We start from the raw sequence: 57,671 nt of genomic DNA, 5'->3' as shown, positions 1-57,671 counted from the left end.
GATAAATCTAAACCTGCCGTCGGCATGTACAGGATATTTCATTCTCGGTATTGGGTTTTATTTGTAAAGGAAAGCTTCTTTCTTGAAAAAAGTTCAATTATAGTTTAATATAATAGTTCGAAGAAAGACGTGTAACTTTCGGATAGTATACAAAACTAGTTAATTTTTTGCATTGAATGAAGGAAATACAGCATAAAGATTATTTTATTTTCTTGTAAATATTATATTAAATTAATGTTATTATGATGAATAACATAGAAAGATGCAATTTTTGAAGGCCATTTCCCGGAGGGTAGCAGAGATGATAATGTGCCCTGAATGGTAAATTTTGGACTGTTGTCGCTTAATATTGAAAGTATTATAATTGTTCCGCATAATTATTCCGTCTTTTTGATCTGGTCGAAAGCGGTTAGTTTCCATAAATCTATTTTAGCAGTATATGAATCTCGAATTAGAAGGTAAGATAATTGTTGTTACAGGCGGTGCCAAAGGTATTGGCTTGGGTATTGTTCAGGTGTTAGCCAATGAAGGTGCTGTTCCCGTGATTATCGGGAGAAATGAGGTTGATAACCTCGAAGCTGTTCAAAAGATTAAGAATGGAGGCAAAGACGCATATCAATTAGTGGCCGAGTTGTCGAAGCCAGAGGAGTGTGAAAAGGTTGTTTCCGAGATAATCAGCCAATTTGGAAGAATTGATGGGTTGGTAAATAATGCAGGAGTTAATGATGGTGTCGGTTTGGAAAAAGGAACCTATGAACGTTTCATGCAAAGTCTGCACAGTAATCTGGTGCACTATTATCTGATGGCTCATTATGCATTGCCGTTCTTGAAGGAATCAAAAGGTGCTATCGTAAATATCGGATCCAAAACGGCAGAAACCGGCCAGGGCGGAACGAGCGCATATGCGGCTGCAAACGGCGGTAGAAATGCATTGACAAGAGAATGGGCGGTCGAACTGCTACCATTTGGAATTCGTGTGAATTCTGTGATCGTGGCTGAGTGTTACACGCCATTATATGACAAATGGATCAAGACTTTACCTAAGCCCGAAGAAAAACTGGCGTCGATCGTAAGTAAGATACCTTTGGGAAATAGAATGACAACAGAGGAGGAGATAGCAAATATGACCGTATTCCTTCTTTCGGAAAGATCCAGCCATACAACGGGACAGCTTATTCATGTGGATGGCGGGTATGTTCATCTGGACAGAGCTATTACAGAATAGATTGCTATGAGAAATATACTGTTTGGGTTTTCGTTAATAGCCATTTCGTTTACGGGCATGGCGCAAAATGTAATGAAGTTATACCCAAACGGTATTTCTGGCCGCATTGGCATGACGAACGATGAGACCGAAAAAGATGGAGTCGTTAGAAAAGTGTCTGATCCCACGCTTACAATGTATAGTCCGCCGGCCGGAAAAGCGAATGGTACTTCGGTTATTGTTTGCCCGGGTGGGGGATATGGAGTGCTCGTTATAGATAGGGAAGGAGCCAGAGTGGCTGAGGAGTTTGCTAAAATCGGTGTGACGGCTTTCGTGCTAAAATATCGGTTGCCAGACTCCACAAAGTTTACCAATTTCCAATATGTGCCTCTTCAGGATGCGCAGCAAGCTATTAAGATGGTGCGGGAAGGAAGTAAAAATTGGGGGTTGGATCCTGCGAAAATTGGCATTATGGGTTTTTCTGCGGGCGGGCATCTGGCCGCAACAGCTGGTGCTCATTTTGACAAGGCTTTTGTTGAGAACAAATCCGGAACCAGTCTCAGGCCCGATTTTCTGATTTTGGTATATCCCGTTATCAGTTTTATGGACGATATCGGCCATGTAGGTTCCCGTAAGAATCTGTTGGGAAACAGGCAGGATACAGTTAAACAAAAGTTTTTCTCGAACGAATTTTTTGTAACAGCCAATACTCCTCCCACTTTTCTGACACATGCAAGCGACGATACTGTTGTGCCCGTCGCCCATAGTATTCGCTTCTATGAAGCCCTGCAAAGCAAAAAGGTAAATACCGAAATGCACCTGTATGCAACTGGAGAGCATGGGTATTTGAAGGTTCCTTCTTTCGATGAGTGGTTTGGCAGATGTAAATTTTGGTTATCAGGCACTAAATTTCTGCCTTAGCAGGTCTTCGTTTATTTTAGGTTTTAAATCCAGTGCCTCAAACCTTGAGTTGTTGCTGACAAACTCGGGCACGATCGATTTAAGAATCGAAACGATTGTATTCGGATTACCGGTTTGCAATGCAAATGCGAGCAATTCGAGTTTGTCATTCAATTCAACCGGAATCGAGTTCTGCATCAGTGCTATTTTGATCTTGGCATGATAAGTTGGCAGCGTTGTTTCAAGATCAGACAGTAATTCTTCATACAGCTTTTCTCCTGGCCTGAGTCCGGTATATTCAATCGCGATATCGGCATCTACGGTGAAGCCCGAAAGTTCTATCATTTTACGGGCTAAATCCTGAATACGGACTGGTTCGCCCATATCAAAAACAAAAATTTCACCCCCATTTCCCATAACACTCGCTTCCACAACGAGCTGGCATGCTTCCTTAATTGTCATGAAATAGCGAATGATATCCTTATGTGTCACAGTTACTGGCCCGCCCGCCTGAATCTGACTTGCAAATAAAGGAACAACCGAACCGTTAGATCCCAGCACATTTCCAAAGCGAGTCACAATATATTTTGTGTCTAAATCTGTGCGGTCATTCAATTGTTGTACGTATATCTCCGCCAATCTTTTAGTAGCTCCCATTACGTTTGTTGGGTTTACCGCCTTGTCAGTGGATACGAGAATAAATTTGTCGACACCGAATTTTGCACTCAGGTCGGCTACGTTTTTTGTTCCGAATACATTGTTTTTCACTGCCAGATAAGGAAATTTCTCCATCAATGGCACATGTTTGTAAGCGGCGGCATGGAAGACGATATCCGGTGTATAGTTTTCGAATATTTGATGGAGGTGATATGGGTCTGAGATATTACATGGGATCGCGCTCACCTGGACTGATCCATTAAGATTGGCGCCAAAATAATTTTCCAATCCATAGATTCCTGATTCATAGTGATCTAGTAAAATCAATTCTTTTGGTGCGAATTCCATTAGCTGCTTACTCAATTGGCTACCAATGGATCCGGATGCACCAGTGATCATGATCACTTTACCTTCTATTTGAGACTGGATCGACACGTTATGCATTTCAATAGGTTGGCGTTCCAGCAAATCTTCGATTTCTATGTTCCGTATCTGTTCGCTACTAAAATTTTCATCCAGCGGGTCAACGGACGAAGGGACTATTTTGGGGACAATTTTATACTGAAGCAGTTGGTTCGTGAGTTCCTTTTTTCTTTCCTGCGAAAGATTTCTGACCGCCAATATTACTTGAGGGACTTTTTGAGCAGATTCTATGTATTTTCTGATAGTAGTGGGCATATCAAGAATGAGAACGCCTTCGACCGAATTATGCAACATCGATGGATTGTCATCCGTGAAACAAACGATACTGTATTTCCCCGGCTGCTGCAAAAGTGCGTTCTTAGTGATAATCCCGAGCGATCCTGCGCCGAAAATGATAACGGGCTGAGCGGATGTTCCTTTTTTCACTTTCATGAAATCCAGATAAATCGATCTTATAAAAAGACGGTGGGCCGTGAGTAGGAACAGGCAGGTAAAGTAGTCAACTGTGAGAATGGAAGTGGGTATATAAAAGTTTTTGTTTTCGAGGTATGCCGACGCAACCTTGCTCGAAAGCACGATCACCAGAAAACTGAGTGTGACCGCATGAAAAATCAGTTTGATGTCCTCCATGCTGGTATGCCTGACAATTCCGCGAAAAGCCCTGAAATGATAAAAGAAAACCATTCGGACGATTAGCATGACCATCAGGTGATACATGTAAAGATGCCAGGGCACGATTTCAAAGTTGAAATCAAAGATCAGGAGGCAAGAAAAAAGATAGGAGAATGAAACAATGATCAGGTCGATCGTGAGAATCAGGTAGCGGGATACAAATCGATTCTGGTAGTTATTAAGAATTTTAGCAAATAGGGATTCAATACTTTTTACCATCAGTCCAACAATTTTTAGCTGGTGAAGAAAATTGTTCTACGCTATCATAACGAACTAGTGGAATGTCTTTCGACTGCTGAATAAGTTCTTGAATATATGCTAATTGTAGTGAAATAAAAACAAAAAGGACCGGATTTACCGGTCCTTTATTAAAAAAATGAATTTATGTTTCTTTTATATCAATCCTTCAAAAAGGCCGGGCGCTAGACCGAACAGGAAAATCAGAAAGGTAGCAACTACCAATACAACCTTAAAAAATGGGGCTATACGGATATTGATCAAATCCCCTTCTTTCAGATAGGAAGAGATAATGACACGGAAATAATAATATATACTAACTGTCGACATGACAACTGCGATAACTGTTATCCAGATAATTCCTCTTTCTGCAGCACTACCGAATATCATAAATTTCCCCCAGAAACCTGCGGTAAGAGGAATTCCAGCCAATGAAAGCATGGAAACCGTCATTACAAAAGCCAGGAAAGGATTTTGCTTGGCAAGTCCGTTGAAGGCATCAAAACTTTCATTTGGCTGTCCGTTTACCAGCTTTTGATTCGACACCAAAAGAAGTACCGCAAATGCACATATTGTAGCCAACGAATAGGCTATGGAATAAAATATAATGGCGTTTTCAGAAGGTTGTGAAAAAGCGGTAATTGCGATCAGCATATAACCTGCATGAGAAATACCGGAATATGCCATCATTCTCTTAAAGCTGTTTTGCCCGATAGCACCAATGTTTCCAACTAAAAGAGTTAATACGGATATCACTGCAACAGCCAGCCACCAGAAATTATATGCCCCACCAAAGGTGTTGTCAAGCAAACGGTATATTGCTGCAAAACCGGCTGTTTTTACGACAGTCGACATAAATGCAGTAAAGATCGTTGGCGCACCCTCGTATACATCTGGTGTCCAGAAGTGAAAAGGAGCTGCCGAAACTTTAAAGAGCATACCGATCAACAGAAGCATAAGACCAGCATATAGCAAATAGGAGGGAGCCGCCACATTACTTACCGATACAAATCCTTTAATATGATCAAGTTCAAATGAGCCGGTTGCACCATATATCAGAGTCATACCGAAAAGCATGAAACCCGTTGCAAAAGCTCCCATCAAAAAGTATTTAAGGGCAGCTTCGTTTGAACGCAGGTTTCTTTTGTTGCTTCCTGTCAGAACATACATAGCAACAGACAGTATTTCAACTCCAATAAATAGCATGATCAAATGCTGAAAACCGATCATCATGATGGCTCCAACCAAAGAGAAAAGCATCAAAGCATAATATTCCGCTGGTTCAGATTCTGTATTGTCCTGAAATCCCCCTGATATTGCAACGATCATAAAAGCAGACAAAAGGACAATTCCGTTGAAAGCCAATGTAGTATTGTCAACCCTGAACATATCGTAAAAGTAGAGCAGGGGACCTTGATTCCACTCTAAGAAATTTCCCGCTATTGCCAGAATCAGAAATAGCAATGTGGCAGGCAGCAAGACATTCTTAGACTTCGAAAACCCGAGAAAAAGGGTTACGATACCAAGAACTGACAATAGGATAATGGGATACATATTCTTTATTTATCGTTTTATCTTTTTAATTCAGCCGATCAGATCAATTTCTGACTGCTTTATTATTTTACCAGCGTTAACAGGTGGTTGATGGCTGGTTCGCTTATTTTCAAAAATGTATTCGGATATATACCAATCCAGAAAACCATGATTACCAGAGGTATCAGAACGGCCCTTTCGTTAAGGGTTAGATCGAAAAAGCCCTCAACCCATTTTGATTTGGGGCCGAACATCGCTTTTTGAAATAACCTTAACATATAAACCGAACCTAGGATGATGGTCAGACCGGCTATAGCTCCGAGCCATGCGTTATATTGGAATACACTTGAGAGAAGCAGGAACTCACCGACAAACCCGTTAGTAAGTGGAAGCGCAACACTTCCCAATAGCAAAATCATAAAATAGACACTCAAATGCGGGCTGGTCTGGCTGATACCGCCTAGTTGATCCAGATATCTGGTTTTGGTTCTTGCGTATATGATATCAATGATAAAGAACAAACCTACTACATTTATCCCGTGAGCAAGCATTTGGATCATCGCACCCTGAAGACCGTTTTCTGAATAAGAAAAAACGCCTGCTGCCATCAAACCAACGTGTGCAAAAGATGAATAAGCAATAAGCCGCTTCATGTCGCTTTGCTGAATGGCAATGATTGAGCCATATATAATTCCGATTACGGAAAGTATAACCGCCAGCATACCCCAAGCTGCAACACCATCCGGTACAATCGGAAGTAGTAATCTGATCAACCCATATACCCCCATTTTTAGCATAATACCAGAGAGCAACATCGTCGCAGGAGTTGGAGATTCAGTATATGTATCTGGCTGCCAGGTGTGGAAGGGAAACAATGGCATTTTAATGGCAAAGGCAATAAAGAATGCCCAGAATATAAAGCCCTGCGTTTGTGCAGGAAGTTGTAGCTGGTAAAAAGCTTGTATATCCGATGAATGTGCGCCCGGAGTCTGATAGTACAGATAAACCAAAGCAACAAACATGAAGAGGCTACCAAAAATGGTATAAATGAAGAATTTGATAGTCACCTTCAACCTGTTTTCCCCACCCCAGACAGCAGCGAGGAAGTAAACCGGAATAAGGGCCGCTTCGAAAAACAGATAGAAGAGAAATGCATCGGTCGCAGTGAAAACACCCACGAGCGCGCCCTCCATCAGAAGAATAAGGGAATAAAAAGCGGCACTGTTTTTATAAGAATGACCGAATGCCGAGAGGATAATGAGCGGAGTCAGGAACGTAGTAAGTAATACCAGCAACATACTGATACCATCTATACCACCGGCAAAATTGATACTGCCTGCAGAAAGCCAGTTATATCTAAATGCAAATTGGGTACCAGAAGAAGGATCAAATTGCATCCAAACCACGACTGCCAGTGCCAGTTCGGCCAATCCCCCTATGAGTGCAACAGATTTTGCAGCACGTTCTCCGATCAGAAAAGTGAGGAGTCCGGCAGCAATCGGTAAAAGAATGAGAAGTAAAGTAAGCATATATTGTGGTCAGCGTTCAGCAATTAGTAAACGATGTAAATTAAGGTCAGAGTAAAAGTTTCCAGAACAGTAATGCTGCAATACCAACCACCATCGCGAAGACATAGTCCCCAACTGACCCGGTTTGCGTTTTCTTTTGTAGTCCGTAAAGAACGTTGACCACCTTTACAGCACCGTTGACAAACAAGTCAATCACAAATTCTCCGAAACTGTAAAGTAGATTGGAGAGTGTCATGATCGGTTTTACAAATACAGCATTGTATAGTTCGTCGACGTAATATTTGTTATAAATCAATTTTTGAAGTCCTGATTTCTCAACAGTATCAGCTTCAGGAACAGCGGCTTTGCTGACATACATGACATATGCTGCAACAGCTGACGCAAGGGCCGCTCCAACAGATATAGCCATCAGGAGATATTCTTCGCTATGAGAAAGTGTTGTCGGTTCGAATGCAGCTGGATTTGCAAGTTTCGCAGTGTGATACAAAGGATCCATAAAGGTGCCGAGGATATTCGATCCATGAAGAACTTCCGGAACGCCAATAAATCCACCCAAAGCGGAAAGCACCGCTAAAACGATCAGAGGAATGGTCATCGATGCCGGCGACTCATGCAGGTGATGTTCTTGCTCATGCGTACCTCTGAAAGTTCCAAAAAACGTCAGAAACAAAAGACGGAACATATAGAAGGAGGTCATTACCGAACCTAGTACACCGATTACCCAAAGGGCTTTATTATGCTCGAATACATGGGCCAAAATTTCATCTTTGGAGAAGAAACCGGCAAATGGAGGAATACCTGAAATGGCAATCGTCGCGATTAAAAATGTCAGGAACGTAACAGGTAGTTTCTTTCTCAATCCACCCATATTACGAATATCCTGTTCGTCAGACATCGCATGGATAACGCTACCCGCACCGAGGAAAAGAAGTGCCTTGAAGAATGCGTGGGTAATAACATGGAACATTGAGGCCGAATAAGCCATAGCTCCAAGCCCCATAAACATATAACCTAACTGACTGACAGTTGAGTAAGCCAGAACTTTTTTGATATCGTTTTGTAAAAGACCAATCGAAGCCGCAAACAGCGCAGTAACTCCGCCAATTATACCTACGATTTCAAGAGTGGAAGGTGCAAGTGTGTAGAGCACGTTAGACCTGATCACCATATAGATACCTGCTGTTACCATCGTCGCTGCGTGAATCAAAGCAGAGACCGGTGTCGGACCAGCCATGGCGTCTGGAAGCCAGGTATATAGTGGAATTTGTGCAGATTTACCCATTGCCCCAATGAACAGGAACAGGGTGATTGTGATCATGACAGGATCGCCAACCGAGAAGCCAGTCGCTTGTTTGAAAACCTCGGTATATTCAACCGTCCCGAAGGTTGCGATAATTGTGAATATCCCTAACAAAAAGCCAAGGTCACCCACACGGTTCATAATGAACGCTTTACGTGCCGCGTTGTTATAATTGGTGTTTTTGTTCCAGAAACCGATCAATAGATAGGAGCATAAACCAACTCCTTCCCAGCCGATAAACATGATCACGTAATTGGCTCCCAAAACCAGCAGAAGCATGAAGAACAGAAACAGGTTCAGGTAAGCAAAGAATTTCCCAAAACCCGCATCATGATGCATATATCCTGCTGAATAGATATGAATCAACGATCCAACTCCAGTAATGATCATCAGCATTAGCAGAGAAAGCTGATCAACCTGAAATGAGAATGAGATATTCAGGGTGTCAACCGTTATCCAATCAAAAAGCTTGAAAATGACCGGCTGGCTTCCACTGGCCAGAAAGGCATTGAAAACAATGATAGAAAGAATGAAACTTCCGATAGCGGCAAGAGAGCCGATGACACCGGAAATTCCTTTTGGTAAATGGGGGAAACCGAGTCCATTGATCAAAAAACCAATCAATGGCAGTAAGGGAATCAGTATTAGTAATGATGCAGACATGTCTATCTATAATCTTTAATCTCGGAAATCTGAGTTGGAGTTACAGGCTTTATCGGCAGGTCGCGCTGACCTTTCCCAAAAAACCGGTTCTCTTATTTACCACTTTAATTTATTAAGGAAACCGATATCTGTATTTCTTGTATTTCGGTAAATCATTACGATAATAGCAAGACCCACAGCCACTTCGGCCGCCGCAACTGCCATGATAAAAAATACGAATACCTGACCGGATGGATCGGAACGATAGGATGAAAACGCAATAAGCAACAGGTTGGCTGCATTAAGCATCAACTCTACTGACATAAATATGATGATCGCGTTCCGACGGGTTAAGACACCGATAATTCCTATAACAAAAAGCAGAGTACTGAGAATCAGGTAACTCTGCAACGGGATATTTTGAATAACCTCCGGTATTACAACTTGTGGTAAAGCAGGGTTTGGAAACATAGAATATTTACCTTTTTGGTATTCAGCAGTTGACTTCTGAATGATTAAAAATACACAAATATTTTACCGTATGAACTGTGCCGGCAAAAATACTGATAAAATGACGTTAGAACCAATAAGTATCCGAACAAAGACTATCTGTTTGACAACCCGCGTAATTTTATTTCGGTGAGTTTTCTCTTGGTATCCAATGGAAACTCCGATTTCATCATCCAATCGAAGAATGATGGTTCGTTCTTCAACACATCCGCCACTTTTTTTCCATTGTGTTTTCCGAAATTGAAAATTTCTTCGCCCTTATTGTTATAGACCATTCTGCCAGCGAAGTCTATCAAATTAGAAGCCGTGAGTTCATGTAACGCAGCGACATCATTTTTGATAAGTTCCCTTTCATTGCCGTCCGCGTCTTTTACTTTGACCCCTTCATACTTAGCAATTTGCCCCTGTAAAACTTCAAAAGTAGCAATGGTATCGGCTTCGGCACTATGGGCATCCACCAATGTTTTTCCACAGTAAAACTGATATGCTGCAGAGAGATTTCGCGGCTCCATCATGTGATAGATTCGCTGAGCGTCAACTGTTCTGCGGTTTTTCAGATCGAATTCAACGCCTACCCGCAGGAATTCCTCGACCAACATCGGAATATCGAACCGATTACTATTGAACCCTGCTAAATCACATCCATCTAAAAAAGAGGCCAGATTTTTGGCAACTCCTTTAAAAGTCGGGCAGTCTTTGACATCCTCGTCATAAATGCCGTGAATCAAGCTACTCTCAAGAGGAATCGGCATTTCAGGGTTGATTCTTCTCGTCCGTATCTCGGTTTCACCGCTGGGTAATGCTTTAACTACTGAAATTTCTACTATCCGATCACGAACAATATTCACCCCGGTAGTTTCGAGATCAAAAAAAGCCAGAGGCTTCTTAAGCCGAAGGGTATGCATAGGTTACTCTTAATTGTTATCGGCACGAAGTTAAGCTATACGGTTAGATCGAGCAAATTGGACATTAGTTTATACACATTCCAAAAAGGCATGATAAAACCATTGTAAATGAAGCAGCAGAAATACCCCACAGTCATTAAGATCCAACTTTTCTGAAAAATTAAACAACTAAATGACATTCTCCGGACAATTCCAAACTGGTTGGATATTCAGGCCTGTATTATCTGATGTTACAATTAAATGACCATGCGCCCCAACCGGCTGGCCCCACCATTTACTGACAAACCCTAACCAAAAACTAGTCCACCCAGTCGAACGACTTTGTGACTGCCTTTTTCCACCCCGAATATAGTTTTTGTCGTTTTTCGTCTTCCATCTTTGGATTCCAGGTATGCGCAATAGCCCAGTTTTGTTTCAGGTCGTCGGTTGAATTCCAATAGCCCACGGCAAGACCTGCAGCATAAGCAGCGCCTAATGCCGTTGTCTCGGCCACGGCAGGCGTAACTACTTGCTTATTCAAAATGTCCGACTGAAATTGCATTAATACTTGGTTGGCAACCATGCCTCCGTCCACACGCAGAGAAGCGAGCTCAATACCCGAGTCTTGTTCCATGGCTTTTACAACATCCATTGTCTGATAGGCAGATGCTTCCAAAACTGCCCTGGCAATATGCCCTTTGTTGATATAGCGGGTAAGTCCTGCGATTACACCTCGCGCGTCGTTTCGCCAATATGGTGCATATAAGCCCGAAAACGCAGGAACAAAATATGCACCACCATTGTCTTCAACAGTTTTCGCAAGTTTTTCGATATCGCTGCTTTTGTTAATCAGGCCCAGATTATCTCTAAGCCATTGAACCAGTGCGCCTGTGACGGCCACACTGCCTTCCAATCCATATTGAACGGGCTGATTGCCGAATTGATATGATACGGTGGTCAACAATCCATGATCAGAAATCTTCACTTCATTCCCCGTATTCATAACTAGGAAACATCCGGTACCGTAGGTGTTTTTCACCATTCCCGGCTCAAAGCAAATTTGCCCGACGAGCGCTGCATGTTGATCTCCCAGGTCTCCCGCAACCGGCACGCCCGGCATAACTTCGCTGGTTACGTGACCATATACTTCACTACTACTTTTGATAGACGGCAGGAGTGATGCCGGTATATCAAATTCTTTCAGCATGCTTTCATCCCACTGCAAAGTGCGGAGGTTCATGAGTTGAGTTCTGCTTGCATTGGTCACGTCTGTCACGTGAATTCCGCCATGTGGTCCACCGGTCAGGTGCCATATAAGAAACGTATCCATATTTCCGAACAGGGCTATCCCTTGCTCGGCGTCCGTCCTCAGACCTTCAACGTTTTCTAGTAGCCATTTGATTTTGAGGCTACTAAAGTATGTTGATACCGGAAGGCCGGTCAATTTTCGGAATTCGTTAGCTCTACCGTCCTTTTCGTACTTGGCTACGAAGTCTGTCGTACGTGTGTCTTGCCAAACCAAAGCGTTGTAATATGGTTTTCCAGTTTTGCGGTTCCAGATCACCGTCGTCTCCCGCTGGTTGGTGATGCCTATTGCTGCTATGTCAGATACATTTGCCGACGCTTTGATTCTGGCGAGGGCTACTACTTCCTGTGTATTTTGCCAAATCTCATCGGGGTTATGCTCCACCCATCCCGGTTTAGGATAGATCTGTTGATGCTCTTTTTGTCCAACCGAAACGATGGCTCCTTGATTGTTGAATAATATACAGCGGGTACTGGTAGTGCCCTGATCAATCGCAGCAATATATTTCGACATAATAGAATTTTGGTTCTGGTAAATTGTAATTAAGTCAGAAAATAAAGAAATATAATGATGCGCAGCAAAATGACGAGGCTAAAATAATTTAGATACCCGTAATATCAATTGGAAAGGGAGCGGACAAAAAGTATCCAGGTATTAGGAACTTGAGCGGATTTAGGCCAAACCCGGTCAAGAAATCGGAATATGAAAATCTATTGGAAGGAAGTGATGCATTTTTAAGCTAACCAAGCGTAAAGATCCGTCGCTTAGTTAGCTTAATATTACATGGATTCAGGCTGAGCCTCCTGATATATAACCTGGACTAATGTTTGTCCAACTGCTTTTAAAGTCTTAGTATCAATGTTTTCCATTGTATCGTGCGACGTATGCCATGCATCGAAGAAAGTATGTGCCATGTTATTCTGGTTGGTGTGAATGATATCAACCATCGGAATTTTAGCAACTTTGTTTACTGGCAAATGGTCATCCGTAATTGCCGAACCGCTGGCGTCCACAAATACATTGCTATATCCAAGCTGACTAGCTGTGTTCCAGATTTGGCGAACCACACTTTCGGCAAGCTGGACAGAATATCCTTCTTTTAAAAATGTTGCGCCTTTTGCACCGACCATATCCAGCAATACGCCGAAATATGCGGTGTAATTTGGCAAATGCTTATGGGAAGCCCAGTATTGAGAACCTAAGCAAAAGCCACCATATTCGTCGGTAGATTCCGCAGAATTCCCCCAGTCTTCTGCGTCAAAAAAGATGATATCAATACCGATATCTGGCTTTTTGCTTTGTAAGCTGATGGTTCGTGCAATTTCAAGTAAAACACCTACTCCACTTGCACCATCGTTGGCAGCAGGAACAGGTACTGTCTTAGCCAAAGAATCCTGATCGGCAAAAGGGCGTGAATCCCAATGGGAAGTCAATAGAATGCGTTTTGCGGCTTTTGGGTTAAATGCGCCGATGATATTGCGGGCCTTCAATTTTTTACCATCATATGTAATTGCTTCAAATGGCTGTTCGGTCACCTCAAAACCATAGTCTTTCAGCGTTTTGGCAAGATAATCGCCACATGATTTGTGAGCCGCAGTATTCGGAACACGCGGACCAAAGCTAACCTGCTTGTTAACGAACTGATAAGCTGAATCTGCATTGAAAGCAGGAGCAGCGGCCAGTTTTGGAGCCTGCTCAGTGGTTTGTTCAGAACTTGTTTTAGTATCACAACTCTGAAAAGCCAGAGCAATTAGTGTTAATAATAAGGAATAGTATCCTTTTGATATTACTTTAGAATGAAATGGCATCTCCTATTTTTAAATCGTTTTTTTCCGAAAATCCGGCATTCACTTCCAGTACATATTGTGCCGGCCCGAATGACGGAATACTTTCTTCGGAGTATGGTTTTGTGTTTCTCGATATTGAAATTATTTTTTTGTCGCTTCCCAAGTAGATAATATCCAGAGGGATAATCGTATTCTTCATCCAAAATGCCTGATCCTTCGCTTCTTCGAAAATAAAGAGCATGCCAACGGAATCCGGTAGATATGGGCGGTACATCAGGCCTTTATTTCGCTCTGCTGAGTTTTCTGCGATTTCAATATCGATTTTCTTGTAAGGTCTTGAATCTCGTAACAATGTCAGTTCACCCTCCTTCGTAAAAGAAAATGAGGCCGAGGTATTGACAGTTGGCGCAGGCTTTTCGGCAACTTTTTCACTCAATAGAGGAAGAAAGAAGTAGCCCAAACCCCCAATCAGAAAGACTGCCAGCAAAAAATATGCGATAAGCGACGACCTGTTTTTCATCCGTTATTCTTCATAAGCCCATTCAATTCTTTCTTTTGTATCCCGGATTACTAATCCTTGGGACTTGAAATAGGAACGAATTTCATCCACCTTTTCGTAATTTCTCACGAGCTTATATTCTTTGTACAGGTTCAACATACCCTCCAGGATGCTGTTTCCTTCTGTCGGCTCCTCTAGCAGACCCAAAACATCTTCAAAGAAAGTGATGAAATTGGAGATCAACGAAGTGAATATCGCTTCACCCAACGCAGGAGCCTTTAACTGACCAGTGTTGAGCATATTGATATACTTCAAAAGATTAAACATTTGTGCAATCGCTACGGCGGTGTTCAGGTCGTCGTTCATGGCTGCGTAAAATCCTTCTATCGTTTTTTCAATATCCGATTTTTTATTTTCGTCAAAGAAAACGTCGTCCTCGTGAACATACTTTAGCATTTTAGCCAAACGGATGCCGTTCGCCAAACGCTTATATCCTTTATGAGCTGCTTTCAAAGCGTCATTTGAAAAATCAAGCGTACTTCTGTACTGACTTTGGAGCATAAAGAAACGTACGGTCATTGGGCTATATGCCTGCTCCAATAATTCGTGACTGCCGGCAAAAAGCTCCGAAGGCAAAAACGAATTATTAAGTGATTTGGACATCTTTTGACCATTTACAGTCAGCATATTGGTATGCATCCAATATCTCACCGGCTCAACATCTGTCAATGCGGTTCCTTGCGCAATTTCGCATTCATGGTGTGGAAATTTCAAATCCATTCCACCGCCGTGAATATCAAATTGCTTCCCTAAATATTTGGCACTCATACAAGTACACTCCAGGTGCCAGCCCGGAAAACCGCGACTCCATGGCGAATTCCATTGCATGATATGCTCAGGGCTTGCTTTTTTCCAAAGTGCGAAATCCAGCGGGTTCCGTTTTTCTGCCTGGCCGTCAAGCTCCCGCGTCTCATTGAGCAGGTCTTCCAGAACGCGTCCCGAAAGCTTGCCATAATTGTGACCGCCCTCATTGTATTTTGTGATATCAAAATATACCGAACCGTTGGATTCGTACGCTAATCCCTTGTCGATCAATGTAGACACAGCCTCGATTTGTTCGATCAAATGTCCGGTAGCCGTCGGTTCAACGCTTGGTGAAAGCAGGTTGAAAATACCTGTAACATTGTGAAAATCATTGGTATATCGCTGCACGATTTCCATCGGCTCCAGCTTTTCGAGCTTGGCCATTTTTCCAATTTTGTCTTCGCCTTCCTCGCCGTCTCCAACCAGGTGGCCAACGTCCGTAATATTGCGCACGTAACGTACCTTATATCCGATATGAGTCAGATAGCGAAAAAGGATATCAAAGGAAAGGAATGTCCGGATATTACCAAGGTGAACATTATTATACACCGTAGGACCGCACACATACATACCAACATAAGGGGCTGCAATCGGCTCAAAAAGCTCTTTTTTACGGGAAAGCGTATTGAAAATTTTAAGTGGCTGATATTGTGATTCGGTCATGAATATTGTACTTCTTTTTTAAGATCTGATTACTTTACTCGTATGCTCATTGGGAGACGCTTGTCAGGCGATGTTCTACCCATGTAATTATTCTTTCGGCTTCTCCTATTCCCAACTGCGCTGTTTTTGCACTTCTGATCCCGTCGTACCCCATTGAAAGATGTAATATTTCGTAGGCTGTGGCAAAGTCAGATGTGATTTTTTTATCAATTCCAGACAACTCCTTTTGATACCATTCTACACTTTTCCGGGTCTTTTTTGTGCTCTTCGCAAATAGTTCGTCCAAGGCCAGCAAAATCCCTGTATATGCAGCATGGCCAGCAATTTTTACATACTTGCGATCCTGATATAGCCCGTTTTCCTTTTTAGCCTGATTTTTGAGAAAACCTTTGGCATTGTCAATATGACGTCTAGCTTCAATAATCCCCTGCATGGTCGTTTTTTTATTTTAGTAGTTGATGATGAAATGTCTTGATGTCCGCTTTTCTAATTGCTGAAAAGCATTTTCACAAAAATAGCAAATAACCTATGATTGATTGCCAGGTATTTATCATAATGCCCCTGCATGAACTCGTCATTTGATGCTTTTCATTATCTTCGCACCGTTTTTTAAATAAATTTTATTCACAAACATTCTATAAATCAATTAAATAGTAGCTATGAGTTTATTGACAGTTGGGTCGGTCGCTTTTGACGCCCTTGAAACACCATTTGGCAAAACAGATAAAATAATCGGAGGTGCGGCGACATATATCACGCTGGCGGCATCCTATTTTACCAAAAAAAATAATCTGGTAGCCGTGGTGGGAGGCGATTTTCCAAAAGAAATGATCGAGCTTCTGGAAGCGCATGGCGTTGGAACCGAAGGACTTGAAATTGTACCTGACGGCAAGACTTTTTTCTGGTCGGGGAAATACCATGAAGATATGAACACCCGCGATACGCTGGTGACCGAGTTGAATGTGATGGAACATTTCGATCCGATTATTCCAGAGTCGTATCAAGGGACAGAATATGTGATGTTGGGAAATACCGTTCCGGCGACCCAAAAACTAATTATTGAAAGAATAAAAAATCGTCCGAAGCTGATCATGTTAGATACCATGAATCTTTGGATGAATATCATGATGGACGATCTTAAGGCAGTATTGAAGCTTGTGGATGTTCTGACGATTAATGACGAAGAAGCCCGCCAGCTTTCAGGGGAATATTCTTTGAGAAAAGCAGCTTCTAAAATCATGGAAATGGGGCCAACAACATTGATTATCAAAAAAGGAGAGCATGGAGCATTATTGTTCCAGGGCGACAAGATATTCTTTGCCCCGGCACTTCCATTGGAAGAAGTATTCGACCCTACCGGTGCTGGTGATTCATTTGCTGGTGGATTTATCGGATATCTGGCAAGCACCGACGATATTTCATTTGAAAACATGAAACGTGCAATCATTTACGGTTCTGCGATGGCATCATTCTGCGTAGAGAAATTCGGGACCGAGCGGTTGGTAAACCTGAGCCAGGAAGAAATTAATGATCGTGTTCAGCAGTTTGTGAATCTTTCCAGTTTCGAGATTCAATAATAAAAGGATATAATAAAAGCCCGTGTTTCGATGCAATAGAATTTGCAAAGAAACGCGGGCTTTAATAGGACATTCCCTCAGCTCTCGGGTATATAGTTTGTTCAAATACTATATATATGTACCTCAAAAAGCTTTCAGATTTTCGCAGTCTTTTTTTCCTCGTTACACTATCTATCATTTTTTCATCGGCGGGATTTGTTCGACATCAAGAAAAACAGGTCGTCGTCATTGCGCATCGTGGGAACCATGTGGCTGTCCCCGAAAATACTTTGGCGTCATATCAGGAAGCGATTAGGATCCAGGCGGATTATGTGGAGGTGGATCTGCGAACTACGAAGGACGGCAAGCTGGTGGTGCTTCATGATGCCACAGTCGATCGAACTTCCGATGGAAAAGGGAAAATAAGCGACATGACCCTGGCGGAAGTGAAAAAGTTAAATCTGAAATCTACCGACGGCACACCTTTTTCCATTCCTGAATTCTCTGAGGTCTTGAAGCTTTGCACAGGGAAAATTGGCATCTATCTCGACTTTAAGGATGCCGATGTACCGGAAAGCTATCGTCAAATTAAGGAAGCGGGAATGCAAAACAACGTGATAGTCTATCTCAACAAACCGGAACAATATGCTCAATGGAAATCTGAGGCACCGAACATACCGTTAATGACAAGTTTGCCGGACGAGGTAACGACGCCCGAGCTTTTTGTGAATTATCTGAAAACCTATCAGATAGCAATTTTTGACAATATCACCCAATCCGATTTAAAGGAGACTGCGCATCAAAATAATTGCAAAATCTGGCTTGACGTACAGTCAAAAGATGAAGGTCCTGCAAAATGGCAAAAGGCCATCGAGCTGGGAGTCGACGGCCTTCAGACAGACCATCCTGAAGAATTGGTCAAGTATTTAAGAAAGTTAAAGCGATAATGTATAAGTAAGCTATCTCTTAATTCTTCAAATTCAATTTCTTATAAACGTGGCAATCCGGGGTGTGCGCTCCGGGCAGATATCCTGTGCTCATAAGCAGCTCATTAACAATCTCGCCGCCGGTAAACTTAAAAGTCTTTTTAAAAAGCTTCATCCACTCATCTTTGGACAACGGGTGATGCGCATCAATCCAGCCTTTGAAAGATCCGAATTCTTCCTTCAATTGAAGTATTTTTTGGGCATTGACAATGGCGGCATTGACTTTAAGACGGTTGCGCACGATTCCGGGGTCTTGTAAAAGCCGTTCCCTGTCGTCATCACCATATGCTGCAATTTTCTCAATGGAGAAATTGTCATATGCCTTTCGGAACCCTTCCTGTTTTCGCAACATGAGTGTCCAGCTCAATCCTGCCTGATTAATCTCCAGCAAAAAGCGACCAAAAAGTTCATCGTCATCGTCGATTGGATATCCGTAATGATTGTCGTGGTACTCTTTATTTAATTGAAAATCAGAGCTTTCTGCATTTCCGGTTTGTATATAGCTGCAGTATGACATTGTTTTAAAAATAATTGTCTGTAAATCTATTGAACCCCAATCAAAACTTCGGTGATATTCCGGTCAGGATTTTCAAAATCCATATGAATATAGTATTCTCTGTTCTCACCGCTTGGAAGCAGATTTTGAACCTGGAGGTTGGAGAATATTTCAAGATATGTATTTCCCAATAATGCCCAATCTCCGTCATGGCGTTTTCCGATAGATTTGAATGCATCTACGGTTTTGAGGTGAAATTCTTCTGATTCAATAGATTTCTTTTCTGTGATAACCGGAATAAGAATGGTCAGTAAAAATTTCGTTTGCGGATTTCCATCCGCGCCATCATATACCCATTGAACCGGCCCCGCGATTTCCAAGTCATTCACAACCGCGGTTTTGTATAACCTGGAAGCAACGACGCGGACGAACTCATTTATTTCGGCAAGAGAAGTCGTTGTTTCAAAATATAGCGCGGTGAATGATCCGATGTGTCTGATTTCCATGATTGCTAGTTATGATTGAGCAACAAAGAACAGCTAAGCATTTGACAACAGTATGTCAGGAGGTGATCAGAAAATATGTCTATCAATCAATAAAAGGAATAATTAACATACAGAAAACCGGGGATTAACCAGTATAAGTTAATGATTCGTCTCTATTTCTAACAGCTAACAGCTAACAGCTAACAGCTAACAGCTAACAGCTACCTCCCATGCTTCTTTTTTATCTTCCGAACCTGCTTTTGAAGCCAGGGATAGCTGATATATACCGCATTGGTTGCTCCGATCCCAATTCCGGCACCCACTAGCACATCTGACAGCCAATGGTCATTATTGAGCATCCGCATACCGCCAACAACGCTTGCATTAGCGTATCCCCCAATACTGTAAAAGACGCTCCGCTCACCATATTCCTGATGTAAAAGTGTAGCGTTTGCAAACGCAGATGTGGTGTGACCGGAGGGAAATGAGTGATTATCCTCTCCGTTGGGCCGGGGATAACTAACAATCCTTTTCAGGCTCTGGGTTACTCCCTGAGCAATTATATTTGACAGGATAGCTAGAATGATCTGATCACCCAGCTTATGTTTTCCTTTCACACCCGAAGCCGCGAGGCCTAAACTCAGAGCAGCAGGGGCATATATCAGGTAATCATCGGCATTGGAATGAAAATCCGGATATCTGTTTTGTAAATGTTCCTGAACCTGCCGACTGATATGACCTTGGGTGATTAAACCCGCCAATGTCAGAGTCACCGGAGGTATGACGTCCATCGGTTTTACAACCCATAATGATGTTGAATCTTTTTGGGCTAAAACAGGGGAGCTGAACCAACTTCCGAAGAGAACAATAAAAAGAAAGATTCGGGAAAGAGTTGGGAAAGACGTTGAAACCGGCGGATTTGAACTCATGGATATTCACCTGACGACTATCACTATTTACAAAATTGCTTCTTTAACCCGCACCAGTCTGGATAATAAACCTTCCAATTGGTCGAGCGGAAGCATATTTGCACCGTCGGATTTTGCTTCGGACGGATTGAAGTGCGTTTCGATAAAAAGACCGTCGGCTCCGACTGCTATCGCTGCCTTAGCAATTGTCTCTATCAATTTTGGTTTTCCACCGGTTACACCCGAAACCTGATTCGGTTGTTGCAGTGAATGTGTACAATCCATAACAACAGGTACGTCAAATGCCTGCATTTCAGGAAGGTTTCGATAGTCAACTACCAGATCGCCATATCCAAAGCTATTTCCGCGGTCGGTTAATAAAACCGGACTTGCAGGATTGATATCCCTCACTTTTTCGACGGCAAACTTCATCGAGTTTCCCGAAAGAAATTGCCCCTTTTTTACATTTACCGCTTTCCCTGTACGCGCTGCCGCTGCAATCAGCTCAGTTTGACGACAAAGAAAGGCCGGAATCTGGAGGACATCCACATACTCGGCAGCAAAAGCAGCTTCATGTGATTCGTGAATATCGGTCACTGTCGGAATACCGAAGGTTGTACTTACCTCCTGAAGAATTTTCAAAGCCTTTTCGTCACCAATGCCCGTAAATGAATCAATTTTGGTACGATTTGCCTTTCTATATGAGCCTTTAAAAATGTAAGGGATATTAAATTTATCAGTCAGCGTCACGATATGTTCGGCAATTCGGAGTGCCATATCGCGTCCTTCAATCGCACAAGGACCGGCCATTAAAAAGAAAAGAGGCGAATTTGTATGTTTTAACTGCGGGATATTCAGCATGTTGGAGCTTTTTGATGATTTATTAAAATTCTGCGAATGTACGCTTATCCATTAGGTTCTCTGTGCAAATTTGCCATTTCTTAGAATATAGAACGATAAGCATTTGATTTTCTGCTTTTTTTTATTTCTGTCCACTTTGTACGATAAAATTAATGCAACTAAAAAAATTTTGTCAAAGTGAACTGAAATATCTTTCTTTGTTGCGATTTTAACCAAAAAGTGTTTATAAAATGTCAGCAATTGCAGAAAGAGTTAAGCAAATTATCGTCGAAAAACTCGGCGTTGAAGAGTCGGAGGTAACGCCAGAAGCTAACTTCCAAAACGACTTGGGAGCGGACTCTCTAGATACCGTTGAGTTGATTATGGAATTCGAAAAGGAATTTAACCTGTCTATTCCTGATGACCAGGCGGAGAACATTGGCACAGTAGGCCAGGCGGTAGCATATTTGGAAGAAAACGTAAAGTAATTACGTAGTTTTCCAATATCATTTTCTTTTTCTGTCCTTTTTATATGAGTTTTAAGCGAGTTGTAATTACCGGTTTGGGTGCTATCACGCCCATCGGAAATGATGTTTCTACCTACTGGAAAAATTTGGTTGCGGGCGTTAGCGGTGCTGCACCCATTACCCGGTTCGATCCCGAAAAGTTTCGAACCAAATTTGCCTGTGAGATAAAAGGTCTGGACATTAACGATTACATTCCTCGTCAGGAAGCACGTAAAATGGATCCATTCACGCAGTATGCAGTCATTGCAACTGATGAGGCTATGAAGGACGCCGGCTTTGGCGAAGGTACGCTGGATCTCGACAAAGCCGGTGTAATTTGGGGCTCTGGAATCGGAGGTTTAAAAACCTTTGAAGACGAGGTTCTCAATTTTGCAGAAGGCAACAAGACTCCCCGTTTCAATCCGTTCTTTATTCCTAAAATGATCGCCGACAGTGCCTCGGGTGTGCTGTCGATCAGATATGGTTTCAGAGGCCCAACGTTTATAACGGTGTCTGCCTGCGCATCTGCAACCAATGCCCTGATTGATGCATACAACTATATCCGCTTGGGTATGATGAACGTATGTATTTCAGGAGGTTCTGAGGCGGCTGTGACGAATGCGGGTGTGGGAGGATTTAACGCCCTGAAAGCACTCTCGGAAAGAAATGATTCTCCTGAAACAGCTTCCCGACCATATGACAAGGATCGTGATGGTTTTGTCTTGGGTGAAGGTGGCGCATGTTTAATTCTGGAGGAATATGAACACGCAAAGGCTCGCGGAGCCAAAATTTATGCTGAAATGATTGGTGGAGGCATGTCGTCAGACGCTTATCATATCACAGCACCGCATCCTCAAGGCCTGGGCGCTTACAACGTAATTAAAAATGTTGTGGAGAACGCAGGTATCAGGCCAGAAGAGGTTGACTACATCAATACCCATGGTACATCCACACCGCTAGGTGATCCACAGGAAATTACGGCTATCGAAAAATTCTTTGGGGAACATGCGTACCAGATGAACATTAGCTCTACCAAGTCGATGACGGGTCATTTGCTGGGAGGAGCCGGTGCTATTGAGGCAGCTGCCTGTATTATGGCCATTCAAGATCAGATTGTGCCTCCTACGATCAACCATTTTACGGATGATCCGGAAATTAACCCTAAGTTAAATCTGACTTTCAATAAAGCTCAGAAGCGCAAAGTAGATATTGCGTTAAGCAACACTTTTGGTTTTGGTGGTCACAACGCGTCCGTCATATTCAAAAAGTTTGAAAGCTGATTAATCAATTACTTTGGCAAAACGCATTCTTCAACCGATTCTTTCTCTTTTCAGTCCCGGTAGTGCTGAGGATAAGAAATTTAAAGAATCCATTGCCCATGTGATTGACGACCGTCCTTCCAATATAGGAGTGTATCAACTGGCATTCCGCCATACGTCGGCGTCCAGGGAAACAGCGATCAAAGGGTTTAGAGAATCTAACGAGCGGCTCGAATATTTGGGCGACGCTGTGTTGGGTATGGTCGTGGCCGAATTTCTTTTTACCAAATATCCCTACAAAGACGAGGGCTTTCTGACGGAGATACGTTCGCGTATTGTGAATCGGGAGTCACTCAATCAGATATCCCGCAAACTGGGGTTGGACAATCTCATCGAATACGATGGCAACCGCCGGGGCATGTCTCCACGATCGTCTATGTATGGCGATGCGCTGGAAGCATTTGTTGGTGCAATATATCTTGACAAAGGTTTTCGCTTCACACGTAAGTTTATCATTAGCAAGCTGTTGACGCATTATGATCTGGATAATATTATTCAGAACAATGTGAACTTTAAAAGTCTTATCATTGAATGGGCTCAGAGAGAAGGGAAAGAAATCCGCTTTGAGATCATTGAAGAAAGAGGCACGCGACATCATCGTGAATTTATCTCCCAGATATTAGTTAACGAAGAGGCTTTCGCCACAGGCAACGGGTTTACAAAGAAGAAAGCGGAACAGTCGGCTTCAGAACAGGCCTGTGCTTTGTTGGAGTTGAAGTAGGTTTCGTCCTGTTTAGTCAGCCTCCGGGTGATAAACCATTCCTTAATCGCTGCCTTATTTCATATAGCTTTTCTTCATAAGAAGCGCCAATCGGTATATACTTTCCGGCTATGTTGATGTCTTGGCGACTTATTTTTTCGACTTTGTTAACCGCGATAATGTACGATCTGTGAACCCGGACAAATTGATTTTCAGGAAGTATTGCAAGCATATCACTAATTGCTAACCTGCTCAGAAGCTTTTTGTTTTTAAGAATAAAAGAGACATAATTTCCTTCAGCTTCAACGTACAGAATATCTTCAAGTAGAATTTTTTCTTCTTCGTAACCCGTTTTTACAAAAATAAATTGATCACGTTCGCCACTTCGCAACGTTTTGATTTCCAATGCCTTGTTACATGCTTTGGTAAATCTAACCAGGGAAAATGGCTTTAAAAGATAATCAATTGCATCCAGTTCAAAGCCTTGTACTGCGTATTCGGAATATGCAGTTGTGAATATCACCAGAGGCGATTGGGAAAGACAATTTACAAATTCAATTCCTGAGATATCAGGCATTTTAATATCCAGAAAAATAAGGTCAATTTTGTTATTTTGAAGATAAGGTATAGCCTCAAATGCATTGGTGAAGCAATTTTTTAAATCCAGAAATGGTACCTTAACCGAATGCATTTTCACAACCTCCAAAGCCTTTGGCTCATCATCAATTGCAATTGCTTTTAAAATCATGGGGAGCTGTTAGCTTTTATTATTTAGGTATTTGTAAAACTGCAATTTACCATGAAAAATGCAGGTAGTTTTGTTGAAAGCCGACAACTGAAAGTCATCTCAATATCTGATGGTTAGCGAAGCAAAATAATCTTGGGATGATTTCTGAATATTGAGATTGTATCGGCTGGGGTAAATCAGCTTCAAGCGTTTTTCCACATTTGAGAGTCCGATTCCACTGTGATCTTTTTCAGGGTCATTAAGCTGTTGCGGATGTATCGAATTGTGGACTTTAAAATAGATATGTGCGTCGTCTAAAGTCAAAGTTATAAAGATCCAGGAAGGATTTTGCAAACTAATTCCGTGTTTGAAAGCATTTTCGATAAACGGACTGAGAAGCATGGGAGCGATGTAGATATCGGTTATCGGCTCCTGCATATTGACCCTCACTTCAATATTTTGTGTTTCGTCCAAACGCATTCTCTGAATATCAATATAATTATGCAAATATGCTATTTCGCTCGTAAGTGCTATCCGTTCGCGATTGTTATCATGAAGCATAAACCGCATCATATCCCCCAGTTTTTGAATACCATCAGCAGTTTTTTCTCCATTTTCCGATAAGGCAGTGGCATATAAACTATTTAATGCGTTGAAGAGAAAATGTGGATTAATCTGAGATCGCAGATTTGAGAGCTCTGCTGACTTATTGGATACTTCGGTGGTTAGCTCTGCTTTTTCCTTTTGCTGGCTTTTTCGATAATATGCAATTGTCAGAGAAAAAGCATGAAGTGCTGAGCCTGTAAAAATAATAAGTACGATAGAATTGATGTGAAACCGTGCCAATATACCCCATATCAATCCGATTCCCAAAGCGAAGATTAGCAAATAAGCAAGAAGGGGTAGCGACGCTCCCGGCGCAAAGGAAGGATTATGCATCAGTCTGTGTACTTTTCGAAAGTAGTAATCCTGCATGCAATACGTAATTAAACCAAAAAGCACCAACGCGAGGAATTGTCGTATCCCGATTGAATACAAAGCGTTAGGCACCAATCTTTGACTTACAACGAGCATAAATGCAAATCCGCAAGTCAAAATCAGTATTACGTACTGCAGAAATTTGCCATTAGGCTCCGAATCGAGCTTTTCGATCAGGTTGTAGTATAGTTGAGAAAGCAATTCATAAAAGCATATCAATGTTAAAATCGCAATTGAGTCTGACAGAAGGAATAATTTTCTAAAATTGCTGACGTCTCTCAAGCCAATAATCTGATCTAAATCATTCTTCCGAAATGCAACATCAATTGTATTCAACCAAACGAATGTCGAGCAGATCACAAGCCCGACAACTAAGGTGATTAATGCGATTTCATAGGCACTGGATCTTCGTTCCTGGATTTTAGGGAAAAGAATGTAATGGAATAGCGCCCAGGCAATGAACATCATTATGCCAGCTACGATCACAGGCATATTGTGATTCCAGGTATGGTCGTAATGTGAGAGGTCGCTTAAAATAGAGCGGACGGAAACACCGTCACTAATCGCTGCTTCAATTTTAGACTCAAAATTCCTCGCGTCGTAGGCAAGGCTGTTGGCCAGGTAACCGACGGTTGCGGTGAGGACTAGCGCAAATTCAAACCTCCTTGTTATGTGATTGTTATGCATGATTCTCATTGATATTTTCTCAAAACTAATCCACCGGGCTGAGCAGTAGAAACCAATGTGATGAACCTATCGAAATATGTGACGAAAATTATGGACGCGCGAATATGTCAAATTTTACATCAATAGGGCGGCAGAACGAGACATTTTGGCATATATTTTCCCAAAATCTAAAAAATGCAGACATTTTGTCTTGTTTTGAATTGCTTTTTTCATTCGGAATGGAAGTTGATGATAGAGAACCATACTTCGGCAGACAGTCGATATCAAACTTTCAAAAACTAACATTAAAACTTTATAACAATGAGCACTTTAGTAAAAACACAGTTTGCGCCTAAACACTTCAACGGCTTTTTCGGAAAAGATTTGTTAAATGAATATTATAATCCGGCGTTTGCAGGAAGCGTTCCGGCAGTGAATGTGATCGAGAATACCGAAGGCTTCAAGATTGAAGTTGCAGCGCCAGGCTTACAAAAAGGAGATTTTAAACTGAACCTTGAAAAAAATCAGCTGACTATTTCGGCTCAGAAAGAGCAAAAGGAAGAAGAGTCGACCGACAAGTATACCCGCAGGGAGTTCAAATACAATTCTTTCCAACGCACCTTCACCTTGCCAAATTCTGTTGATGGCGAGAAAATCGTTGCAAGCTACACTGATGGTATACTTTCCATTGCCCTTCCAAAACGCGAAGAAGCAAAAGAAAAGCCTGCCAGAGAAATTGAGATTGCATAATATAATGATCGGGTTTAGGGGGCGTTATCTTAAAAATAGCGCCCCTTTTTTGATGTGAATATATAGTGGGAATGTTTTAAATTTGATTTCTGATTTTGAAAATGGCGAGAGAGAATTTTCTTTTGTTAAAAGATGTTAAATCAGTTTTACCGAGGGATATATTATCATTTTCTTAGCGTTTATAAAAGCACAATATTTTTAACCTCAAGGATAGATATGAATACAAATTGGAAAGCTTTGGTGTTGGTTGGACTGCTTTCTAGTGCAACCACCCTCGCGGGCTTTAAACTATTGAATAGCGATGCGGGGAAGGAAGTTATATTAAAGGAAGCCGGCTCAGAATCCCTGAATCATTTTACTTCAACAGGCTCGCCGGCCGGTGCCCCGGGTGATTTTGTATATGCGGCGGAGGCGACCACCCCCACAGTAGTACACATTAAATCGACCATGTCGAGGCAGTCGTCTTCAAGGGAGCAACAAATACCGGATATTTTTCGTGATTTTTTCGGTGACGGATTCGGCGGTGGTGGCAGAAGTGCGCAACCTTCAGAAGCTACGGGTTCGGGTGTGATCATTTCACCGGATGGGTATATTGTAACCAATAACCACGTTGTGGAAGGTGCGCAGGAATTGGAAGTGACACTTCACAATAAAGGCAAACTGAGAGCAAAAGTGATCGGAACGGATCCTTCAACGGATATTGCAGTGATTAAAGTTGATGCTAAGGACCTTCCAGCTGTCACTATCGGCAACTCTGACGCCGTAAAGGTGGGAGAGTGGGTAGTAGCGGTTGGTAACCCTTTTAACCTGGAGTCAACAGTTACCGCAGGAATCATAAGTGCGAAAGGTAGAGGTTTGGGTATTATTGGTTCCAACAAGAGATACGGCAATGCAACCCCTGCGTCATTGGCTAATATTGATTCTCCGCTTGAATCATTTATTCAGACAGACGCGGTTGTTAACCCTGGGAACAGTGGTGGTGCGTTGGTGAACCTGAAGGGGGAGCTAATCGGTATTAATACAGCCATCGCAAGTCCAACAGGAAGCTTTGCGGGATATGCTTTTGCGGTTCCGTCGAGCATTGTAAAAAAGGTATCGAGTGATCTGATCAAATTCGGAAATGTTCAAAGAGGATATCTTGGTATTCAATTGGATGATCTGGATAGCAAAAAAGCAGAAGAATATGGAGTGAAAGTGAATGACGGCGTTTATGTTCGAGAATTTACCGAAAACAGTGCTGCTAAATCAGGCGGTGTGGAAAAAGGTGACGTGATTGTGGAAGTTGATGGCATTAGAATCAGTTCAATCCCTGAATTGCAACAATCTATCGGTCTTCATAAGCCTGGCGACAAAGTGAATTTGACCGTAAATCGCGATGGTAAAGAAAAAGACATAGCCGTAACGCTGAGAAACAGAACGGGCGGTTCTGAAATTATAAAGAAAGAAGAAAGTGCTACCGAAATGGCGACTTTAGGTGCAAACTTTGGCAATCTTGAGAAAGCTGAAAAAGATCGTTTGGCCAGATATAAAATCAGCGGAGGCGTGAAAGTTTTGGCGATCAATGGCGGAAAACTGCAAAGATCCGGCGTAGAGGAAGGATTTGTGATTACAAAAGTTAATGGCAAACCGGTAAGCTCCGTCAAAGAATTCGAAACCCAGATCGCTGGAAAAGAGGATTCAATGGTGCAATTTGAAGGCTTATATCTCGATGCTCCATATGATGTATATTCATTCGGATTCAGGTTGTAAATAGAATATTGATTGTATGAAAAAAGGCTCTGGCGTAATGCCGGAGCCTTTTTTCATATATATATGCTCAGATTCTTAAAGCATAAACTTCAATCTTACCACTTCTTTCTCAGAAAGGAATCTCCATTTACCTCTTGGAAGATCTTTTTTGTTCAGACCTGCAAACACGGTACGATCCAGTTTCTGAACTTCGTAACCCAGGTGCTCGAACATACGTCTTACAATACGGTTACGGCCACTGTGAATTTCAAGTCCTACGACCATCGCGTCAGGTGTAACGATACCTACTTCGTCAGGACGAATAAATCCATCTTCCAGCTCAACACCATGTTGAAGTAATTCGAAATCTTCGGTAGTGATCGGCTTGTCCAGCTCTGCCTGGTATATCTTTTTAATACCACTTGACGGGTGTGTCAGCTTTTCAGCCAATTCTCCATCATTTGTCATCAGCAAAAGTCCGGTAGTATTTCTGTCCAAACGGCCTACAGGATATATTCTTTCTTTACAAGCACCGTTGATCAGATCCAAAACAGTTTTCCGATCTTCCGGATCTTCGGTTGTGGTGATATAATCTTTTGGCTTATTCACCAAAACATAAACCATTTTCTCTGGGTTCAACGACTTACCTCCGAATTTAACGTCGTCAGTCAGTTGAACTTTGTAACCCATTTCTGTAACCTTTTTTCCGTTTACAGTAATCTGGCCCGAAGAAATAAGGTCATCAGCTTCGCGTCTCGAACAAATACCAGCGTTTGCGATATAGCGGTTTAAGCGGATTAAGTCGTCTTTGTCAGCTTGCTTCTGGTTTTTATCGGCGTTTTTTTTTTCGTAATGCTCAAGGTCATAGCGAGGAGCATACTCGTGTTTTCCTACACGACGGTCTGTTCCCGAAACCTTTGGCTCACGTTTTTTCGGAGAATTTTCGTCCGGTGTTGCGCCTTCCTGTCCAAAGTTTTTGCTTCTATATCTTGGTTGCTCATCTGTCTTTGGCGTGAACTCACGTTTACCAAAAGCAGGTTTTTCGAACGAAGGCTTATCGCCACGAGGTTTGAAGGTTCTTTGGCTATCATCCTTTCTTTCTCCACCAAAAGCAGGCTTACCAAATTTCCTCGGCTCAGCATCTCCGCGGAACGGGCGTTTTGTTGAATCAAAGTCTCTCTGTGGACGACCTTCTTCCGAGCTGCGGTTTCTGTCAAAAGAGCGTTCGCCGGCCGGTTTGCCATATTTTCTTGGTTCAGCATCTCCTCGGAATGGGCGTTTTGTTGAATCAAAATCTCTTTTCGGACGATCTTCTCCTGAGGTACGATTTCTTTCGAAAGGACGTTCTCCGGCCGATCTCTCACGACGGAAACCCTCAGGACGTGGTCCATCAGTTTTTCGTTTATCGAATGAAGGCTTCGGGAAAGCCCTCGCTCCTTCTTCTCGTGGTTTCGCAGGTCCATCCCATTTCTTTTCCGTACCACGGAATTCTCCTCTCGCAGGTCTCTGCGCTGACGCCTCGGCTTCTGCTGCTTTTTTCCTTAAACTGGATTTTTTGATGGTTGGCTTGCTGAAACGGCTTTCGATTTCCCAGCTTTCGCCTTTTCCGCTCCTTTTTCTGAATGAATTGGGGGAGTTGGTCGCCTGACCGGACGGTCTGGCGTCTTTTGAGTTGGTTGTTCTTTTTCTCATCAGGAATGCAGTATCACTACTGGATTTTTTTTCCTCTTAACAAATTTAGTGCGTAATTGGGTCAGCGGAACCAGTCATATATTTTTGCATGCTGCCACTAAAACTCTTTAACGAACGTATCTGATCATCAGAGTACTACGTGTTATATTAATTTTAAAACGCAAAGATAGGTTAAATTTTTGACCAAATAATTATTGGGACATTTATCCGAAAGAATGTATCTGATCGTTTATAAAATCTATTGAGGAAATTGGATCTTTTCGATTCCTTTTATCTTCACTTTTAACCCTTTTGATCGTGAGCATGGAAGTTAATACACCACTGGAGCCACTATGGCAGCCAGGCAAAATCCTGATGGAGCAAGGCAATCTTAAGAAGTTCATGAACTGGCTTTTTGTAAAGAAAGGGCTTTACTTCAGAACTTATCAGGATCTGTGGGAATGGTCTGTGACAGATCTGGAGGACTTTTGGGAAAGTCTGTGGCAATATTTTAATATCAAATCTCACGATATATATCTTGAGGTAATCCAGAAACCTATTCGCGGTATGATTGGAACGCGCTGGTTTACACGCGCTACCCTTAATTACGCCGAGCATATATTCCGTAACAAAACGAAAGATCGTCCGGCAATACTGTTCCAGTCCGAAACGCGAGGTCTTGAAAAATTGAGCTGGGAAGAATTGGAGCAGCAGGTTGCTGCGGTTTCGACTTGGTTGCGACAGATTGGTATAAAACCAGGAGACAGGGTCGCAGGTATTTTACCCAATACCCCACACGCTGTAGTTGCATTTTTAGCGGCAAATTCTGTAGGCGCCGTTTGGTCTTCGTGCTCGCCGGATTTTGGGTTGTCAGGAATTATCGATCGGTTTAAGCAAATTGAACCTAAAGTACTTTTTTTGACTGACGGGTATATATATAACGGAAAAGAATTCGAGTCGACGTTGATCCGACACGAGATATCAACGCTTCTACCTTCCGTGAAAGATATTGTTCACGTTTCTTATCTTGGGAAAGGAGAACGCCCGGCCCGAACTACCTCCTGGGACGATATCATGCATCTGCAAAACCTGGGTCTAGAATTCGAGTCGGTTCCGTTTGATCACCCGATATGGGTTTTGTATTCTTCGGGAACAACCGGAAAGCCCAAAGCGATTACGCATGGTACCGGCGGGTGCTTGCTGGAACACTACAAAGCACTATCGTTGCACCAGAACGTAAAACCCGGAGATCGGTATTTCTGGTATTCGACAACTGGATGGATGATGTGGAATTATGCGATCGGCTCGATGCTTTGTGGGTCAATCTTGGTACTATATGACGGCGCACCAATGTATCCATCCGCTCAAACACTATGGTCATTGGCAGAAACAGCCAAAGTAAGCCATTTTGGAAATGGAGCAGCGTATTTCATCGGCTGTATGAAAGCGGGCGTAAGTGTGGTTGCTGAGCGATTGAAAAATCTGGAGACTATAGGTTCCACCGGCTCTCCGCTTACTGCCGAAGCATATGAATGGATATATCGGTTCGTAAAAAAGGACGTTTGGCTTATTTCGCTCAGTGGAGGAACGGACGTCTGCAGTGCTTTTGTGGGAGGCTGTTCAGTTTTGCCTGTATATGCCGGAGAAATTCAATGCCGGATGTTAGGATGTAAAGTGGAGGCATATGACGAAGAGGGGCAGCCCGTAATCGATGAGCCCGGTGAAATGGTGATAACGCAACCCATGCCGTCAATGCCTATTTATTTTTGGAATGACGAGGATGATGAGCGATATGAAAAGAGTTATTTTGATACCTATCCGAATGTTTGGCGGCATGGAGACTGGATCAAAATTACTAAAAGGGGATCTGTCATAATCTACGGGCGTTCCGATGCAACTTTAAATCGCGGAGGTGTCAGAATAGGTACGGCTGAGATATATAATGCAGTTGAAAGCTTCCCCGAAGTGAAAGATAGTTTGGCAGTATACCTGGAAAAGTCAGATGGCGGAGGGGTGATATCGCTGTTTCTGGTTTTGGTGGATGGCGAAGAACTAACCGATGACTTAAAAATAAGGATCAAAGAAAAGCTCAGAAGCGAATATAGCCCAAGGCATGTGCCCGACACGATTGAACAGGTACGCGATATACCCTATACCATCAGTGGGAAGAAAATGGAAACGCCAATTAAGAAACTGTTAATGGGCATTGATCCTGCGAAATGCATAAATCCGGAAACGATGAGGAATCCGGAGTCATGGAAGGGTTTTGCTTAAACATTGGCTAACGAAATCTTTTGCCAAGACTAAGAGATACATTTGTAAGGACATCGCCATTCGTATCAGCCTGAAAATTTGCTGATATTCCTAAAAATATTGTTTTGCCAATGGTTTGATTGTAAAATATTTCCGGGGATACTCCAAGGCTCAACGTCCTTTGAGGTGTTAAATTAAAAATATAAGTTGCTGGATACGGAATACCATTTGGATTATTTGGATCGAAAATGATTTCTAATTGGTCAAAATATGATGAAGATTGATATCTCACGAGTCCATTTGCGCGGACTCCAAATTCACTGCTCTTTATTCTAACAGCTGAAAAGCTGATACCACCTATAAGTTGCAACGCCCCGGCAGTGTAACGAAAAGAATGATCATGGAATTCGCCATCAACTGTCGAGGTTACCCTATACTCTCCATCGTGCAAGGTCGAGCCTATTCCCGCAGTCCATGCCAACTTCTTTTTAAAATAGGAGGCAAAGGAAATATTCTGAGAAAAGCCTCTCATATCACCAGTACCGTGCTTACTAAAACCACCACTCAGGCTAACATAATGTTTGCTAAGCGAATTATTGGTCTGAGCTGGTAAACTCAAAGGTAAAAAGAACAACAAAAGAAGTACTATCTTTTTCATAGAATATAAATATGTTAGGGATACAAATTAGCGGAGCATATCTCTATTTTAAGCTGTATACGGTGAAGTTATTTACGCTTAATCTTTGTACCCTATCCTAAATCATATTCTTGTCCAACGGGATCGTTGAATTGGATGATTGCTTGCCCTAAATGATCATCTAAATCTTTACTCGGGAACGTATAGCTCGTTGTCGGCGCTCCATTTTGTCCAGGAATAGAAATTGTTGTGCTTTCGGATATCCCTCCGTCCTCTTCAATCCAAGCTTCTGCCTGATATATGCCGTAAGTATTTGTATACCAGTTGCCGACAAAATAGTTGAAATCATACCAACTATTATTCCTGAAATTCTTCCTTTTTCTTTTTCCGAAGGGCATATTTTGATTTGCTCCGGATGACCCGACAATGGCTATTTTAAACTCAAATTTACCGCTTGTCCAATGTTCAATAGCATTTAAATTCGAAAGCTTAATAATGCCAGCGTATTCGGCTCGGCCTTCAGTCCTAAGATTATTAAAACTCATATTTTCAGAAGATACATTCTCTTCTTGCCCTATAACATACACATCATTCTCCCATGCAAACTCTTCATCCACATACTGTTGCCAAACCCACTGCCCATTAATGTTCACTCGATATGAATCTACTGTTCCTTCCGGCATATCTGTAACTCTAAGGGAGCTTCTTTCATCAATTACTTGAAAAACACCGAGCGGTTCCAACAATTCAACCGCTGAGATTCTTGCTTCCGGGGATTCAAGAAGTTTATCTTCAATGGTTTCTGCCCTGGGATAGAAAACTAATGGCTCATTATTATTCGCCAATGGCTTAATATGGTTTACTAACTCCTGAAGATTCTTCATGGACTTTTTGTATTTATCGATCTCTTGGTAAGCATAGATAATATCCTGGACATAGACATTATAGTCCCCATGTTTTTGCTTCAAACATTCAGCCAAAATAAACTGTCTAAATTGATCTTCCTTTGCCAGTGTAAGAATTTCGACCATCACTTTTGTTTGAAGAGTCCGCAAAGGAGTATTCTCTGTTACGGGAGGATCAAGTTTTACGATAGGCGTCTGGCATCTAGATAGCAAGCCAACGGCAAAGGTAAACAAGACAGCAAATTGAAAGCATTTTCTCATAATTAGTTTTGTTGATCGTGAAACGGTTTAACTAATGAAAGTTCACTAGGAATTTTTTCCGAGGTACTTTATTTTCTAAAACTATTGGTATTATCGATCATCAGCAATAGCGGGTTATTTTTCTCAATCTAGGTTGATTTGTGTTGATACATCTATTTTCAAGTTTCGGATGACTGTTCCCGTTTCAAATATTCTTTACGGACTCGTGAAAGATGTGTGTGTGTGTAATACCCAGGTAGCTGGCAATATGTTATGTTTCATTTGGACCCGGTTGGCAAGGAATGAGTGTGTTCTCATAAACTGAGCATATCGTTCCAATGCAGTCAGCTGGTCCAACCCATATCTTCGCTTTTCGTTATTCAATAAATTGAACAGAAAATGTTTAAATGCATATTCATACAGTTCGGGATAGTTTTTCAACAACGCATCGCAGTCTTCTTTACTAATAGTGGACAATGCTACAGGCGTGGACGTCTCAATAACTCATTAGAAACCTGGTCATAGAAAAGACTTTCAGTGGAACTAGCAAAATGTCCCTCCGCGGTAAACCAGTTGGTCGACTCATTTTCCAAGTGTTTTATCTAATAACGTAAAATACCATCCTTTACCTAGTAAGGGTGTTTTTGAAATTGTCCAGGTTAAAGTAAGATCACCCCTTCACTAAAATCTAAACAAATAATTTTTTGGAGGATTGCATCGATTGTTTTTTCACTTATGCGGGAATGCAGAGAGTTCTCGAATAATTGGGGTATAGTGTAATCTTTGAAAGGATTTTTTTTGATTTACTTCCCAAAGTTTTTACACGTTTTGTAAATCCATTTCTCTATTCTGAAAACGCCGCACTGGTTCTTAATGTGGTGTTAAACAAAACTTAGCTGTTATTTAGAATTGAAAATAAATGACTTTGGAACAAAACCACATTTTCTATTGGTTTTCTATGTGTAAGCCATCAGAATTGCTTTGTGGACAAGCCATTGTTGTGTATTTTTAGGAATTGAGGAAATGTGAACAGCCTTCTTGGCGTTATTTCTCTGGTTATCAATAGAACTTCGACCTTAACAGATATATAAATGAACAAAGACAGCTCCGGGAATCCGATAAAAAATTCGCCTTCGGTGGTGCGCTTACCGATCATTATCGGGATTACACTATCGGCCGGTATGCTGATAGGCAGTACTTTTTTTAGCGGTGGGAAAAAATTAACAGATGTGGCAAAAGGATATGCCAAATTCAGGGAAGTGCTGATGCTGGTTGAAAACAATTATGTCGATTCAGTCAACACAGATGAATTGGTGGATTTTTCGATCACCAAAATGCTGGAAAAGCTGGACCCTCACACTGCATACTTTAACGCAGAAGAAGCTATTGCAGCGAGGTCCCAGCTAGAATCCGGCTTTGACGGCATTGGTGTTGAATTCAATATATATAATGATACGGTATATGTCGTAACTCCTTTAAGCGGAGGGCCTTCTGAGGCGGCTGGTATAGTGAGTGGAGACCGTATAATCAAGGTTAATAAGGAAAATCTATCTGGCCCTGGTGTTACTAATGCGCAGGTATACAAGTTGTTGCGGGGAAAAAGGGGGTCAAAGGTCGATCTGAGTATAGAACGCGTAGGCTTGAAAGACAAGATGGATTTTACGGTTGTTCGCGACCGGATTCCTACGTATTCGGTAGATGCAGCCTATATGGTTGATGGAGAGATTGGGTATATCAAAGTAAGTCGGTTCTCCGAAACAACATTTGAAGAATTCAAATCCGCTTTAAAAACGCTGAAAGCGAATGGTTTGGAAAAACTGATTTTGGATCTTCGTGGAAACCCTGGGGGGTATATGGAGAGAGCTACTGCTATGGCTGACGAGTTTATTTCAGGGGATAAATTGTTGGTATATACTGAGGGAAAAGATAGCCGCTTTGACCGTAAAACACGGGCACATGTAGAAGGAAATTTTGAAAAAGGTCCTGTGATCGTATTGGTGGATGAAGGAAGTGCTTCTGCTTCGGAAATTCTTGCTGGTGCTTTGCAGGATCACGACCGCGCACTGGTGGTGGGTAGAAGATCGTATGGAAAGGGACTCGTTCAAATGCCAATCAAACTCAATGATGGTTCTGAGCTACGTCTGACAATTTCGAGATATTACACACCGAGCGGAAGGAGTATTCAAAAACCATATGAACTTGGAAAAGGCGAAGATTATAGCCAGGATTTGTCGCACCGATATGATAGCGGCGAGTTGTTCAATGCGGACAGTATTAAGTTTGACAAGACCAAAACTTACAAAACCGACGGAGGAAGAATAGTATATGGCGGAGGTGGGATTACACCGGATATTTTCGTGCCGCGTGATACGCTGATGAATAGCAAATATCTTTTTGAATTATATTCGAAAAATATCATCCGGGAATATGCACTCCGGTATGCCAATGAGAATCAGAAGAAATTGGAGAAAATGAGCTTCCCTGAATACCTGAAGTCGTTTGAAATGACGGACGCAATGATGCATGAAATGGTGAAGGACGCGTCAAAAGCAGGTATAAAACCAAATGAAAAAGAGCTCAGTCACTCAAAGAGTCTAATCGTGGCGCAAACGAAGGCGGTGATCGGGCGATATATCTGGGGAAGGAAACAAAAGGGTGGATTGAACAATGAAGTATATCAGGTACTCAATCCGACAGACAACGTTTTCGTTCATGCCGTTAAGCTTTTTGGCCCGGCCTCGGAACTTGAAGCGGGTAATTTTAGCAGTCTGAATACGGTGAAAGGGAAAAAAGAATAGAAGGAGAGGGGCGAACAGAGGAAGGGACGAAGGGGATTCGGTTCCGTTTTTAATTACAATTTAGAATAAATGTCTCGCATTGCACTTATTACAGGGGCTACTTCCGGTATTGGAAAAGCCACGGCAGAAGTTTTCGCTGAAAATGGTATTGATCTGATTATATGTGGTCGTCGGCAGGAAAGGCTGGACGAAATAGCTACCGAGCTTTCTAAAAAGGTAAAAGTAACCACATTGCTTTTTGATGTGAGAGATAAAAGTGCCGTGCTGGGTATGATCAATTCGCTTTCCGACGAATGGAAAAACATTGATATTCTCGTTAATAATGCAGGTAATGCGCATGGAATGGGGTCATTGGATGAAGGCGATCCGGACGACTGGGACGCAATGATTGATGGCAATGTAAAAGGGCTTCTATACGTTTCGAAAGCGGTTATTCCATTACTTTTGGAAAGAGGCAAAGGACATATCGTGAATATCAGTTCAATCGCCGGAAAGCAAACGTATGTGAACGGTGCGGTATATTGTGCATCCAAAGCTGCGGTGGAAGTACTAAGTGAAGGAATGCGACTGGAGCTCACGCAGCATGGCATCAAGGTGACAAATGTGGCGCCCGGTGCAGTAGAAACGGAGTTTTCACTGGTACGTTTCAAAGGTGACGAGGCAAGGGCTGAGAAAGTTTATCAGGGATTTGATCCGCTCCAAGCCGTTGACATCGCTGATGCGATATGGTATGCAGTAAACGCGCCTTCAAGGGTGACCATTGCGGACATTACAATCCTGGCGGGAGCTCAATCGGCCGCAACTACGATTCACAGAAAATAATGTATTGACAGTCAGAATAAAAATGTTCCGGTCAGATTATGACCGGAACATTTTTTATTACTACTTTTGAAACATCAGATGATATGATGAATTGATTTGAAATGATAAAAAGGCAGAATCTGGCGGATGAAGTAGTGAATTTACTTAAACAAAAAATCACAGATGGCGAATTTGAGGTAGGTCAAAAACTGCCAACAGAGCCTGAATTGATGGAATTATTTGGCGTTGGACGATCAACGGTACGAGAAGCCGTCCGTAATCTTTCGCATATGGGTTTGGTACGGGTGCAGCAAGGTTTAGGAACATTTGTTGAAAAACAAAAGGATGAATCTGAATCATTGTCTGATCGGCTATTGAGAGCAAAAGGATTGGAGCTAAATGAAATTCGCCAGTTGCTGGAACTGAAAATCGCAGAGAAAGCAGCGTTAAACCGCACCGACGAAGATATTGTTACTATGCAGCATTATTTGGCCGAGCGTCAGAAAATGGCTTTAGCGCATATTCCGCACAAATGTATCCAGGCTGATATCAATTTTCACCTCACGATCGCGAAGGCATCCAAGAGTGAAGTATTGCTCGATTTGTACAAAACCATTGCGCAGCATATGCAGGCATATTTTCTCGAATTATTTATTGATACCGAGAAATTTATACAAACTCAGGATTGGCATCAGTCTCTTTTACAGAGTATTATAGATAAAAATTCACAAAAGGCCTGGGAGTGGGCTGCAAAAATTACAGGACAACCCCTGTGAGCTGTTAGTTGAAAAAAACCGCTGCGAACCTCAGCGAAATACTCCCTTTAACACTGCGTTTAAAAAATCAAAGTTTATGAAAACCGTCCAGGAAGAAGCTCAAAACACCCTAACTGCACAGCAAACCGTATTTCCCATTCTCATCGCGTTGAGTCTTTCTCATTTGCTGAATGACACACTTCAGTCATTGATCCCATCGATTTACCCGATGGTAAAGGACTCATTTCATCTCACTTTTTCGCAAATTGGATTAATCACTTTTACGTTTCAGGTGAGCGCGTCCATATTACAGCCATTGGTTGGGATTTTTACCGACAAACGACCACAGCCTTATGCCCTCGCAATCGGTATGTGTTTTACTATGATCGGTTTAATAACGCTTTCGATGGCCAGCAGCTTCCATATTGTTTTGGTTTCAGTAGGTCTGATTGGTATCGGTTCTGCAGTTTTTCATCCAGAGGCATCCCGTGTTGCCCGCATGGCATCTGGCGGTCGTCATGGGATGGCGCAGTCGTTGTTTCAGGTGGGTGGTAATGCGGGAAGTTCATTGGGACCGCTTTTGGCTGCATTGATATTGCTGCCATACGGACGCGAGCAAATCGTTTGGTTTTCTATAGTTGCCCTGATTGCCATTGCGATTTTGTCCTGGGTGGGAACCTGGTATAAAAACAATATGAGGGTATCGATCAAAAAATCAGCCATTCATTCGGAACACTCCAGTCATTTAACAAAAGGGAAAATCGGGATGTCGATCGCTATCCTTTTGTTGTTGATTTTTTCAAAGTACATATATATGGCCAGCTTGTCCAGCTATTTTACTTTTTACCTGATCGATAAGTTTGGAGTTTCAATTCAGAGTTCGCAAATGTATTTGTTTGCTTTCCTTTTCGCAGTGGCCGCAGGCACATTTATTGGTGGGCCTGTCGGTGATCGGATCGGTCGTAAATATGTGATCTGGATTTCGATATTGGGCGTAGCTCCCTTTGCGTTGCTTTTGCCTTATGTCAATTTGTTTTGGACCGGAGTATTGAGCGTTGTTATCGGCTTAATATTGTCTTCTGCGTTTTCTGCGATATTGGTATATGCCCAGGAGCTCATTCCCGGGAAGGTCGGGATGATATCCGGATTATTTTTTGGGTTTGCATTCGGAATCGGCGGTATCGGATCGGCTTTGCTGGGTAATCTCGCGGATAAAACCAGCATTGAATATGTGTTTTCGATATGCTCGTTTTTGCCATTGATCGGATTGCTCACTGGCTTTTTACCCAATCTTGAAACTGCGAAAAAAGCAAATTAACGCTAGCGAAAGTTTAGTGATTATTTTAATTCGTCAATTCTGAGAATGAGATTCGGGTCCGGGCATATCGCCAGATAATGATCCATATCCTGCTCGCTGCATACGCCCGGGAAGTCGCCGTCATATGAGCCGATGTCTGTAATGAGTTGAAAATGAAGGTGTGAAGGCCAGTCGCCGTTCTCGGGGAAATTACCTATCTCGGCAATTTTTTCACCCGCTGTAAATAGTTTTCCGGGATATAGTCCATCCACCGATGAGAGGGATAAATGGCCGTATAAAGTGTAAAAGTTAAATCCGCTAAGGTGATGGCGCAGTATGATCGTGGGGCCGTAATCGCCATCGCGGTCGTTGAAGGCATAGCTGTGAACGATCCCCTTTAAGGGAGCATGAACGGCCTCGCCAGCTTTGGCCCAGATATCTATACCGAGATGGATATTTCTTGCCGTACTATTGGCTCCAAAATGCTCACGCGTGCGATATATGACACGGTTTTCGAGATATCCACCCACGCCGATAGTCTGTCCGCCGGACAATAGCTCATCAAAAATGTATTTTGAGAAAGTGGAAGTTTCTGCAAAATTCCGGCTTGACAAATCGAGGTTGTTTGACGAAAAATCAAGCTTTCTGAATGGTTTTGAGTTGGCAATAACGCTCGTAAAGTGAGCGTGGTTGTTCAGTGCCTGGCGGAAGTTTGACATCGTTGAGTTTTGTAAAACGGACGGATTCGGTTTCAGGCCAAACCCGTCCGAGTATGGTTATTTTGGATCTAAAGCAACCTGAATTCTTTTTTGCAAATCCTGTAAATGGTATTTGCTTACCTTATCAGTGGTTCGCGGAATAGCGGCCTGAATTCCTGATTTGATACCTTCCAAATGAGCGCGCGCAATAGACGGCAAATCCGTCTTGTCCAATTCCACAGATCTGTTGGTATAGCCATAGGTTACGCCAACCGGTATGGCCATCACCGTTGCTTTCCCCGGATTAAGCAATCCGATCAATTTCTCTGCATATACTTTCTGCAGATTTCTTCTGTAAATTTCAATCGAGCTGCTGGCCTTTAATTCACTCCATATACCCGTTTCCAGATCCGTAAAAAGATCGTCAAGAGTGTAATTCTTCGACGATAATCCTGTTTCCATTAGTCTCACAGTTCTGTCACCCGAAAACAAGGCTGTTAATGCATATTCCTGCAAAGATTTAATGGCTTCAACACCAGACTCAGGTTTGATCCTGCTCAATACATTTTGATCAGCAAGCCATGTCGGCGTTTTGAAAAGTTGTGCATTTAAAAAGCTAACCGCCTCTTTCTGAGTCTCTTTCTTTACAACGTCAAAAGTGGCTCCTTCCATATCATATGTAGTCGGAGTATCATAAATTCCACCCACATTTTTGATCACGTGACCCAGGTAGCGACGATATTGGCTAACCACGTTGCCATATAGTTCATCCAGTTCTTTGTACGACTCGCCATCTTCACGGCTCCATTGAATCAGATTAGGAAGGATTCGTTTCAGGTTTTTGATACCATATTCAGAAGCTTTCATGGAATTGTCTCCCAAATCTTCTGTCTGATAGCGGGGATCGTAAGGGCTTATTTCAGTACCAAAATGTAGTCTTGGATTGCTATATGCCGTTTTCGTCCAGCTGCTCAAAGTTGCTTTTTCTTCCAAGCTTGTTTTTGCATCCGGGAAATATGAATATCCCCATTTTATCGCCCACTTATCGTAGTCGCCAATTCTTGGAAAAAGGTTTGTCACTCCGTCTTCAGGTTGCGCTACATAATTGAAACGTGCATAATCCATGATCGACGAAGTATGGCCGTTTTGTTCGACCCAAGTTTTGTCTCTCAGCTTTTCAACCGGGGTGGCAGAGCTCGCACCCATATTATGACGAAGACCCAAGGTATGTCCGATTTCGTGAGAAGAAACGAACCGGACCAACTCACCCATGAGTTGATCATCGAAGTTTTTATTTCTCGCTTTTGGATCCACCGCCGCCGTTTGGATCATATACCAGTTGCGCAATAAACGCATCACGTTGTGATACCAGCCAATATGGCTTTCCAAAATTTCTCCCGTACGCGGATCGTGAACGTTAGGGCCGTACGCATTCTGAATATCGGCTGCGAAATAACGAATTACTGAATATCGCGCATCTTCCAAGCTCATTGTCGAATCCCCCTCCGGCCAGTATTCGCCACGGATAGCATTTTTCCACCCCGCACTTTCAAAAGCTGGCTGCCAGTCGTCGACCCCTGCTTTTAAATATTTGCGCCATTTTTCTGGTGTCGCAGGATCTATATAATAAACGATGGGCTTTTTCGGCTCGATCAATTCTCCTCTTTTCTGTTTCGTAGCGTCTTCTGCATTTTTCGGTTCCAAACGCCACCTTACAGCAAATACTTCATTATCAGACTTTTGAGATTCTTCCCCGAATATCGCATATTGATTTGCAAAGAATCCAACTCTGCTGTCAAACAGCCTTTTACGCATTGGATTAGCTGGCAAAAGTATGAATGAGGTATTAAACTCCATCGTCACCACACCGGCATCAAGCCCGGCCGGCAGATATTGTCCGATCTGCGGAACCGGAGTGGTAGTCAACGCAGGTGGAACCACGGCGAAAGTCTTCACCGTCCTGATTTCTGTATTGATCGGGAAAGAATGGATGGTGGATATGAACGACGATTCTTTCTTAAAGGCGCCGATTTTATGCAGCTGCTTCGTGATTGGATCGAGGGAAAATGTTTGATTATCAGCGTTAAAGAAGTCTGTTACGTCAATAATCGAAGCATTTTTCGCAGAATCTTTTTTGATTGCCTTTATTTCAAATGATCCGATGATAGGATCGGAATTTGAATTCCTAACGGCCTGAAATATAGGTTTGGTGCTGTCCGCACTTGTCATCACCATTGTTACAGATCGAAGCAGGAGATTATTGTCAACCCCTTTTTCCCATCTCAACATTTGTTTGTTGACTTCTTCTCCCCCAAATATCCCACCACCAGCGGCGGTTTTTGAGTAACGTGTCACAGACATCATATCCCTGGAAATCAATGAGTCCGGGATTTCAAAGTACCACTTGTCAGATACTTTGTGAACAGATATCATCCCTTTTTGACTTACAGCGGTTGAGTCTATTACCTCTTTGAAAGCTTTTGGGCCTTTCTTTTTTTCTTCTTTAGGCTTTGGGGCAGCGGCCGTGGTTTCGACTTTATTTTTCTCTTGCTTTTTTTTCTTTTGGGCGAACGCAGGAGTGAGTTGACTCATCCCCAATGTGGCAATGAGCACATAGTAAATTAGCTTCATTTGAATCGATAAAGGTTTAATTAGGCGGAATTATAAAGATTTTATCGATAGAATTCAGAAAATAATGGATAGGCGGTTCGTTCCGACGACTAATGATGCGGATATATTGGGAAAAGTTGCAGCCCCCATGCAAAAATTTCAGAAAAGGCAAAAACCTAATATCCCAGCAAATGCGCCAATATTCCTTCTTTTAATGCGTAGCTGGATACCTGAATTTGTTTAATCCCATAAGTTCGGAGTACATAATCGACCAGACATACCGCAACAACGATCATATCAACCCGCAATTCAATCATGCCCGGAATGGCCATTCGTTCCTGATGGTTCCCCGAAAGTATCAATTCGTAGGATCGGTAGAACTCCTCGATTGGCAGACTAAAGTCAGTCTGGTCACTCGGTGGCAATTGTTGATTGCGATGCTGATAATATATATCTATCAGTGTATCGAAAGTGCCTGATGAGCCAACTAACTTGGAAGGGGCATATTGATGAATAGCATTGGCGAGGGGGATCAGGTTTTCATCAAAATAATTATAAAGTCTCTTCCGGTCAGACTCGGATAATGGATCATTTCGCATGAATTTTTCCATCAGCCTTTGGCCGCCGATCTCAAAACTTTGTTTCCAAAGGATATGAGAGTCATTTCCAATGATAAATTCGACGCTGCCGCCGCCGATATCCATTACCAGGGACGGATCGGTTCCAAGAGTTGAGCCATATCGTACACCTTTATATATGTAGCCGGCTTCCTGGTTCCCGTCGATAATCGTGATTTTGATATTGGTATGACGGTGCACGGTATCGCAAAATTGCACCTGATTTTCAGCATTTCTAATCGCACTGGTTCCAAACGCAAAGGTACTATCGTGACTTACCTCATGTTCATCCAGTTTCTGGCGAAAAATCGCAAGCACAGTAAGGGCACGTTCCTGCGCTTCATCGGTAATGATTCTTCTGGAAATACCTCCGGCACCGATCCGGGCCGGACGACTTTCATGAAACAAAGTGCGTATTTGGGTACCTTCTTTCTCGACGATGAGCAAATGAAAAGTGTTTGTTCCTAGGTCGATAATACCCCAGCGGGAATTCATATTTGGTCAGATTATGCGGTGCGGAGCCTTAAAAAGAACACAATATGCAAAAATATCCTAATTTTTAAAGAGTTATCTTGATTTTCTGATAGATATATATTTTCTTTGCAGTCCGAATTCAGAAACCAGTTCAAAAACATTATAATTTACAAGCATGCTTATTATTAACATAAAAGACAACGAATCGATTGATCGCGCTTTGAAGCGTTACAAAAAGAAATTTGAAAGAACTGGAACTATGCGTCAGCTTCGTTCTCGTACAGCTTTCGAAAAACCATCTGTAAGACGTCGTTTCGAAGTTTTGCGTGCAGTATATAAAGAAAAAACTTACGGTCACCTGGAAGATTAATTTCTAAAAGAATTGATTTCTGATGGCAGTTGGAACGGGATAGTTATATCCTTTTCATAAAAAGAAAGAGTTGTCTTTGCGGAGGCAACTCTTTTTTGTATGTTGGTGTATGATTGAAGTTTTTATTGAATTTCTACGTTATGAAAAGCGCGCAAGTGCGCATACAATATTAGCCTACCAAACGGATCTCGAGCAGCTCAGAAAATATCTGTTGTTGCAATATGAAACCGAATCTTTGGAAGGCGCTCAGCCTGCAATGCTTCGATCGTGGGTTGTTTCTTTAATGGAAGAACGAGTTGCTCCCACATCGATCAATCGCAAAATTGCAACTTTGAGGTCGTTTTACTCTTTTCTGCGAAAGAAGAGGCTTATTTCCAAAGATCCCACCAAAGTATTACTATCACTGAAAGCAGGAAAGAAGCTGCCCATGTTCGTGGAGGAAAAATCCATGGAAATGTTGTTTGATGAAATCGGTTTTCCCGATGATTATTTCGGGTTGAGGGATCAGGTTGTTCTTGAAATATTATATGGAACAGGAATACGGCTTGCTGAGTTGCTCGGGTTGACTGTGGCCGACATCAATCCATATTCCAATACCATCAAAGTTTTGGGAAAGGGTTCCAAAGAGCGGATTATTCCGATATCGACTTTGCTCTCAGACCTTTTGAAAAAATACCTGATTCAGAGAGCTCCTGAGGAAACCACCCAGATGTTGATATTGACTGACAAAGGAAAGGAAGCCTACCCGATGTTCATCCAACGTATAGTTAAGAAGTATCTGACGGCAGTCACGACCTTAGCCCAAAGAAGCCCCCATATTTTACGACATACCTATGCCACACACCTTCTGAATCGTGGTGCAGAATTAAATGCAATCAAAGATTTACTAGGTCATGCGAACCTCGCTGCGACCCAAATTTACACACATAATTCAATTGAGAAGCTGAAACAATCGCACCAACAAGCCCACCCAAAGGCTTAAAATTGAATTTTTTAGGTATATTTGTTTTCAGTTGAATTCTACAAAATAAAATTTTGTCACTCCACCATGAGCAATAGTTTCCAGGACGCTGTCGTAACGAAGTACAATATTTTTAACAGCCTTTTTTTGAGTTTGCCCTATCGAGGCGTTTTCCAGACCGGTTCGTTGCTCCCCATTTTGACACAACAAAGTGAGGTGGGATTTCAGGAAGGTAAGTCTCCCAAGGAAATTATTGAGCACTTTTTCGAAGAGCTTTTAGAAACGGCTTCCCCTAAGGAAAGAACCGATCTGCTTTTTGCATTTATCCAATACATTGAAAGACAGGTAGTATTGTTTGACTCGGTAGAAGACGCTGCTTTTGAACAGACGCATGACCTGACTGGTAAAGGATCCGTGGTATATCTTACGGATCGGATAGAAAGCGAAGCGTTGAAAAAGAAATTGCTGGCGAAGCTGGAAGATTATAGCGTGAGAATTGTTCTCACTGCCCACCCGACTCAGTTCTATTCAGGAAAAGTACTTGGGATCATCAACGACCTGGAAGATGCTATACGTCTGAATGATTTTACAGAGGTAAATCAACTGCTTCTTCAGCTAGGAAAAACGGCCTTTATCAACCACGAAAAACCAACGCCTTTTGACGAGGCGGTAAGTTTGTGCTGGTTTTTGGATAACGTATATTATGATGCAATTCCGAAGATACTTACCAAGTTGATTACTGGCTTGGGTATGAATTTGCACGACTGGAAATACCCGAATCTGTTCAGATTAGGATTCTGGCCAGGAGGTGATAGAGATGGTAATCCGTTTGTCAATCCGGAAACGACTTTGGCTGTGGCTGCACGTTTGCGTGAGACTTTATTAAGAGGATATTATCGTGATATCCGCACTTTGAAAAGAAGACTTACTTTCAAAGGGGTGGACGAGGCTGTAAACCTTGCGGAGCGCAAAATGAACAGTACCATTTTCGGCCCGTTTGAAGAAGGATATGCGAACGCACAGGAGTTGATCGACGAATGTTTAGGTGCGAGAGAGGTTTTGGTGAGTAAGCATCAAGGACTTTTTGTTGAGTTACTCGACGATTTCATTCTGAAACTTAATTTGTTTGGCTTCTTTTTTGCTAGTTTGGATGTTCGTCAGGACAGCCGGAAGCATACTAAGGCTTGGGAGGATATATTGAAAAGGCTCGAAAGGAAAGTGCCCCTTTTGAAATACGCGGATTATGAAAGTTGGGATGAGGATAAGAAAATAGATCTGTTGCTCTCACTCAATATTCCGCTTCGTGATGAGGATTACGAGGATGAAACGACAAAAGATATTTTAGGTTCGATCAGAGCCATTAAGTCTATTCAGGCAAGCAATGGTGAAAAAGGGGCCCACCGTTATGTGATCAGTAACAATACGTCTGCGCTCAATGTGATGCAAGTCGTTGCTTTGGCAAAGAACCTGATTGCTGACGAAAATGGAGTGGTAGCGGTTGACGTGGTTCCGTTGTTTGAAACGGTGGACGATTTGGCGAACGCCCCGGAAATCATGCGGAAGTTGTACTCAAATACTTATTATCGCAACCATCTTGAAAACCGCGCCAACCACCAAACGATTATGGTTGGATTTTCCGACGGAACGAAAGACGGGGGATATCTGAGAGCTAACTGGTCGATTTATACCGCCAAGGAAGAATTGACAAAAGTCTCCAGAGAGTTTGGAATTAAAGTAACCTTTTTCGACGGCCGTGGAGGACCTCCTGCGCGTGGCGGTGGAAACAGCCATAGTTTTTATTCGTCGCTGGGCAAGGATATAGAGGATAAGGAAGTTCAGTTGACGGTTCAGGGTCAGACCATTAGCTCTAATTATGGCACGATCACAACGGCCATGTACAATTTGGAAAGGTTGTTCACGGCAGGTCTTGATAATCACCTTTTCAAAGCGAGCAAGAGAGAGGAAGATCTGAATGAGGATGACAAGGCGTTGATCGAAGAAATGGCTGGATATGCATACGATTCATATCTTGATCTGAAGCGTCACCCGAAATTTGTCAAATATCTGGATAAAAAGACACCGCTACGTTTTTATGGACAAACGAATATTGGCAGCCGTCCAACGAAAAGAGGAAATGCGGATGAAGGACTGAAGTTTGAAGATTTGCGCGCTATTCCTTTTGTAGGTTCGTGGGCTCAGATGAAACAGAATGTTCCCGGCTTCTATGGGTTTGGTTCGGCCATCGCAATAATGGAAAAAGAAGGAAAGAAGGATGCAATCAAAAAGCTTTACAAAAAGTCGCTTTTCTTCCGCACGCTTATTGAGAATTCAATGCAGTCGCTGTCAAAAGCATTTTTCCCTGCAACCGAATATCTAAGAAAAGATCCTGAGTATGTAGAATTTTGGGATAAAATGTATCAGGAGTTCAATCTGACATTGAAAATGCTGTTGGATGTATCGAGTCAGCAAGAGCTGTTGGATAGTAATACGGTGACTAAGGTTTCCATCAAAACAAGAGAAAGGATTGTGTTACCGCTTATTACAATTCAGCAGTACGCTCTACAAATGCTAGCTGAAGATCCCAAGACATTGCCTGTCGACGTGGAGACATATAACCAGTTGATAATGAGGGCAATGTTTGGTATTATTAATGCTGCACGTAATTCGGCATAAGTTTTTTAAATTCATAAAATAATCAGGCCCGGCAAGTAACATTCGCCGGGCCTTTTTTATGCCTTTGAATCAGAAAAATATGTTTGTTGATTTTTCAAGAAAAATTATGCTAAAATATTTAAATATTGTCCTGTTTTTCCAATTAACTTACCGTATAATGTTACCGTACACACAGCCCATTCATTACTATGACCCATATTTCTGACCATCACGCTTACTTTTTCAAAATAGACACCACCATAAAAAAAATCAGAAATATCCTTCAGAAGAACTTTCAAAATGCGGGTCTGGATTTAACTTACGATCAATGGATGCTTATTGATCACATCTATCGGGAGCAGGGAATTAGTCAGAACAGCCTTGCTGAAACAACTTTCAAAGATCCTCCGACGATCACAAGAATTGTTGATTTGCTGGAAAAGAAATTATTAGTTAAGCGTGTTTCATCAATGAGCGATCGTAGAAAGTTTAATTTATTTCTCACAAATGAAGGTGAAAAGTTGCGTTCAAAGGCATATCCCATAGTTGTTGAAATGAGAACCAGCGGTTGGGGAAACCTGAACGAGGAGGATTATGAAAACTTTTTGAGGATCATCGATGTAATTTACAAGAATTACAACTGAATGGACACGGTTTGTTTTGAGCTAAGAGAGTGGTTTCTAACGAGATCGCTCTCTTGGCTGTTTCCAGTTAACATATCTTAACAAAATAGCCACAAGGGAAGGGTAAACCTTTTAGCGAGATTTGTGTCTATAAGGTACTGATGTGCAAAGTTGACCAGCGAAAGAAACATGCAATTAGCCATGAAAAATATTTTAAATTTGTTGATTTTCAAACGGTTAACATCGCGTCAGTCTCACAATTTTAAATTTACAAATTGAATAGTACCATGAAAAAAGAAATGTTATTGACTTCATTATTGGTTGCCGTATTATCGTTTTCTGCCTTTAGTCAGACAAAAGTTACTGAGGTAGTTCCACCGCGGAAAATAGAAGTGACCGGTACGGCAGAAATGGAAGTCGTTCCTGATGAACTGTATTTTGGGATATCGTTAAGAGAATATTTTGAGGACGAGAAAAACCAAAAGGATAAGGTGAATATCAGTACGTTGGAAAAACAACTTGTGAAGGCTATCGCCGATGCCGGGCTTTCAGCAAGCGATCTTTCGTTGAAAGGGGCTGGCGGATACCATAATTATGTGGACAAAAAGAAAAAACCGACGTCGTTTCTGGAGGCGAAACAATATGAGCTCAAAGTAAGCACGCCTGAAAAGCTTGACGTCATTCTTTCAAAGATAGACAGCCGTGGTTTGCAGTATGCCAATATCACGCGGGTGGACCACTCGAAAAGAGATGAGTACAAGAAGCAGGTAAAAATCAACGCGTTGAAGTCCGCGAAGGATAAAGCAGAGTATCTGCTTGTTGCTATTGATGAAAAGTTGGGAAAAGCACTTGAGATTCATGAGTTGGACGACAATGTGTATTATCCTCAACCCATGTATGCAAAAGCCAATATGCGGGCAATGTCAGTTGAGTCAGCCGATGCGGTCACGGAAAGCGATGTTCAGTATCAAAAAATAAAAATCACCTATAAAATGCAGGCTGCTTTTGAGATTAAATAAGTGAAAACCATGTAGTTGGGCGCCTTTAATCCGTTTATCACTTAAACATTTCTTTTCGCGTAAAACATAACTAATTTTAAGAAAACCAAACAGGATAAAGTGATGAGCATTAACGCGAAGCATTTAGCAACATTTATTCTCGGAGCCGCCGCAGGCGTTGCTGCACATAAATATCTGCAAACAGAAGAAGGAGAAAAACTGTTGGAAGATCTGAAATCCAAAGCCAGTGATTTGAAATCGGAAGCGGAGCAGGCAGTGGACAAGGCACCCGAATATTTTGAGGAACTGAAATCGAAGGGTTCAGAAGCACTAAAATCGAACTTTCCCGAAGCTGAAAAATTTCTCAAGGATTTCTTCGACAAAATTAGTGGCGCTCCAAAGACCGATGCATCAGGTAACATAAATATTGATCCGACTCCGGCATCGTGAGGTAGTCTATGGGATGATTGCTTATTGTATGGCTGACCATCGGTTTTCCGACGGTCAGCCATATTTTTTGTTCCTTCAAACAACCCATATCATGCGCTTAGCAGATTGTTGAGCTGCGCATATTGGATGAGCATCACCGTTTTAGCATCTTTGATTTCTCCGGTTTTAAGCATGTTAACTGCCTCCTGGAAAGGTACTTCCATTACTTCAATGTTTTCCTGCTCGGTCTCGCATCCGCCACCAGTGCCTGTTTTCATTGAACTATCATATTCAGCTACAAAAAAATAAAGAATCTCGGTTACGGAGCCTGGAGACATATAGGCTTCGAAGATTTTTTGAACGGATTCTATTTGATATCCGGTCTCTTCTTCAGTTTCACGACGAATGCAGTCTTCTGCGTTGTCCTTGTCCAGTAAACCTGCACAAGCCTCAATAAGCATACCGTTCTCGTTTCCGTTGGTGTAAGTCGGTAGCCTGAATTGTTTTGTGAGAATAACAGTCTGACTGCTTTTGTTGTATAACAATATAGTGGCTCCATTTCCGCGATCATATGCTTCCCGGGACTGTCTTTCCCAACCACCATCTTTTTTGCGATAATCGAAAGTGAATTTTCTTAGGGTATACCAATTGTCGGATAATATCTCCTCGGATACGATATTTACGTTTCCATCCATATTTATGATCGTTTTTGATTGATTATGATTATATTTGAACAAATGTACAGAGAAATATGAATTTTCAACATCGCAAGAATAAAATTCTTCAGCTGGTAAAAGAAAATGAGGAGGTATTGGTAAAAGAAATGGCGGAGGCGACCAGTGCTTCAGAGATCACAATTCGTCGTGATTTGCAGATTCTGGCAGCCGATGGGCTTATATATCGAACGCACGGTGGCGCAATGAGACCCGATATAGTTAAAACGCCGGTCGATTTCGTGAATAAAGTCGCGTCGCGAATATCTGAGAAGGACTATATTTGCGGGCTTGCCTCCAAGTTTATCAAAGAGGGAGATACCATTTTTCTTGATTGTGGCAGTACCGTTTTCCGATTGTGCGGACTGATTAGATCTATGAATATCAGAGTAATTACCAACTCATTACCAGTTGTTCATGAGCTGATGAGTAGCAACGTGCATGTCAATCTGATCGGGGGGGAGTTGGATAAGGCGAGACATGCGGTTCATGGAAAAATGGCTGTGGAGCATATCCAGCGATACAAGGCAGACAAAGCATTTTTAGGTGTTGACGGAATCTCTGCGCTCCACGGGCTGTCTGCCAACAGCGAAAGTGAAGCGGAAATAACACTTGCGATGGCTTCTGCGGCAACGGAAGTCATTCTATTGTGCGATAGCTCAAAAATTGGAAAGGATAAATATCTCCAGTTCGCTGGCCTGGATCTGATCAACACATTGGTTACGAACGAAGTCAATGACTCGGTACGGGATATTGAGAATAAGGGAGTTAATATAGTTTATCAGTAAAAGTGAATACAGACTTTATGAAATCCGCATCCTACTGGGTAGAGAAATACCAACTTCAGCCACATCCTGAAGGAGGTTTTTATGCAGAAACCTATCGCTCGCATGGCACGATCACCAAATCGGCTTTGCCGGCGACATTTTCAGGGGATAGATCCTATTCCACCGGTATATATTTCTTGTTAGAAGAGAAAGATTTCTCAGCTTTTCATAAAATCAAATCGGATGAAATGTGGCATTTCTATGCTGGTGGGGCGCTGGAAGTTTATGTGATATATCCTGAAACAGGGAAACTTGAGGTGATTCGCCTTGGACCGGAGCCGGAAAATGGAGAGGTTTTTCAGGCCGTTGTTCCCGCCGGAACCTGGTTTGGATCTTGTCCTTCGGAGAATGTCAGCTATTCTTTAGTAGGCTGCACCGTTTCGCCAGGCTTTGATTTTGACGATTTTGAAATGGCGGAAAGAGAAAGCTTAGCTAATTCTTTTCCTGAATATAAAGAACTGATTCTCAGACTAACAAGATAATCCGAGAACCAGTTTACAGCGTCTTAATATCCAATACTCGTATCGTCGCCTCGTGGATCGGAGCCTCCTTCCAGCCAACCATCTGGTAAAACCAGAATGCAGTCCATACGGCCTATTGTATTTCTTTGTTTTTCAAGGATATAACCTTTGTCGGTAAGAATTTTGATGGTGTTTTCGGAGAATGCATTTGCTTCGAAAGTCGTTTTGTCCGGCAGCCATTGGTGATGGAATTTCAGTGCATTTACGGCTTGCTGCATTGTCATCCCATGCTCCAGCACATTCAGAACTGTTTGATAAACAGATGTAATAATCGTTGATCCGCCAGGCGTACCAACCACCATTAGTAGTTTGCCATCTTTTTCAATAATTGTCGGCGTCATGGAGGAAAGCATTCGTTTTCCGGGAGCAACCGCGTTGGCCTTATTTCCGATCAAACCGTACATATTCGGAGTGCCTGGCTTGATACTAAAATCATCCATTTCATTGTTCATAAAATAACCACCCCCTTTTATAACCACCGCACTGCCATAACCTCCATTCAGAGTCGTAGTAACAGAAACGGCATTGCCTTCTTTGTCCACTACCGAAAAGTGGGTCGTTTCTAAGCTTTCATACCCAGGAACTTCACCTCCGTTAATCGTCTTGCTATCAGTCGCTTTCGTCCAATCGAAATCTTTCCACCGACTTTGCAGATACTCCTTGCTCATCAAGGTCGACATCGGAATTTTGACAAAATCGGGATCACCTAAAAACTTCGCTCTGTCGGCATATACCCTTCTTTCCGCTTCGATCATCGTTTGTATCGTTGAATCGCTGTGCCAGCCCCACTTTCTGAGCGGAAACGCTTCCACCAGGCGCATCAATTGAACCAATGCAATACCACCGCTCGAAGGCGGAGCCATGGTAATTACTTTATATTCCTTATAATTCTCGGAAATCGTTTCACGCCATTGGGCATGATATGCCGCCAAATCTTCTTTGCTGATGATACCTTCTTTATTTTTATTGATATCCTTCACCAGCTTCTTCGCCACTTTTCCACTATAAAATCCGTCACGACCTTTTTTCTGAATCCGTTTTAGTACTTTTCCCAAATCTCTCTGAACCAGCAAATCGCCTGCAACCCAATTAGCTCCGTCGGCTTTTTGGAAATATTTTGTACCCGGATTTACAGCGAGCATATCTTTCTTTATCGCGTTCAAACCGCGAGCTTCTCGCTCCGTCTGTACAACTCCCTTGACAGCAAGGTCAATAGCAGGCTGGATCAAATCCTTCCAGGGTAATTTTCCATATTTTTTATGCGCTTCGACCATTCCGTCAACTGATCCTGGTACTCCCGAGGCCAGTCGTCCCAGTGTACTGGCGTCAGGAATAATATTTCCATCTTTGTCGAGGTACATATCCGCATGGCCTTTAGAAGGAGCTTTCTCCCGGAAGTCGATACTATAACTTTTTCCTGATTTTTCGCGAAGTACCAAAAAACCGCCACCACCGATATTTCCGGCAGAAGGGTGAACTACTGCTAAGGCGAATTGAACAGCTACTGCGGCATCAACGGCATTTCCACCAGCCTTCAAGATATCGACACCGACCTGAGATGCAACCGGATGGGCTGTGGCAACCATCCCATTTTGAGCAATAACACCTTTTTTGTCGGTTATAAAAGCCTTTTGATTTGGGTCGTCAGACAAAAACTGATAGAATCCGGACGATTCTTTCACGGGTTGCTGAGCGTGGGATAAGCCGCAGGCGAGTGACAGGGATAAAATAAGCAGGTAATTCTTTTTCATCTTAAAAATAGTTAATGTCAGACAGGTCAGTGGGATAATAAAAGCGGTTTTCGAAGTAGGTCGTAAAGCACTGAAAATGCGCTTTTTATCACAATATCGACTTAGTTTTCGGAACGCACTTCGATTATAACCACCTATTTCTGATTAGTTATAGGAGTTGGAAACTCAATATATAAATTCCTGACAAGACCTGTATACGAAAATGGATTTGTTCAATTTTTCCTGACTATTATATAGTCGAATAACGTAGAGGCGCAATTCATATCGGTTTCGTGCCTTTTGTACCAATTTATTTTTCATAAGGTAATATTCATCTTACCTTTTACAACGGTTTCCGAACTTCAACCATTGACAGCATTGAAATGAAAACAGTAAGGCAGATATACGAGAGTTTTCGGTTTGCATGGCAAGCGCTGAAATCCAATATTACGCGTACAACGCTTTCTCTTCTGGGCGTAACTGTCGGTATATTTGCCATCGTTGCCGTTTTTACGATTGTCGATTCGCTGGAAAAAAATATACGCGAGAGCCTTAAATCCATTGGAGAAGATGTGTTCTACGTTCAAAAATGGCCATGGGGATTTGGGGGTGAATATCAGTGGTGGAAATACTTTCAATGGCCGAGTCCTTCAAATGCTGAATACAAATTTCTGCACGATAACTTAGAAAAAGCCAGTGCAGTTGCAGTAATGGATTTCAGAGGAAATATTACGTTGAAAAACGGTTCCAATAGTATCCAGGCACTTATTCAGGGGGTGTCATTTGAATATGATCAGATTTCGGAAGTCCCGATGGCGAATGGTCGCTATTTTATGGAGCAGGAAACAACTAATGGCCGGAATGTTGCAATTATCGGTTGGGATATCGCCGAAGCCTTATTTCCAGGGCAGGATCCGGTTGGTAAAATATTCAAATTGGCGGGACAGAAGTTTACTGTTGTCGGAGTTCAGGAAAGAAAAGGGGAAAGTTTGGTGGATTTTGGGGGGAATCCAGACAAGAAATGTCTGATCACTTATGGCTCGTTTGCCAAAATGTTTCAATCAGGGCGCCCGGATCCTGATATAGTGGTTAAAGGTTTTCCGGATGATGAAGGTCTGAAGGAAGTTGAGGCGGAGGTTGTGGGTCTAATGCGTTCAAAACGTGGAATTAAACCCAGAGAAGAAAGCAACTTCTCAATCAACCGGCCTGAAGCTGCCGCCGAGGCACTTTCTCAAATGTTCGCCGTTCTTACACTTGCTGGATGGGTGATCGGTAGCTTTTCTATTTTAGTGGGAGGCTTCGGTATTGCCAATATCATGTTCGTGTCGGTAAAAGAGCGAACGAATCTGATTGGAATTCAGAAATCGCTTGGGGCAAAAAACTATTCGATCCTGTTTCAATTTCTTTTTGAGGCTGTTATGCTCAGTCTTGTCGGTGGGCTTGTTGGTATACTTCTGGTATACTCGTTGAGCTTTATGCAGTTAGGAACGCTCAAGATCGTTATGCTGCCGAGTAATATTCTTCTTGGGCTCGGTGTTTCCTGTACGATTGGTGTCATTTCCGGGATCGTTCCAGCGATGATTGCGGCCAAAATGGATCCGGTAATTGCGATACGCGCCAAATAATTTTCTAGGAAAAATCAATCCGTTTCACGAAGTTAGCTGTCATAACCAAGTCATTATATTACATACTATGCGCAAATGGACTTTTCTCTTCATATTCCTGGCTATCGTCTTCGGGATATTATATTATATCACCTTCGGATACTACAGTGAGGGAAAGCGGGGGGGATACGTAAATAAAATAAGTAAAAAGGGTTACCTCTTTAAAACTTATGAGGGCGAACTAAGAACCGGTGGACTATTTGAAGGAGATGGCTCCATGAATACCACGGAGTGGCCTTTTTCTGTAAGTACCAGCAACAAGGAAGCAATTGCTAAACTGGAAGATGCGATCAAAAACGGCTCACGCGTCTCGCTTACTTATGAGGAAAAGTTTTTCACCCTGAGTTGGGTTGGAGAGACGAAATACTTTGTCACGGAGGTTGAGGTTTTAGACAACAAGAGAAATAATTTCCCGATCCAGCCACCTGCAGAAACATTGCCAGCACCGACTGAAATAGATACTACCAAGGTATTATAGGGTTCAATATACAATTGAAATCTGGAGGAGATGATCATCGATCATCTCCTTTTTTAGGCCTATCCTCCGGCTTTTTTTGCTTTATATCCTTTGGTAGTCAGCCAGTTAATCACTTTGTCGCGGTGGTCACCTTGAATTTGTACCTCCCCGTCTTTTACTGTTCCGCCGCTTCCGCAGGTATTTTTCAAAAGTTTACCCAGCGATTCCAGATCAGCCTCTGTTCCTACGAAACCCTTCACAGCAGTGGTAACTTTCCCACCGCCTTTACGTTCCAGCCATATCCTCAGGTCTTGCTGATTTGGTGCTAATGTTTCAGCCTCCGAATCGTTACCATCGGTATATTCAAAATCGGGATTGGTTGAATATATAATTCCCGAACGGTTTTTCTTTGACATAACTTTTAAGGTTTTGGATTGATATTAGAGGATCACCTTCAAGCTGGCTGGTATAACCCTGACAGTAAATCGATTGTCTTCCAATTGCAATGGCTCTCCATCGTAATGGACCAATATCTTGTGGTCCGCTTCGATCACAACTTCGGAAGCGCGTTGATAAGATATAAAGTTTGAGTTTTTGAGATTTTTGGTAAAAAGCCTGTATACAAGGGATGCTCCAAACCACTTTGGGAAAGTCTGGATAGTACAAACATCCAGTTTGCCGTCCTGTAAACTTGCCTCAGGAGCAATCCAGGCATTATTTCCATATTGACCTGCGTTGGCAAAGGTGACTGAAAACACTTCGGTGGTCTTTCCGTTAATTTTATAAGTTTGAGAAAGAAATGACCAGTATGATTTAAAAGAAACGCTCATATATGTTGCGAGTCCTCTGGTATCCTGCTGGCTGAAAAGGCTGCCAACATATGCATCAAAACCCACCCCGGCGGTACAGAAAAATGGGATATCGTTTAACTGCGCGGAATCGATCGTTATTGTTTGACCTTTAAAAAGTCTCTGTAATGATTTTTGAAGATGAAGTGGAATGCCAAGATGCCGCGCCAGGCCGTTTCCAGAGCCAAGGGGCAATATTCCGAGTGGGGTTTCAGTATGAACCAGTCCTGTTGCCACTTCATTTACAGTTCCGTCACCACCGACGGCGACTATTGCTTTCCAGTTTTTTTTGGATAGATTTTGCGCAACAATTTCAGTTGCATGGCCTCTGTGACCGGTGAATAATACTTCAATAGACGCATTGTACTGATCTCCGATTTTTCTGATTTCTTCAACAACAGACTCTGAGTTTTTGCCGATGGAAGTTCCCGAAGTGGGATTGACGATAAACAGGTAATTGGAATTATCCACAATCAGGCAAAAAATAAGAACAGGATGAGAATAAACACAATGATGAAAAGGTAGTATAAACCATCCACAAAGGGATATTTCTGGCGATCCAGCTTTTTGAACAGATTATCAAACATCTTAAATAAAATTTATTCGTAAAAAGAACAATCTGCATTTTGATCAGAGATGTTCCCTTATCTTTAAATAGGAAATATCAGATTACAAAAATCCGGAAAAATTGTGAGAAAAGTTCTACTAACTCTTAGCTTGCTATTGGTTTGTTTCCTAAGCAAGGCGCAGACCAATCAAAATGTTGATGCAATACAAAAGATTCTGGACCAGCAGGTATCAGATTGGAACGAAGGAAGAATCGATGCTTTCATGCATGGTTACTGGAATTCCGATTCTTTGATGTTC

Annotated in this window: 53 protein-coding genes (2 of these 53 cut by a window edge); 25 read left to right on the top strand and 28 right to left on the bottom strand. The window is 42.3% G+C overall.

Features of this window, described 5'->3' with window-relative positions:
* Positions 1 to 42: the start of an alpha/beta fold hydrolase gene (locus AC1XUD_RS23055; RefSeq protein WP_483363389.1), read on the bottom strand. The gene continues 732 nt to the left of window position 1, outside the view; 42 of the gene's 774 nt are visible here — the first part of the coding sequence; it begins with the start codon at positions 40 to 42; the stop codon falls past the left edge of the window.
* A 397-nt stretch (positions 43 to 439) separates the two neighbouring features.
* Between AC1XUD_RS23055 and AC1XUD_RS23050 the strand changes: the two genes are divergently transcribed.
* A complete protein-coding gene (locus AC1XUD_RS23050) occupies positions 440 to 1,225 on the top strand; it encodes an L-fucose dehydrogenase (RefSeq protein ID WP_483363388.1) in 786 nt (261 codons plus the stop codon).
* A 6-nt stretch (positions 1,226 to 1,231) separates the two neighbouring features.
* On the top strand, positions 1,232 to 2,125 hold the full coding sequence (locus AC1XUD_RS23045) for an alpha/beta hydrolase (RefSeq protein WP_483363387.1): 894 nt from the start codon (positions 1,232 to 1,234) through the stop codon (positions 2,123 to 2,125).
* Here AC1XUD_RS23045 and AC1XUD_RS23040 read toward each other — a convergent pair.
* The 11 genes from AC1XUD_RS23040 to AC1XUD_RS22990 form a co-directional block, all read right to left on the bottom strand.
* Positions 2,102 to 4,075: a polysaccharide biosynthesis protein gene (locus AC1XUD_RS23040; RefSeq protein ID WP_483363386.1), complete on the bottom strand. Its 1,974-nt coding sequence runs from the start codon at positions 4,073 to 4,075 to the stop codon at positions 2,102 to 2,104. The two genes, AC1XUD_RS23045 and AC1XUD_RS23040, sit on opposite strands and share 24 nt — an antisense overlap.
* A 174-nt stretch (positions 4,076 to 4,249) precedes the next feature.
* Complete coding sequence (locus AC1XUD_RS23035; protein WP_483363385.1) at positions 4,250 to 5,647, bottom strand: NADH-quinone oxidoreductase subunit N; 1,398 nt, start codon at positions 5,645 to 5,647, stop codon at positions 4,250 to 4,252.
* 62 nt (positions 5,648 to 5,709) lie between these two features.
* Positions 5,710 to 7,155, bottom strand: a complete 1,446-nt coding sequence (locus tag AC1XUD_RS23030) for a complex I subunit 4 family protein (RefSeq protein WP_483363384.1) — start codon at positions 7,153 to 7,155, stop codon at positions 5,710 to 5,712.
* Positions 7,156 to 7,201: 46 nt separating this feature from the next.
* Positions 7,202 to 9,118, bottom strand: coding sequence for an NADH-quinone oxidoreductase subunit L (nuoL, locus tag AC1XUD_RS23025; RefSeq protein WP_483363383.1), 1,917 nt, complete (start codon positions 9,116 to 9,118; stop codon positions 7,202 to 7,204).
* Between the two features lie 96 nt (positions 9,119 to 9,214).
* Positions 9,215 to 9,568 carry an NADH-quinone oxidoreductase subunit NuoK gene (nuoK, locus tag AC1XUD_RS23020; RefSeq protein WP_483363382.1) on the bottom strand — a complete coding sequence of 118 codons (354 nt, stop codon included), beginning with the start codon at positions 9,566 to 9,568 and terminating at the stop codon, positions 9,215 to 9,217.
* Positions 9,569 to 9,702: 134 nt separating this feature from the next.
* Complete coding sequence (locus tag AC1XUD_RS23015) at positions 9,703 to 10,512, bottom strand: exonuclease domain-containing protein (RefSeq protein WP_483363381.1); 810 nt, start codon at positions 10,510 to 10,512, stop codon at positions 9,703 to 9,705.
* 298 nt (positions 10,513 to 10,810) lie between these two features.
* The gene (gene glpK, locus AC1XUD_RS23010; protein WP_483363380.1) at positions 10,811 to 12,310 is read right to left on the bottom strand and encodes a glycerol kinase GlpK; all 1,500 of its coding nucleotides are present in this window, start codon (positions 12,308 to 12,310) and stop codon (positions 10,811 to 10,813) included.
* Positions 12,311 to 12,576: 266 nt separating this feature from the next.
* Positions 12,577 to 13,605: a M28 family peptidase gene (locus AC1XUD_RS23005; RefSeq protein WP_483363379.1), complete on the bottom strand. Its 1,029-nt coding sequence runs from the start codon at positions 13,603 to 13,605 to the stop codon at positions 12,577 to 12,579.
* Entirely contained in the window at positions 13,589 to 14,104 is a 516-nt protein-coding gene (locus tag AC1XUD_RS23000) for a DUF192 domain-containing protein (protein ID WP_483363378.1), read from the bottom strand. Before AC1XUD_RS23000 ends, AC1XUD_RS23005 begins: the two co-directional genes overlap by 17 nt.
* Before the next feature lie 3 nt (positions 14,105 to 14,107).
* Positions 14,108 to 15,610, bottom strand: coding sequence for a cysteine--tRNA ligase (gene cysS / locus AC1XUD_RS22995; protein WP_483363377.1), 1,503 nt, complete (start codon positions 15,608 to 15,610; stop codon positions 14,108 to 14,110).
* A gap of 46 nt (positions 15,611 to 15,656) precedes the next feature.
* The gene (locus AC1XUD_RS22990; RefSeq protein ID WP_483363376.1) at positions 15,657 to 16,043 is read right to left on the bottom strand and encodes a DUF5618 family protein; all 387 of its coding nucleotides are present in this window, start codon (positions 16,041 to 16,043) and stop codon (positions 15,657 to 15,659) included.
* Between the two features lie 226 nt (positions 16,044 to 16,269).
* Between AC1XUD_RS22990 and AC1XUD_RS22985 the strand changes: the two genes are divergently transcribed.
* Both AC1XUD_RS22985 and AC1XUD_RS22980 read left to right on the top strand, forming a co-directional pair.
* A complete protein-coding gene (locus tag AC1XUD_RS22985) occupies positions 16,270 to 17,187 on the top strand; it encodes a PfkB family carbohydrate kinase (protein ID WP_483363375.1) in 918 nt (305 codons plus the stop codon).
* 116 nt (positions 17,188 to 17,303) lie between these two features.
* Positions 17,304 to 18,113, top strand: a complete 810-nt coding sequence (locus tag AC1XUD_RS22980) for a glycerophosphodiester phosphodiesterase family protein (RefSeq protein ID WP_483363374.1) — start codon at positions 17,304 to 17,306, stop codon at positions 18,111 to 18,113.
* A gap of 19 nt (positions 18,114 to 18,132) precedes the next feature.
* Here AC1XUD_RS22980 and AC1XUD_RS22975 read toward each other — a convergent pair whose 3' ends face one another.
* The 4 genes from AC1XUD_RS22975 to kdsA all read right to left on the bottom strand — a co-directional run bounded on the left by AC1XUD_RS22975 (position 18,133) and on the right by kdsA (position 20,902).
* Positions 18,133 to 18,669 (bottom strand): DNA-3-methyladenine glycosylase I, encoded by a 537-nt coding sequence (locus AC1XUD_RS22975; RefSeq protein WP_483363373.1) that lies wholly within the window; start codon positions 18,667 to 18,669, stop codon positions 18,133 to 18,135.
* A 26-nt stretch (positions 18,670 to 18,695) separates the two neighbouring features.
* A complete protein-coding gene (locus tag AC1XUD_RS22970) occupies positions 18,696 to 19,154 on the bottom strand; it encodes a hypothetical protein (protein ID WP_483363372.1) in 459 nt (152 codons plus the stop codon).
* Positions 19,155 to 19,354: 200 nt separating this feature from the next.
* Positions 19,355 to 20,062: a phosphatase PAP2 family protein gene (locus tag AC1XUD_RS22965; RefSeq protein ID WP_483363371.1), complete on the bottom strand. Its 708-nt coding sequence runs from the start codon at positions 20,060 to 20,062 to the stop codon at positions 19,355 to 19,357.
* Positions 20,063 to 20,089: 27 nt separating this feature from the next.
* Positions 20,090 to 20,902, bottom strand: a complete 813-nt coding sequence (kdsA, locus tag AC1XUD_RS22960; protein ID WP_483363370.1) for a 3-deoxy-8-phosphooctulonate synthase — start codon at positions 20,900 to 20,902, stop codon at positions 20,090 to 20,092.
* 230 nt (positions 20,903 to 21,132) lie between these two features.
* On the opposite strand from kdsA, the gene AC1XUD_RS22955 reads away from it, so the two are divergent.
* From AC1XUD_RS22955 to rnc, 3 genes are read left to right on the top strand one after another with little or no spacing between them, the layout of a single operon-like run.
* On the top strand, positions 21,133 to 21,369 hold the full coding sequence (locus AC1XUD_RS22955) for an acyl carrier protein (protein WP_015813362.1): 237 nt from the start codon (positions 21,133 to 21,135) through the stop codon (positions 21,367 to 21,369).
* Positions 21,370 to 21,413: 44 nt separating this feature from the next.
* Positions 21,414 to 22,667, top strand: a complete 1,254-nt coding sequence (gene fabF / locus AC1XUD_RS22950; protein WP_483363369.1) for a beta-ketoacyl-ACP synthase II — start codon at positions 21,414 to 21,416, stop codon at positions 22,665 to 22,667.
* A gap of 13 nt (positions 22,668 to 22,680) precedes the next feature.
* Positions 22,681 to 23,427, top strand: a complete 747-nt coding sequence (gene rnc / locus AC1XUD_RS22945; protein WP_483363368.1) for a ribonuclease III — start codon at positions 22,681 to 22,683, stop codon at positions 23,425 to 23,427.
* Between the two features lie 16 nt (positions 23,428 to 23,443).
* Here the strand turns inward: rnc and AC1XUD_RS22940 are convergent, their stop codons facing one another.
* A complete protein-coding gene (locus tag AC1XUD_RS22940; protein ID WP_483363367.1) occupies positions 23,444 to 24,154 on the bottom strand; it encodes a LytR/AlgR family response regulator transcription factor in 711 nt (236 codons plus the stop codon).
* Between the two features lie 99 nt (positions 24,155 to 24,253).
* Positions 24,254 to 25,798: a sensor histidine kinase gene (locus tag AC1XUD_RS22935; protein ID WP_483363366.1), complete on the bottom strand. Its 1,545-nt coding sequence runs from the start codon at positions 25,796 to 25,798 to the stop codon at positions 24,254 to 24,256.
* A gap of 300 nt (positions 25,799 to 26,098) precedes the next feature.
* Between AC1XUD_RS22935 and AC1XUD_RS22930 the strand changes: the two genes are divergently transcribed.
* Positions 26,099 to 26,527: an Hsp20/alpha crystallin family protein gene (locus AC1XUD_RS22930; protein ID WP_483363365.1), complete on the top strand. Its 429-nt coding sequence runs from the start codon at positions 26,099 to 26,101 to the stop codon at positions 26,525 to 26,527.
* Positions 26,528 to 26,743: 216 nt separating this feature from the next.
* Positions 26,744 to 28,276 (top strand): Do family serine endopeptidase, encoded by a 1,533-nt coding sequence (locus tag AC1XUD_RS22925; RefSeq protein WP_483363364.1) that lies wholly within the window; start codon positions 26,744 to 26,746, stop codon positions 28,274 to 28,276.
* A 75-nt stretch (positions 28,277 to 28,351) separates the two neighbouring features.
* Here the strand turns inward: AC1XUD_RS22925 and AC1XUD_RS22920 are convergent, their stop codons facing one another.
* Positions 28,352 to 29,947, bottom strand: a complete 1,596-nt coding sequence (locus AC1XUD_RS22920; RefSeq protein WP_483363363.1) for a pseudouridine synthase — start codon at positions 29,945 to 29,947, stop codon at positions 28,352 to 28,354.
* A gap of 303 nt (positions 29,948 to 30,250) precedes the next feature.
* Between AC1XUD_RS22920 and AC1XUD_RS22915 the strand changes: the two genes are divergently transcribed.
* Positions 30,251 to 32,200: an acetoacetate--CoA ligase gene (locus AC1XUD_RS22915; RefSeq protein ID WP_483363414.1), complete on the top strand. Its 1,950-nt coding sequence runs from the start codon at positions 30,251 to 30,253 to the stop codon at positions 32,198 to 32,200.
* Between the two features lie 7 nt (positions 32,201 to 32,207).
* Here the strand turns inward: AC1XUD_RS22915 and AC1XUD_RS22910 are convergent, their stop codons facing one another.
* Together AC1XUD_RS22910 and AC1XUD_RS22905 are read right to left on the bottom strand one after the other, a co-directional pair.
* The gene (locus tag AC1XUD_RS22910; protein ID WP_483363362.1) at positions 32,208 to 32,837 is read right to left on the bottom strand and encodes a hypothetical protein; all 630 of its coding nucleotides are present in this window, start codon (positions 32,835 to 32,837) and stop codon (positions 32,208 to 32,210) included.
* 92 nt (positions 32,838 to 32,929) lie between these two features.
* The gene (locus tag AC1XUD_RS22905) at positions 32,930 to 33,982 is read right to left on the bottom strand and encodes a hypothetical protein (protein WP_483363361.1); all 1,053 of its coding nucleotides are present in this window, start codon (positions 33,980 to 33,982) and stop codon (positions 32,930 to 32,932) included.
* A gap of 1,070 nt (positions 33,983 to 35,052) precedes the next feature.
* Here AC1XUD_RS22905 and AC1XUD_RS22900 point away from each other — a divergent pair.
* The 4 genes from AC1XUD_RS22900 to AC1XUD_RS22885 all read left to right on the top strand — a co-directional run bounded on the left by AC1XUD_RS22900 (position 35,053) and on the right by AC1XUD_RS22885 (position 39,633).
* The gene (locus tag AC1XUD_RS22900; protein WP_483363360.1) at positions 35,053 to 36,759 is read left to right on the top strand and encodes a S41 family peptidase; all 1,707 of its coding nucleotides are present in this window, start codon (positions 35,053 to 35,055) and stop codon (positions 36,757 to 36,759) included.
* A gap of 69 nt (positions 36,760 to 36,828) precedes the next feature.
* Positions 36,829 to 37,581, top strand: a complete 753-nt coding sequence (locus tag AC1XUD_RS22895; protein WP_483363359.1) for an SDR family NAD(P)-dependent oxidoreductase — start codon at positions 36,829 to 36,831, stop codon at positions 37,579 to 37,581.
* A 101-nt stretch (positions 37,582 to 37,682) separates the two neighbouring features.
* Positions 37,683 to 38,336: a FadR/GntR family transcriptional regulator gene (locus AC1XUD_RS22890; RefSeq protein ID WP_483363358.1), complete on the top strand. Its 654-nt coding sequence runs from the start codon at positions 37,683 to 37,685 to the stop codon at positions 38,334 to 38,336.
* Between the two features lie 76 nt (positions 38,337 to 38,412).
* The gene (locus AC1XUD_RS22885; RefSeq protein ID WP_483363357.1) at positions 38,413 to 39,633 is read left to right on the top strand and encodes an MFS transporter; all 1,221 of its coding nucleotides are present in this window, start codon (positions 38,413 to 38,415) and stop codon (positions 39,631 to 39,633) included.
* 20 nt (positions 39,634 to 39,653) lie between these two features.
* On the opposite strand, the gene AC1XUD_RS22880 is transcribed toward AC1XUD_RS22885, so the two are convergent.
* The 3 genes from AC1XUD_RS22880 to AC1XUD_RS22870 form a co-directional block, all read right to left on the bottom strand.
* On the bottom strand, positions 39,654 to 40,331 hold the full coding sequence (locus AC1XUD_RS22880) for a peptidoglycan DD-metalloendopeptidase family protein (RefSeq protein WP_483363356.1): 678 nt from the start codon (positions 40,329 to 40,331) through the stop codon (positions 39,654 to 39,656).
* Positions 40,332 to 40,388: 57 nt separating this feature from the next.
* Positions 40,389 to 42,941: a zinc-dependent metalloprotease gene (locus AC1XUD_RS22875; RefSeq protein ID WP_483363355.1), complete on the bottom strand. Its 2,553-nt coding sequence runs from the start codon at positions 42,939 to 42,941 to the stop codon at positions 40,389 to 40,391.
* A 155-nt stretch (positions 42,942 to 43,096) separates the two neighbouring features.
* Positions 43,097 to 44,032: a Ppx/GppA phosphatase family protein gene (locus AC1XUD_RS22870; protein WP_483363354.1), complete on the bottom strand. Its 936-nt coding sequence runs from the start codon at positions 44,030 to 44,032 to the stop codon at positions 43,097 to 43,099.
* Positions 44,033 to 44,186: 154 nt separating this feature from the next.
* Between AC1XUD_RS22870 and rpsU the strand changes: the two genes are divergently transcribed.
* The 6 genes from rpsU (at position 44,187) to AC1XUD_RS22840 (ending at position 50,065) form a co-directional block, all read left to right on the top strand.
* The gene (gene rpsU, locus AC1XUD_RS22865; RefSeq protein ID WP_483363353.1) at positions 44,187 to 44,381 is read left to right on the top strand and encodes a 30S ribosomal protein S21; all 195 of its coding nucleotides are present in this window, start codon (positions 44,187 to 44,189) and stop codon (positions 44,379 to 44,381) included.
* Positions 44,382 to 44,490: 109 nt separating this feature from the next.
* Positions 44,491 to 45,363, top strand: a complete 873-nt coding sequence (locus AC1XUD_RS22860; protein ID WP_483363352.1) for a tyrosine-type recombinase/integrase — start codon at positions 44,491 to 44,493, stop codon at positions 45,361 to 45,363.
* Between the two features lie 66 nt (positions 45,364 to 45,429).
* On the top strand, positions 45,430 to 48,015 hold the full coding sequence (locus AC1XUD_RS22855; protein ID WP_483363351.1) for a phosphoenolpyruvate carboxylase: 2,586 nt from the start codon (positions 45,430 to 45,432) through the stop codon (positions 48,013 to 48,015).
* A gap of 188 nt (positions 48,016 to 48,203) precedes the next feature.
* Entirely contained in the window at positions 48,204 to 48,638 is a 435-nt protein-coding gene (locus tag AC1XUD_RS22850; RefSeq protein WP_483363350.1) for a MarR family winged helix-turn-helix transcriptional regulator, read from the top strand.
* Between the two features lie 266 nt (positions 48,639 to 48,904).
* Entirely contained in the window at positions 48,905 to 49,636 is a 732-nt protein-coding gene (locus AC1XUD_RS22845) for an SIMPL domain-containing protein (RefSeq protein ID WP_483363349.1), read from the top strand.
* Between the two features lie 102 nt (positions 49,637 to 49,738).
* Entirely contained in the window at positions 49,739 to 50,065 is a 327-nt protein-coding gene (locus tag AC1XUD_RS22840) for a YtxH domain-containing protein (protein WP_483363348.1), read from the top strand.
* 89 nt (positions 50,066 to 50,154) lie between these two features.
* Here AC1XUD_RS22840 and nudK read toward each other — a convergent pair whose 3' ends face one another.
* Positions 50,155 to 50,739, bottom strand: coding sequence for a GDP-mannose pyrophosphatase NudK (nudK, locus tag AC1XUD_RS22835; protein WP_483363347.1), 585 nt, complete (start codon positions 50,737 to 50,739; stop codon positions 50,155 to 50,157).
* 56 nt (positions 50,740 to 50,795) lie between these two features.
* Here nudK and AC1XUD_RS22830 point away from each other — a divergent pair, with 56 nt between their 5' ends.
* Positions 50,796 to 51,545: a DeoR/GlpR family DNA-binding transcription regulator gene (locus AC1XUD_RS22830; RefSeq protein WP_483363346.1), complete on the top strand. Its 750-nt coding sequence runs from the start codon at positions 50,796 to 50,798 to the stop codon at positions 51,543 to 51,545.
* Positions 51,546 to 51,562: 17 nt separating this feature from the next.
* A complete protein-coding gene (locus tag AC1XUD_RS22825; protein ID WP_483363345.1) occupies positions 51,563 to 52,066 on the top strand; it encodes a cupin domain-containing protein in 504 nt (167 codons plus the stop codon).
* Positions 52,067 to 52,089: 23 nt separating this feature from the next.
* Here the strand turns inward: AC1XUD_RS22825 and ggt are convergent, their stop codons facing one another.
* The gene (gene ggt / locus AC1XUD_RS22820; protein WP_483363344.1) at positions 52,090 to 53,856 is read right to left on the bottom strand and encodes a gamma-glutamyltransferase; all 1,767 of its coding nucleotides are present in this window, start codon (positions 53,854 to 53,856) and stop codon (positions 52,090 to 52,092) included.
* A 362-nt stretch (positions 53,857 to 54,218) separates the two neighbouring features.
* Here ggt and AC1XUD_RS22815 point away from each other — a divergent pair, with 362 nt between their 5' ends.
* Both AC1XUD_RS22815 and AC1XUD_RS22810 read left to right on the top strand, forming a co-directional pair.
* The gene (locus AC1XUD_RS22815) at positions 54,219 to 55,460 is read left to right on the top strand and encodes an ABC transporter permease (protein WP_483363343.1); all 1,242 of its coding nucleotides are present in this window, start codon (positions 54,219 to 54,221) and stop codon (positions 55,458 to 55,460) included.
* 67 nt (positions 55,461 to 55,527) lie between these two features.
* Entirely contained in the window at positions 55,528 to 55,977 is a 450-nt protein-coding gene (locus tag AC1XUD_RS22810) for a hypothetical protein (protein ID WP_483363342.1), read from the top strand.
* Between the two features lie 59 nt (positions 55,978 to 56,036).
* Here the strand turns inward: AC1XUD_RS22810 and AC1XUD_RS22805 are convergent, their stop codons facing one another.
* Together AC1XUD_RS22805 and AC1XUD_RS22800 are read right to left on the bottom strand one after the other, a co-directional pair.
* Positions 56,037 to 56,372, bottom strand: a complete 336-nt coding sequence (locus AC1XUD_RS22805; protein WP_483363341.1) for a translation initiation factor — start codon at positions 56,370 to 56,372, stop codon at positions 56,037 to 56,039.
* A gap of 24 nt (positions 56,373 to 56,396) precedes the next feature.
* Complete coding sequence (locus tag AC1XUD_RS22800; RefSeq protein WP_483363340.1) at positions 56,397 to 57,275, bottom strand: diacylglycerol/lipid kinase family protein; 879 nt, start codon at positions 57,273 to 57,275, stop codon at positions 56,397 to 56,399.
* Positions 57,276 to 57,494: 219 nt separating this feature from the next.
* Between AC1XUD_RS22800 and AC1XUD_RS22795 the strand changes: the two genes are divergently transcribed.
* A protein-coding gene (locus AC1XUD_RS22795; RefSeq protein ID WP_483363339.1) for a YybH family protein crosses the window boundary here: on the top strand, positions 57,495 to 57,671 show its beginning. Its footprint extends 258 nt past the window's final position; 177 of the gene's 435 nt are visible here — the first part of the coding sequence; the start codon lies at positions 57,495 to 57,497; its stop codon lies off the right edge, out of view.

Source organism: Dyadobacter sp. HNCC25DJ184 (genome assembly GCF_056895215.1).
The sequence above is the reverse complement of the archived record's forward strand: the minus strand, read 5'-3'. Positions and strand labels throughout refer to the sequence as shown.

Coding starts and splice junctions, on each gene's coding strand:
- AC1XUD_RS22850 (WP_483363350.1), top strand. CDS start 48,204: ATGACCCATATTTCTGACCATCACGCTTACTTTTTCAAAATAGACACC.
- AC1XUD_RS23005 (WP_483363379.1), bottom strand. CDS start 13,605: ATGCCATTTCATTCTAAAGTAATATCAAAAGGATACTATTCCTTATTA.
- AC1XUD_RS22880 (WP_483363356.1), bottom strand. CDS start 40,331: ATGTCAAACTTCCGCCAGGCACTGAACAACCACGCTCACTTTACGAGC.
- AC1XUD_RS22955 (WP_015813362.1), top strand. CDS start 21,133: ATGTCAGCAATTGCAGAAAGAGTTAAGCAAATTATCGTCGAAAAACTC.
- AC1XUD_RS22895 (WP_483363359.1), top strand. CDS start 36,829: ATGTCTCGCATTGCACTTATTACAGGGGCTACTTCCGGTATTGGAAAA.
- AC1XUD_RS22890 (WP_483363358.1), top strand. CDS start 37,683: ATGATAAAAAGGCAGAATCTGGCGGATGAAGTAGTGAATTTACTTAAA.
- fabF (WP_483363369.1), top strand. CDS start 21,414: ATGAGTTTTAAGCGAGTTGTAATTACCGGTTTGGGTGCTATCACGCCC.
- nuoK (WP_483363382.1), bottom strand. CDS start 9,568: ATGTTTCCAAACCCTGCTTTACCACAAGTTGTAATACCGGAGGTTATT.
- AC1XUD_RS22860 (WP_483363352.1), top strand. CDS start 44,491: ATGATTGAAGTTTTTATTGAATTTCTACGTTATGAAAAGCGCGCAAGT.
- rpsU (WP_483363353.1), top strand. CDS start 44,187: ATGCTTATTATTAACATAAAAGACAACGAATCGATTGATCGCGCTTTG.
- AC1XUD_RS22925 (WP_483363364.1), top strand. CDS start 26,744: ATGAATACAAATTGGAAAGCTTTGGTGTTGGTTGGACTGCTTTCTAGT.
- ggt (WP_483363344.1), bottom strand. CDS start 53,856: ATGAAAAAGAATTACCTGCTTATTTTATCCCTGTCACTCGCCTGCGGC.
- AC1XUD_RS22965 (WP_483363371.1), bottom strand. CDS start 20,062: ATGAGTTCAAATCCGCCGGTTTCAACGTCTTTCCCAACTCTTTCCCGA.
- AC1XUD_RS22845 (WP_483363349.1), top strand. CDS start 48,905: ATGAAAAAAGAAATGTTATTGACTTCATTATTGGTTGCCGTATTATCG.
- AC1XUD_RS23000 (WP_483363378.1), bottom strand. CDS start 14,104: ATGAAAAACAGGTCGTCGCTTATCGCATATTTTTTGCTGGCAGTCTTT.
- AC1XUD_RS23015 (WP_483363381.1), bottom strand. CDS start 10,512: ATGCATACCCTTCGGCTTAAGAAGCCTCTGGCTTTTTTTGATCTCGAA.
- AC1XUD_RS22830 (WP_483363346.1), top strand. CDS start 50,796: ATGAATTTTCAACATCGCAAGAATAAAATTCTTCAGCTGGTAAAAGAA.
- AC1XUD_RS22985 (WP_483363375.1), top strand. CDS start 16,270: ATGAGTTTATTGACAGTTGGGTCGGTCGCTTTTGACGCCCTTGAAACA.
- nuoL (WP_483363383.1), bottom strand. CDS start 9,118: ATGTCTGCATCATTACTAATACTGATTCCCTTACTGCCATTGATTGGT.
- AC1XUD_RS23035 (WP_483363385.1), bottom strand. CDS start 5,647: ATGTATCCCATTATCCTATTGTCAGTTCTTGGTATCGTAACCCTTTTT.
- AC1XUD_RS22980 (WP_483363374.1), top strand. CDS start 17,304: ATGTACCTCAAAAAGCTTTCAGATTTTCGCAGTCTTTTTTTCCTCGTT.
- AC1XUD_RS22840 (WP_483363348.1), top strand. CDS start 49,739: ATGAGCATTAACGCGAAGCATTTAGCAACATTTATTCTCGGAGCCGCC.
- AC1XUD_RS23040 (WP_483363386.1), bottom strand. CDS start 4,075: ATGGTAAAAAGTATTGAATCCCTATTTGCTAAAATTCTTAATAACTAC.
- AC1XUD_RS22935 (WP_483363366.1), bottom strand. CDS start 25,798: ATGCATAACAATCACATAACAAGGAGGTTTGAATTTGCGCTAGTCCTC.
- AC1XUD_RS22810 (WP_483363342.1), top strand. CDS start 55,528: ATGCGCAAATGGACTTTTCTCTTCATATTCCTGGCTATCGTCTTCGGG.
- AC1XUD_RS22905 (WP_483363361.1), bottom strand. CDS start 33,982: ATGAGAAAATGCTTTCAATTTGCTGTCTTGTTTACCTTTGCCGTTGGC.
- AC1XUD_RS22940 (WP_483363367.1), bottom strand. CDS start 24,154: ATGATTTTAAAAGCAATTGCAATTGATGATGAGCCAAAGGCTTTGGAG.
- AC1XUD_RS23030 (WP_483363384.1), bottom strand. CDS start 7,155: ATGCTTACTTTACTTCTCATTCTTTTACCGATTGCTGCCGGACTCCTC.
- AC1XUD_RS22990 (WP_483363376.1), bottom strand. CDS start 16,043: ATGCAGGGGATTATTGAAGCTAGACGTCATATTGACAATGCCAAAGGT.
- AC1XUD_RS22875 (WP_483363355.1), bottom strand. CDS start 42,941: ATGAAGCTAATTTACTATGTGCTCATTGCCACATTGGGGATGAGTCAA.
- cysS (WP_483363377.1), bottom strand. CDS start 15,610: ATGACCGAATCACAATATCAGCCACTTAAAATTTTCAATACGCTTTCC.
- AC1XUD_RS22975 (WP_483363373.1), bottom strand. CDS start 18,669: ATGTCATACTGCAGCTATATACAAACCGGAAATGCAGAAAGCTCTGAT.
- AC1XUD_RS22870 (WP_483363354.1), bottom strand. CDS start 44,032: ATGAATTCCCGCTGGGGTATTATCGACCTAGGAACAAACACTTTTCAT.
- AC1XUD_RS22825 (WP_483363345.1), top strand. CDS start 51,563: ATGAAATCCGCATCCTACTGGGTAGAGAAATACCAACTTCAGCCACAT.
- AC1XUD_RS22855 (WP_483363351.1), top strand. CDS start 45,430: ATGAGCAATAGTTTCCAGGACGCTGTCGTAACGAAGTACAATATTTTT.
- AC1XUD_RS23050 (WP_483363388.1), top strand. CDS start 440: ATGAATCTCGAATTAGAAGGTAAGATAATTGTTGTTACAGGCGGTGCC.
- AC1XUD_RS23045 (WP_483363387.1), top strand. CDS start 1,232: ATGAGAAATATACTGTTTGGGTTTTCGTTAATAGCCATTTCGTTTACG.
- glpK (WP_483363380.1), bottom strand. CDS start 12,310: ATGTCGAAATATATTGCTGCGATTGATCAGGGCACTACCAGTACCCGC.
- AC1XUD_RS22815 (WP_483363343.1), top strand. CDS start 54,219: ATGAAAACAGTAAGGCAGATATACGAGAGTTTTCGGTTTGCATGGCAA.
- AC1XUD_RS22910 (WP_483363362.1), bottom strand. CDS start 32,837: ATGAAAAAGATAGTACTTCTTTTGTTGTTCTTTTTACCTTTGAGTTTA.
- nudK (WP_483363347.1), bottom strand. CDS start 50,739: ATGGATGGAAACGTAAATATCGTATCCGAGGAGATATTATCCGACAAT.
- kdsA (WP_483363370.1), bottom strand. CDS start 20,902: ATGCTGAATATCCCGCAGTTAAAACATACAAATTCGCCTCTTTTCTTT.
- AC1XUD_RS22920 (WP_483363363.1), bottom strand. CDS start 29,947: ATGAGAAAAAGAACAACCAACTCAAAAGACGCCAGACCGTCCGGTCAG.
- AC1XUD_RS22805 (WP_483363341.1), bottom strand. CDS start 56,372: ATGTCAAAGAAAAACCGTTCGGGAATTATATATTCAACCAATCCCGAT.
- AC1XUD_RS22970 (WP_483363372.1), bottom strand. CDS start 19,154: ATGGAAATCAGACACATCGGATCATTCACCGCGCTATATTTTGAAACA.
- AC1XUD_RS22930 (WP_483363365.1), top strand. CDS start 26,099: ATGAGCACTTTAGTAAAAACACAGTTTGCGCCTAAACACTTCAACGGC.
- AC1XUD_RS22900 (WP_483363360.1), top strand. CDS start 35,053: ATGAACAAAGACAGCTCCGGGAATCCGATAAAAAATTCGCCTTCGGTG.
- AC1XUD_RS22915 (WP_483363414.1), top strand. CDS start 30,251: ATGGAAGTTAATACACCACTGGAGCCACTATGGCAGCCAGGCAAAATC.
- AC1XUD_RS22885 (WP_483363357.1), top strand. CDS start 38,413: ATGAAAACCGTCCAGGAAGAAGCTCAAAACACCCTAACTGCACAGCAA.